A 56,892-nucleotide genomic window follows, 5' to 3' on the forward strand; every position below is an offset into this window, starting at 1 on the left:
GTGACGACGTTGCCCGCTGCCGGGCGAGAGCGAGGGCGTGGGCGGTGACGCCGCAGTCGACCGCTTGCCGTCGGGCGAGCACAGCCATTCCGGTTCGCGAAGGCCCTTGCGTTGAACCTCCCATCCGCTGAAGACGCCGGCAACGACCGAAGCGGGAATTCTCGACGGATCCGGACGTCGGTATCGCCTCCCGCCAGACCAATCATCGTTCCGACAAAATAGGACGGCGCATTGGACTGGCGGGTGAGAAGCGAGGCTGCTCTGCCACGCCTTCGAGCGCTCCACGACCGCACCGAGTGCAGGTTGCGCGAAGCAGCGCCCGAAGGTTTCAGGCGCCCGACTTGAGCTTGCCGCTGATGTAGCGGAACTCCTGCGTCTTGCCGCCATAGCCATAGGCGGCGGCCGAAACCTCGTGGACGAGGACGTAGCTCTCGTGGTGCAGCCTTCCGAGCAGTTGTTCAAAGCGACCGAAGATCGCTTCGAGATAGGCGGCCATTTCCTGCTTGGTGTTGGTCCCGTCGACGACCTTGATGTCGAGCCAGAAGCTGTTGGCATTCTGTTCGGCAAGCGACGTTCCGCCGGCGAACCAATGTTCGGGATCCGCATAGGTGACGACGATGGCCGTTATCGTCGGGTCCTTGCGCAGATGAGCGGCCGTGAGTTCGCTGACCGCAGCGGCGATCCGTGACGAGAGTGCCGGGTCTGGCTTGCCGCTGACGGTGACGTTGATGATGGGCATTGGGTGGTTCCTTTCGGGCTTCGTATTTCTTGTGTGAGCCCAATCTGCCACCGGTTCAGATTGGATAAAATCGAATTGTTTTGCATATATAATTCGATTATTATGAAGTTATGCAAGCCTTCGACCCTGACCTGCTTCGTACCTTTCTCGCCTTTGCCGAGAGCGGCTCTCTTGCGAATGCGGCCACGACCGTGGGGCGAACGCCTTCGGCGGTCACCGCCCAGATGCAGCGCCTGGAAACGATGATCGGCGAACCGCTTCTCGCGCCCTCGGGCAGGGGGCGAATTCTGACGCCGGCCGGAGAGGAACTGGTCATTCACGCGCGACGAATTCTCGAGGTCCATCGGGATGCGTGGCTGAGCCTCAAGGGCGCCAGCACCGACGGCCGCCTGGCGCTCGGCTGCACCCAGGATTTTGCCGACAGCAACCTGCCGGATCTCTTGCGTCACTTCGGCCGCACCCATCCGCGTGTGCGGCTCGATCTCAGGGTCGGCCGGTCCCGCGAACTGACCTCCGCCTACGATCAGGGGCTGATCGAGGTGCTGATCGTCATGCGGGAGGGGCCGACGCCCGACGAACTCGCGATTCTGCGCGAACCGATGCATTGGTTATCGGCAGCGGATGCTTCATCGACGGCGGACGACGAGTTGCCGATTGCGGTGCTGGACCCGCCTTGCGGCTTTCGCGCGGCCGCCACAGCGGCGCTCGAAGAGGCGGGGCGTCGCTACCGCATAGCGGCGACAAGCCCGAGCCTTTCGGGTCTGCGCGCGGCGGTGCGAAGTGGTATTGCCGTCACGGCGCGCACGGCACGGTTCCTCGGAGAAGGCGTGGCAGTCGCGCCCCCGGCGCTGTCGCTTCCGCCATTGCCGCATGCGGAGTTCAGCCTGCGGCTGAAGGCAAAAGCCGAGAAGCCGGCGTCGAACCTGGCGACGCTGCTTGCCGAGGGGTTGCCTGCCGGTTCCGAGCGGTGGTGACGACCAGCCGCCCAAAGAATGCGCGGCGGTCGCGGCACAGCCCCAAGCTCGGGGCAAGTCGTTCGCGGATGATCCTTACATCTGAGCGGTCATGCCGCCGTCCACCGTCACGGTGATGCCATTGACGAAACTTGCGGCCGGCGATGCCAGGAACACGGCTGCGGGTGCGATTTCCTCCGGCTGACCCCAGCGCTTCAAGGGAATCCGGACATCGACGAAGGCCTGCAGCGCCGGATCGGCGGCGAGTGCCGCATTGGTCTCGGTCGCAAACCAGCCCGGTGCGATCGCATTGACCGTCAGCGTCTCCGATCCAAGCTCCACCGCCAGCGAACGGGTGAGGGCATCGAGACCGCCCTTGGCCGCCGTGTAGGCCGGGTCGCCAGGCCGCGCGACGGAGGCGGCAATCGAGGTGACGAAGATCAGCCGGCCGGAACGAGAGCGCCGGAGGAAGGGGAGCGCCGCTCTTGCCATTGCATAGGCGGCCGTCAGGTCCGTGTTGACGAGGGCGGCAAAAGCGGCGGGGTCCATGACGTCCGTGCCGCGCCGGTCACGCTCGCCGACGGCGTGAATGACGATGTCGAGTTGACCGGTGCTGCCTGCGGCGGCAGCGACGATCTGCTCCGCTTCGGCTGAAACATCGCCTGGCACGATGTCGAGTGCGATTCCGTCGAAGGCGGCCTGCTGGCGCGCGGTTTCGAGCGCCGCCGGATTGCGGCCATTGATCGCGACGGCAGCCCCGGCCCGTGCGAGCGCCTTTGCCATCTCAAGGCCAAGCCCGCGGCCGCCGCCGGTTACCAGGGCCGTCATTCCGTTGAGGTCGAACATGTCGGTCTCCGATGCTTTCACCGATTTCGGCGTGAGACTACACCAAATCTTGGCAAGAGAGCCTTAGCGCCTGCCCTGGCAGTCGCCAAAGCGGCGTGCCGGACGGCAGACCATTTTGCTGCCGTTACCGTTAAGCGCTTGCGCTGCACGGCCTGGCTGCCTAGTCCGTCGACTGCAATCGCGTCCAAATCGGCGCGTGCAAGAAGAGAGAGGTAACAAGATGACAGTGTTCAACGCCGTGCGCCGGTCGGCTGAAGCCGGTCTGAAACGGGACGACCTGCTCGTCTCTTCTCTTTCTTCTGGCGGCAGGGATGGGATATCCCGCCGCAACAGGATTGCACTGTCATGTTTCTACTCGAACAGGCGGCCTATCCGGCTGCCCAACGCCGTCTAAAGGATCTCTCTTCCATTCATGTGGCCATCGCAGCCGTGCTCGACGGCACGATCGATGGGGAAGTCTGGGTCGACCGCCCGGTCGAACCACGCATCGCGCTGCTCGCCAATGGCGATGCCTATTATCTGGCGGGATTGCCCGACGAGGCGAGCGACAGCCTTGCCGACCTGAAGGAACTGATCCCTGCCTGGGCCTATTTCTTCGTTGAGGACCACTGGTCCGACCGCCTCGGCGCTATATGGTCCAATACCTTCGCCCTGCCGCATCCGCGCGTGCGGCTGGGTTTTTCCGGCGCAAGTCATGGTCCTGCGGCGACGGCATTGCCTGAAGGCTTTCGTCTCGTGCCCATCGATCAACGCCTGCTCGATCTTGAGCCCGGCAACATCGACACGGTGACGGACCTCATGGAAGGATGGGCTTCGGCCGAGCTCTTCCTGGAAAACGCCATCGGCTTCTGCGTGCTTTATGACGGATGCATCGTCAGCCATTGCGCAACCGACAGCGTCAGCGGCTCGCGGTGCGAACTGGGCGTCGGGACGGAACGCGGCTATCGGCGTCTCGGGCTTGCCAAAGTGGCGGCCACGGCGACGATCGCCGAGTGCGTCAGGCGCGGACGGCCTGATATCGAATGGCATACGCACGCCTCGAACAAGGGGTCGATCGCGATCGCCAAGGGCTGCGGCCTTATCGAGCGCGACCGGCACATCGCCTATAGCGGCAATCTTCCGGCGGAAAACGTCGGCGATCTCCATCCCGCCACTTGCCGGGATTGGGGGCTGCATCTGGAACGGGCAAGCCATCACATCAGCTGGTATCGCTTTCATGCCACCGGGGCCTGGACGCTTGCCGGCGATCGCCCGCGGGCGCTTGCCAATCTGCGCCAGCTGGTTGACGGCGGCTGGGAGGGCGAGGCCGAGTGGCTCGAGGGCTACTGGGCCGTGCAAACGCTCGTCGACGATCCCGAGTTCAAGGCGATCGTGGCGAAGCAGCGTGCGTTGAAGGAAGCCTAGCCGAAAAAGGCCGGCCGCGCCCATGGGACGCGGCCAGAATTCCGAACGCGCCGTGTCGCCCGGCCATCCAGCATGTCGTGCGGATTGGCTTCGGCCAGGGCTGAGAAAGCGCTTCTGCGACCGGCCGTGGCCGGCTCAGCGATGGAAGCGGTGAACCATAAGCGGACGGGCAATCCTGCCAGCGGCATCCGGCGCGCAACACACGGACAATACCGCTGATGACGCGGCGATCATCGACCCGGCGGGCACCGGGCCGGGTTTCCGCGGCAGCGGCTCAATGACGGACCGCCGCTGGTTGCCCAACTGGAATACATTTCCGACGATCCCAAGTGCCAAGAGCGAAGCTTCCGGTCGCCGCAGCGTTGCCCGATCAGCGTGCGTTGTCGCGGTGCTCCCGCGCCGAACTTGTCCCATATCGCTTCCTTCCATTCCGCAGAAAGGATCGCATCACTAAACCACGGGCCACACACCTAATGCGTAAACACGAAAAAGCGATTGCCGATATAGCTGATGATGATTTGCAGGCAGGTTGCGAAGACAAAGCTCACTCGAAAGTCGAATTTTAGCCAATCGGTGCAGACAAGAAGCAACGCGGCATGGAAGCAGGCGATCGTTGCGTATAGGCAAGCAAAAGACTTTGCTTGCACCCATATCTGTTCACTCCGCGATCGAAAGACAAAGTAGCGGTTCCCCAGAAACGAGGCCGTGATGCCGAAAAACGCGGCGATGAAGTTTGCCAGGCCGGCCGACGGTATATGCAGAACCTCGATCCCGAATGTCAGGATGGCGAAATGTATCCCAGTGGCTAGAACCCCATTTCCTACGAAGCGCGCGACTTCGAGGGTTCGGCTATCCGGCCAAGGCAACTTCCTTCTCAACAGGTACGATTTCATCGATCAACTCGAGGTAGTTGCTGGCAAGGAGATTGTTGCCCCGAACGATGCCGGTCAGCATCAATGTCATGAGTGTCAGCACGCCGGTTTGCGACAAGACGAGCGCAAGTATGCCCATCACGGTCGATGACCATCCTGGTGTGGCGTGGCCGAAGAGCTTTAGGAGAAGAGAGATGAGAATGCCGGCAAGCGAAAATGCGGCGATGGCAGTACATGCAATGCCCACTCGCACGAGCACGTATTCCGCGAACACCATGAACGCCTGAAAGCCGTGGAGTACGAGACCAGAGAAGTTCATTTTACTTTTTCCCGCGTATCGAGGACCGCGGCTGATCGGCTGACGCGTCACCCTAAGCTTGGAGGTCAAGACACAGGCGGCGACGTGTATTCCGAGTTCATGCATGCCCGCAAGTCGCTTCACGGCCGACGGTTTGAGGGCCATAAAGTTGCCGAAGCTGATGCTGCGTCCGGTCATCAGCTTGAACAAGAATCTGTAAATGACGTAAAACAGCTTGAACTCGACCGTCTCGACACGGCTCCTTCGTTGCGCAACCACGACATCGACGTCGTCGGCCGCTAGCGGAGCAAGTAGATCGGGAATAGTCGACGGAAGGTCCTCACCATCCGAGTCCATGACAACACAAGTGGCCATTGGCAAATGTTGTGCAACATATCCAATGCCGACCATTATCGCCTTCTGGTGGCCAACATTGCGTTTGAGCCTGACGACGACACCCTTAAGGCCCGCAGCCGCGATGGCGGAGGGCTCCACCGGCTCCCGCACGGATCCGTCGTCGACGGCGACGACAAAAACGTCGCGTCCCAATGCCAGCTTCAGCTCCTTGAACAGACGGGAAGACGCTATCCTGTCTTCGTAGACCGGTGTGACCACGACGTGGGCAACCACATTGCCAGTCATGACAAGACCTCCTTGAAATAGGCGACCGTTGGCTTAAGGCCATCTTCAAGTGTCACCTTAGGCTCCCAGCCGAGCGTCTTTGTTGCAAGACTAATGTCTGGTCTGCGCTGCTTCGGGTCATCCTGAGGAAGTGGTAGAAAAACCAGTTTCGACGGGCCGCCGACTATTCTCAGGACGAGGTCGGCGAGCTCGATCATGCTGAACTCTCCGGGATTGCCGATGTTGACCGGGCCAGTGACTTCAGCAGGACTTTCCATCAACCGCACCATCCCGTCGATGAGGTCGTCGACATAACAGAAGCTGCGGGTTTGAGAGCCGTCACCGTAGATCGTTATGGGTTCACCCTTCAGTGCCTGGACAATGAAATTGCTGACGACTCTACCGTCATTGGGATGCATGCGCGGACCATAGGTGTTGAATATACGCATGACCTTGATTTCAAGGTTCACTTGCCGGTGGTAGTCGAAGAACAAGGTTTCTGCACAACGCTTGCCCTCATCGTAACAACTGCGTGGTCCAATCGGGTTGACGTGTCCCCAGTAATTCTCGACCTGAGGATGGACATCGGGGTCGCCATATACCTCGGAAGTCGACGCCTGCAGGATCCGTGCCCCCAGCCGCTTTGCAAGTCCCAGCAAATTGATGGCGCCATGCACGCTTGTCTTGGTCGTCTGGACCGGATCGTGCTGGTAATGAATGGGCGAAGCTGGACAAGCAAGATTGTAGATCCTCTCAACCTCGACATAAAGCGGAAACGTCACATCGTGGCGCATCAGCTCGAAATCGGGGTTGTTGAGTAGGTGCCGGATGTTGCCTCGCGATCCGGTGAAAAAATTGTCAACGCAAAGAACTTCGTGACTATCTGCAAGTAGGCGGTCGCAAAGATGCGATCCGAGGAAACCGGCTCCGCCCGTAATCAATAGCTTGGTCATTGAAACGACTCTACGCTCAACAAAGTCGGATAAGGTTCACAGGGTATGCCGAACTTTGGCAAGTTAGGATTTACCTGACATGACAGCCTGATTATCACCAACCTACTGTCGATGTAGGATCAGCCGTTCTGCTGTGCCTTGCGTGCTAGGCCTTGACGTGCAGAGAGGAATACCGATGGCAACCGACGAGTCGTATGCGCGCAGTGAACATGGTTCGAGGGCAGACGGCGGTATTGCAGCTTTTGTTGATGCGCACATCTATTGGTCAATATTTCTTTTGGCGTTCGTTTGCGCCGGCGTGCCGAGGCTGGTCGTCTTCCCGCTGAGTGTTGTGCACTGGGATGAGAGTATCTACACACTTGTTGCGCGCGACCTAACGCGCGGCATAATGCCTCTGTCGGGGACCTTCGAGCACAAACCCGTCGCGCTTTACTACATCTACGCACTTCCCCAATGGTTCCTCGGGGAGAGCGTGGCCGCAATCCGACTTCTTTCAGTGGTAATCGGTATTGCAGGCGCGACGCTCTTTGGCATTCTCGTTCGACTGACGGTCACGCGTGACGCAGCCATCGTTCTGACCGGAACGATTACCTATGCCTTTTTTTCGTCCCTCAACAAAGGTCTCGCTGCGCAGCCGGAACTGATCATGAACATTGTCTTCATGGCTGTTCTCGTCGTGCTGCATTTTCAGTTTCGGACTCCATTGCAAAAGACCAGGAATTCAATCCTGATCGGTGTCCTTTGGGGAGTTGCATTTCAGGCCAACTATCTGTCGGGCTTTCTGATCCTCGGATTTGTCTTCGATTATCTTTTCCTCCTGCACAGAGGGAAGTCCCTGGCGGAAGCCACTCGCGCGTTCCTCATCGGCGGTCTCGTAATTTTTGCATCTTTTTCTGCAACTGTTTTTGCTCTGTTGCTCCCAGTCATGGTGTGGGGCGATATATCGGAGTACTTTTATCTTCAGAAAACATTCTTGACTGGGTATACGCTGGAAAGAAGCTGGATTGAGACATTTTTGCAAATACCAAAGGTAATTGATTCGTATTTCTTGTTGGTTTCTTTGGTTGCAACATTTGTATTATTTTATATTTTTCATCTATTTAAGAAAAAAGAAGATATATTCTTTATATTTAGTGATTTCTCAACGAGAATAATTATATATATCCCATTTGTTTTCGCTGCAATTGTCGCTAGTAAGAGGGTTTACGCTAAGTATTATCTTCAATTGCTGCCGTTGTCCATTTTGCTTCTTTGTCTGTTGCTGTGTAGCATTACGCCTAAGAAGTATGTTCGCGCTTTTGTATGCTTTTGGATGGTGTTGTTTTCTGCGGTCAGTCTAGATAATGAAAGGTTTATTTTTAAGGCCGGCGCCGATGGTTGGGTTAAGGTCCTCGATGGAAAGGCCCCCGACGTCCCATCTGAAATAGCTAAAGACATAAGTGGGCTATTATCAGAAAATGACACAATATACGTTTATGATTATCAGATGATACTGTATTACCTGTCAAAAGTTCTGCCTCCAACCCGCTTTGCGTCTCCAGTTCATCACCTTGAAGAGGGGTATCAGAAAGCGATGGGAATTGATCCCAGCGTGGAGATGACGAAAATACTGGAGCATCGCCCACGTTTCATAATCACTGGAAGTGACCCCCGCGCCGGTGAATTTGGAACCGCGTCGAAGATCCTTGCTGAGAAGCTTGGCTCGGACTATGTGCCGTTTCGGGCCTATGATGACAGAATTTTCTATGAGACTTTGCGGGCCAACAACAACGGAAGGGTTGAAGTGTTCGTTCTGAAGTAGGAGCTTCGCTCCTGAGTTGTCGGTGACAGTTGCTCCGTTGTTGTCTAGCGATGACCCAAGGAAGTCGGTATCTCACGTCAGTCGAGCGATGCCCACGCTGAAACGTGTGTTTGCCAAAATCTCCGGTTTCGCGCGGCAGAATCAAAGACATGAAGCGCGCAATTTTCGTTGAATGTGACCGTTGCACACGACAGCAGCGTGCTGCTTGTTGTTATTGCCCGGTAGGGCACTGCAGCGTTCGTTGAAGCGCAAGGCCCAGTCGCGGCCGATTGGCACTGTCCGCAACGATAAGCGCCTCCGCCGTTGTGCCAGCGTCTGCTGGCACAACGGTTCGGAAGTCCGCCTATCTGGTGCCTCACGGATCGGTGTCGTTGCTCGGCGGGTTTACTTCATCGTATAGACGTCGATGGTGAAGTACTTGTCGTTGATCTTCTTGTAGGTACCGTCGGCCCGGATTTCATCCAGCGCCTTGTTCAGCCGCTCGCGCAGGTCGTTGTCCTCCTGGCGCACCGCAATGCCGACGCCTTCGCCGACGAACTTCTTGTCGGTGATCGGTTCGCCGATCAGTTCGCAGCAACTCTTGCCGTCGGCGTTCTTCGTCACCCAGTCGAGCAGCGGCAGCATGTCGCCCACCTGAAGGTCGAGGCGGCCGTTGACCATGTCGAGGTTCGCCTCGTCCTGCGTCGGGTAGAGCTTGATCTCGGCATCGGGATAGGTGGCGGTGATGTAGTCGGCCTGAGTGGTGCCCGACTGCGCGCCGATCACCTTGCCCTTGAGCGCCTCATTGGTGAACGCGGTAAAGCCGGCGCCCTTCGGGGCCGCATGGGTCATGGCCGCAAGATAGTAGGGATTGGTGAAGGCGACCTGTTTCTTGCGTTCCTCCGTGATGAACATGGAGGCGATGATCAGGTCGTACTTCTTGGCGACCAGACCCGGAATGATGCCGTCCCAGTCCTGGGCGACCACTTCGCATTCCACCTTCATGCGCTCGCAAAGTGCAAGTCCAATATCCACGTCGAAGCCACCGATCTTGCCGGCGGGATCGATGAAGTTGAAGGGCGGGTAGGCGCCCTCCGTGCCGATCTTGATCTTCTCTGCTGCCTGGGCCGACGCGGTTGCCGCCATGATGGCGAGCACTGCTGCTGCAATCCGTTTCTTCATTCGCGTTCCCCTTGTTGCGCATCATTCTTGATGCTTCCAGGGAAGACTAAGTCGCGCTCGCCTATAAGCGAAATAGATAGGCGCGATAATCGGTATTGTTTTGGTTGATCAGCCTTGTCGACCAGGTCCTACTTGTAGCGACCGTGGCGCTGCAGCACTTCGACCTTGTAGCCGTCGGGATCGACCAGGAAGAAGAAGCGTGCCAGCAGAGCACCATCGCGGTTGAAGTCGACGATCTTTCCTGGGTTGAGGCCGGCCTCCGTGAGGCGCTGATGTTCGGTGTCGAGGTCGTCGACCGACAACGCCAGATGGCCATAGCCGTCGCCGAGCGCATAGGGTTCGGTGCGGTCCTTGTTGACCGTCAGTTCAAGCTCGAACTCGCTTTCCGCGTTGCTGAGATAGATCAGCACGAAGGTTTCGAAGTCCAGCCGCTCGGCGATCTCGAGCCCGAAGGCCGCACGATAGAAATCGACCGATCGTTTCTCGTCGAGAACGCGGATCATCGAATGGATCGCTTTGGCCACTTCAGTCTCCTTGCAAGCCTGGACGCCGGCGGCGTAGCAGAGTGTCGCCGATGATGGAAGCCCCGCCTGGCGGCGGGAAACATCAGGTTTTTGCGCTCCGCTTCTTCAACTGCTGTTCGCGGAAGAAGATGAAAAGGCCGGAGGCGACGATCAATGCCGCACCGACGAGCACGGTCGGGCGAGGCGTATCGCCGAAGAAGAACCAGCCGAAGACGACGGCCCAGAAGAGCAGTGTATATTGCAGCGGCACGACGGTGGCCGCATCGGCGAGCTTGAGCGAACGGTTGACCAGGATATGCGCGAGCATCGCGACGATGCCGAGCATGCCGAGTTGCAATAGCGCCTCGCCATCGACCGGCGCCCAGCCGGAGGGATTGGCGGCGACGCCCACGAGCGAGAAGATGAGGGCTCCGACGATCTGCCAGAAAACCAGCGTCGTGTCGGGCGTGGAGCGAAGCGTGCGGCCGAGCATGAGCGCAAAGGCGAAGGCCGTGCTGCCGGCAAGCGCGATCAGCGCCGGAAGGCCGAGACTTTCCTTGGAAGGTTCGAGCGCGATCAAAACGCCGGCAAAGCCGATCAGGATCGCCGTCCAGCGCCGCCAGCCGACCTTCTCCCCGAGCAGGAACGGCGAGGCTGCGGCGACGTAGATCGGTGCGGCCAGCCAGTAGGTCATGGTATCGGCAAGCGGCATGTAGGCGACCGCGAAATAGAAGGCGGAGGCGTCGATGGCAAAGAGCAGCGAACGCAAAGCCTGAAGGCCGGGACGTTCGACCCGGAACATCGAGCGTAGGCCGCGCCTGAGAATGAAGGGCGACAGGAACAACAGCGCCGCAACGCTTCGGATCACCATCAGCTGGCTGACGGAGTAGGTCGCCACCAGCCACTTGCCCATGACGTCGTTCAGCGAAAACATCAGCATGCCCAAGAGCATGATGAGAACGCCGGTGCGGGCGGCATTCGGGGCGGATGCGGGGGCGGTGATCACGGTCATTGCAGGGCCTTCGATGAGTTGCGCAGGCCATGCCACATTCGGTGACGCCGATCCATTGCCGTCTGCAAATGGAACCATAAGTTTTGCGAATGATTCAACGCCGGCGCGCGAGACGGAGCCGTAGCGAGACAGAACGCCGTAACAACCGCTTGGTGATCGTCGGACAAAGCAAGGAACGGCCCTCTTGACGTTCCGCCCGGCGCTGCTAATTAGACAGTCGTCCCGCCCTCCAGACATCGGATCGCGGGGAACACTGGTGCCGGGCCCCTCTGGCGAGAGTTTTTACGGCGCTCTCGTGATGTCGGTACCGCCAGCAAATTAGCCGGCGGATTAGCTCCCATGAAAACTGATCTCATGCCTTACGCATGTGCCCCTTCGGCCGTGCGCATTTCCGTTTTGAAACCCCATTTCTTCACCGAATCCGGTGTCGTCAGAGCGAAGGAGGCCCGTCGATGAACCAGCCTCAATCGCACACGAGCGCGCTCGGTTATTTCACCTGGGCCTTCATCGTCACCGCGGTCGGCCTTGTGCTCGGCGCCTGGCTCGGCTGGCAGTCGACCGGCACCATCGGCGGCATGGCCTCGGTATTCTTCATCTGCACCGTGCTTGCGGTGCTCGAAATCTCGCTGTCGTTCGACAACGCCATCGTCAATGCCAACAAGCTCAAGGACATGACGCCCGAGTGGCAGCATCGCTTCCTGACCTGGGGCATCATCATCGCCGTTTTCGGCATGCGTATCGTCTTCCCGCTTCTCATCGTCGTTATCGCAGCGAAGATCGGCCCGATCGAAGCGATCGTCCTGGCGGCAAGCAAGCCCGAAGAATACGCGCGCATCATGAACGACGCGCACCTGCCGATCGCGGCCTTCGGCGGCACCTTCCTGATGATGGTCGGTCTCACCTACTTCTTCGACCATGAAAAGGATGTGCACTGGATCAAGTGGGTCGAGACCAAGATGGCGCGCTTTGCGACCATCAAGGGCATCGAGATCGCCTTCGTCCTGGCGCTCATCCTCGGCTTCTCCACGCTGCTCGACCCGGCAGACGTCCATACCTTCGTCTATTCGGGGATCTATGGTCTGCTGACGTTCCTCGTGGTCGAGGTGGTCGGCGGTCTGCTCGATGCACAGCAGGAAACCATGAGTGCGGCGGCAAAGGGCGGCTTCGGCGCCTTCCTTTACCTCGAAGTGCTCGACGCCAGCTTCTCGTTCGACGGAGTCATCGGCGCCTTCGCGCTGACGCAGAACCTCTTCATCATCGCGATCGGCCTCGGCATCGGCGCCATGTATGTGCGCTCGATGACGATCATGCTCGTCGAAAAGGGAACGCTCAGCGAGTACCGCTACCTGGAGCACGGCGCGTTCTACGCGATCCTGATCCTCTCGGTCGTCATGTACTTCCAGACGCTGGTCCACATTCCGGAAGTCATCACCGGCCTCGGTGGTGCGGCCCTCATCGGCATCTCGCTCTGGTCGTCGATCCGCTACAACAAGCGGGAACGCGAAGAAGAACTTGCCGGCGCGCACCAGGAAGAACGGGCCCGCGCCGAAGCCTAAGCGGCGGCGTATCCCCAAAACAATCGGAAACGGCCCGGCGGAAACGCCGGGCCGTTTTTCGTTGGGCCGGCATTGATTGCCTCGAATTGCCAGGGGCGCGGCGCAGGGGACGAGCTACGGATGCTGGCCGACCACCTGGAAACGTGCCCGAAGCCTTTGCGGAGCGGGTGTTCTTCGCGTGCTGGCCGAGGAAATCGCTTGGCCGCATCACCTTGCAGGCGGGTGGCCCCCGCGCTCTCGACAAGCAATGCATGACGCGCAGGAAAAGCGGGACCCGCCGTGGTGTTCCCGCTGGCGCGTACGCGCTGTGCGGCTATCTGTACCGACGTGCCCGGCCCTCTACCTTGGAACAGGTTTTCGGCAAGGGGCGCTAACGGCCGAACGTACAAACGGCCCGGAGATCTCTGGGATCCCGAGCCGTTTCATCCTTGGGAGGATAAGGCACTCCTCGGAGTGCTGGAATTTGTCAGCCGCGGCGCGTGTCCGGGAAGTTCGCCGGGTCGATGCCCAGCGTACGCAGGTCGCTCGCCTTCGGGCGGCGGTGGCCTTCGACAGCGGCGGCGGCAGCGCTGGCAGCGCCGAGAACTGCGAATGCACGACCGATGAAACCCTTGCGGGAGGTTGTGGTAGCCATCTTCTTGCTCGCTTTCGTTTTCTCTTTGATGAGCAAAAGATGGGGTTTGTCAGGTCTTTTTGCAATGCACAATCAAGCACGTCAGCCATGCAAACGGAGCAAGTCCTATCAACCCTGATCGGGGCTGGCGCCGGCGTCGCGCCGCGTTTTCCAGCTATCGGAAAACACAACGGCCCGGCGGTCTCTCGACCCCGAGCCGTTTCATCCCTGGGAGGATAGGGCGCGCCTTGAGGCACGCCGAAATTCGTTAGCCGCGGCGCGTATCCGGGAAGTTTGCCGGGTCGATGCCCAGCGTACGCAGGTCGCTTGCCTTCGGGCGGCGGTGACCTTCGACAGCGGCGGCGGCAGCGCTAGCAGCGCCGAGAACTGCGAAGGCGCGGCCGATGAAACCCTTGTGGTAAGTTGTGGTAGCCATCGTCTTGCTCGCTTTCGTTTTCTATTCGATGAGCAAAAGATGGGGGGTTACGGGTCATATTGCAATGCACAATTGGACACCCCAGCCATGCAACGGAAGCAGGCCCGGCCGGTCATCAAACCGGCCGGGCCCGCGGATAGGCCTTGGGAGGGGGCGCTATTAGTCTTCGTTCGCTGCCAGCTGCGAAAGAACCTCGCCACGCCCGCGCGCCCGCAGGATCAGGGGCACGATCAGCGCAGCGGCGGCGATGATCAACAGCACGGCTGCGATCGGCGAAGTGAACAGCACCGAGTAGTCCCCCTGGCTGATTGCGAGCGCACGGCGCAGCTGCTGTTCGGCGAGCGGTCCGAGGATCAGGCCGACAACCACAGGGGCGATCGGATATCCGAAGATGCGCATGGCATAGCCGAGCAGGCCGAATGCGAGCAGCATGCCGAGTTCGTAGACCGACGGGTTGGCGCCGATGGTGCCGAGCGTGGCGAACAGCAGGATGCCGGCATAGAGCCACGGCTTCGGAACCGTCAGCAGCTTCACCCAGAGGCCGATCAACGGCAGGTTCAGGACCAGCAGCATGAAGTTGGCGATCAGCAGGCTGGCGATCAGGCCCCAGACGAGCTGCGGATTGGTCGCAAACAGCAGCGGTCCGGGCTGAAGGCCATATTGCTGGAAGCCGGCAAGCATGATCGCCGCGGTCGCCGTGGTTGGCAGGCCAAGCGTCAAGAGCGGCACGAGCGTACCGGCAGCCGATGCGTTGTTGGCCGCTTCCGGGCCGGCGACGCCTTCGATCGCGCCATTGCCGAACTCTTCGGGGTGCTTGGTCAGGCGCTTTTCTGCGGCATAGGACAGGAACGTGCCGATCTCGGCGCCGCCAGCCGGCATGGCGCCGATCGGGAAGCCGATGAAGGTACCGCGCAGCCACGCCTTCCAGGAGCGCGCCCAGTCCGCCGCACTCATCCAGATCGAGCCGCGCACGGCCTCGACCTTGTCGGGGCCCTTGTCGCCCTGGGCGGCGATGTAAAGCGTCTCGCCGATGGCAAACATCGCAACGGCGAGTGTCGTGACCTCGATACCGTCAAGAAGTTCCGGAACACCGAAGGAAAGGCGCGCCTGTCCGGTCAACTGGTCGATGCCGATAATCGAAAGCGCCAGGCCGACAAACAGCGACGTCAGGCCACGAAGGGTGGAATCGCCGAAGGCCGAGGAGACGGTGACAAAGGCGAGAACCATCAGCGCAAAATATTCGCGCGGACCGAAAACCAGGGCCAGCTTGACGATATAGGGCGCGATGAAGGCAAGACCGAGCGTGGCGATCAGACCGGCGACGAACGAGCCGATTGCAGCCGTTGCGAGCGCAGGGCCGCCGCGGCCGGCGCGCGCCATCTTGTTGCCCTCGAGCGCCGTCACGATCGACGCGCTTTCGCCGGGGGTGTTGAGCAGGATCGACGTGGTCGAGCCGCCGTACATGCCGCCGTAATAGATGCCGGCGAACATGATCAGCGAGCCACCGGGATCCAGCCGGTAGGTGACCGGCAGCAGGAGCGCCACGGTCAGCGCCGGGCCGATGCCGGGCAGCACGCCGACGGCGGTGCCGAGCGTCACGCCGATCAGCGCGTAGAGCAGGTTCATCGGTTGCGCAGCAACCAGCAATCCCTGCAGCAGGAATTCAAAAGTAGCCATGGTCGTCGGCCCTCTTAGAAGAACAGGCGTTCAAGCGGCCCCGCGGGCAGCGACAGGAGCAGGAGCTTGGCAAAGATCACCCACACGACAAAGCAGATCGCAATGCCGACGGGGAGGGAGAACCAGAGCTTGCGCTTGCCGAAACCACGTGCGGTCAACGCGAACAGAATGCCGGTGGCGATCGAGAAGCCCGCGACGTTGAGCAGCAGCATCTGGGCGGCAAGGCCACCGACGATCCAGATAACCGGAGCGACTTCCTGGCGCTCGCGCTCGGGAAAATCGCCGCGAAATGCTTCGATCGCGGTCCAGATCGCAAGGCCCAAAAGACAGCAGGCGATCGCATAGGGGACCGTCGTCGGTCCGACCTGGGAATAGCCGGCAGCCCCGGTCAGGCGCGACACATCCCAGAAAATGAGTCCAGCGATAGCGGCGAGGACCGCCGCGATGAAGAGCGCCGCCCGATCCGGGCGACGCGTTGCACTTGAAGGGTGATGCCCCTTGGTCATTTCACCAGTCCAATGTCCTTGAGAACACCTTCGGTCGCCGCAACGTCCTTGTCGAGCTGGACGTTGAAGGCGTCACCGGCGAGATAGCTGTCCTGCCAACCCTTGGTCTTCAGCACTTCCTGCCAGCCAGCGGACTTTGCGAGCTTCTCGATGTCGGCCGAAACGGCAGCCTTCTGCTCGTCCGAGAGGCCAGGAGCGGCTGCGACCATGCGCCAGTTCTCGACGACGACGTCGACGCCCGCTTCCTTCAGCGTCGGAGCATCGACGCCGGCAATGCGCTCGGCGCTCGACACGGCGAGCAGGCGAAGCGTGCCGGCCTTGACCTGCGATTCGAATTCTCCGTAGCCCGAGACGCCTGCGGTAACCTGGCTGCCGAGGATAGCGGCAAGCGCTTCACCGCCGCCGGAGTAGGCGATGTAGTTGATCTTGGTCGGGTCGACACCGGCAGCCTTGGCAATCAGGCCAACGGCGATGTGGTCGGTACCGCCGGCAGAGCCGCCTGCCCAGGATACGGCGCCCGGATCCTTCTTCAGGGCTTCGACGAGGTCGCCCATGGTCTTGATCTCGGACGAGGCCGGTACGACGACGGCTTCGTATTCGCCGGTCAGGCGCGCGATCGGCGTGACGTCTTTCAGGGTGACCGGGGACTTGTTGGTGAGGATCGCACCGACCATGACGTAGCCGCCGACGATCAGGGCGTTCGGGTTGCCCTTCTGCTGGCTTGCGAACTGCGCGAGACCGATGGTGCCGCCGGCGCCCGGTACGTTCTGAACCTGAACGTTGCCGGAGATGCCTTCCTGTTGCATGACGGTCTGCAGCGAACGGGCCGTCTGGTCCCAGCCGCCGCCCGGGTTTGCCGGAGCGATGATCGTGTAATCAGCGGCAACTGCCGGGAGCGACATGGCGCCGGCGAGAATCGTTGCGAGGAAAATATGTTTCAAGGTCAGTCCTCCGTGAGGCGCGTTTTCACCGCGCACGTTGTTGCTGTGTGCGAACGGGAAGACGGCGACGGGTTCTTTTGACCCTTATCGCTTGACCGGATTGGTGGCTTCCTCCCAGTACGCAACCGGCGTCCCGCCTCCACGGGGTGCCAGTGACCTTAAGCCATCATAGAAAGCTGACATTTAGCTGACATCAAGCCCCGAACGCGAAATTCCTGACATGCCGTTTACGGAATCTTAGGTTCTTGCGCGTGTTGACCAGGGATGTTGCCTGTCTGCCGTGTCCAGGTGAGCGAACCCGGTGACCGGATTTCGCGGCAGAGCACGAATCGCGAATCTGATATTGCCGCCGGCTGGACTGGGCCTAGGTATGGTGAGGCGCCGCCGACAAGGCGGAGACAGGTTTCAGCCGGCTCGACCCGACGCCGGGCTGCGGGAAAAATGACAGGAGAGGGAAGACGATGGCGAAGGCGACGACCAAGGCTAAGAAGACCGACGTGGCGGATGAAGCCGCTTCAGCCTCCAAGCAGATCGACGCGAGGATCGCGGAACTCGGTGACTGGCGCGGCGCGACGCTGGCGCGCATCCGCAAGCTGATCAAGGAAGCCGATCCCGACGTCGTCGAGGAATGGAAATGGCGGGGCGTCCCGGTTTGGGAACATGCCGGCATCATCTGTACCGGCGAGACCTACAAGGCGGTGGTGAAGATGACCTTTGCCAAGGGAGCCGCGCTTCAGGATCCGACCGGTCTGTTCAACTCCAGCCTCGAAGGCAATGTCCGGCGCGCCATCGATATCCATGAAGGCGAGGCGATCGACGAAGAGGCGCTGAAGGCGTTGATCCTTGCCGCCGTCGAGTTGAACCTCTCCGTGCAGACCTCACGTTCCGGGCGCTCACGCAAGAAGGCGTGAGGCCACGTGCTGCGGCGACGAGGCGGGGAACCTCGCTTCCGACCGCAGCCGTCAGTGGAGCCGCAAGACCTCGTTCCATTTCGCGATCAGCCGCGAGCGCTTTACCTGATCGAGATAGACCATCAGTCCCGGGCTTACGGGGACCGGCCGCAATTGGCCGCCAAGCATCTCCTGCATGGTGTTGGCGGTATTTTCGCCGGCGACCTCGGGGCTGACGGCGGGGATCTGCAACTCCCGCGCCATGATCGTCTGGCCCTCCTTCGACATGAAGAACTCCAGGTAGCGTCGGCCGAGATCGGGGGAGGCGGCGGCCTGCGGGACGAGACCGATGCGGGACATCACCACGGTGTAGTCCTTCGGCAGAACGATGCCCACGTCCGGGTGGCGTGCCGCCCAGTCCGCCGCATAGGAGCCGAGGATGTTGTAGCCGAGCACGAAGCGCCCGTCGGCGACACGCTCGAGGATCGCTTCGCTCGTGGAGTAAAGCTTGACGCCTGCCGCGCCCATGGCCTGAATGACGTCCCATATGTCGCCGAACTGCTCCTGGTCGCGCGACATGAAGAGGAAGCCGACGCCGGACCGCTCGATGTCGTAGGTCCCGATCCTGCCGAAGACGCTCGCCCCCTGGCGCTTCAGATAGTCGACAAATTCCGCGCGCGTCGACGGCGGCTTTTCCTTGGTGAAGCTCGGCTTGTGGTAGACGAAGACGGCGGGCTCGAAGGTCAGCGCGTAAGCCGTGTTGCGCCAGTTGGCCCAGGCCGGCCAGCGGTCGCTCATCGGCAGATCGCTGCGCTGGGCGTAACCGTCGTTGCTGAGCTTGACTTGCAGGTCCATGGCGGACGAAAAGGCGAAGTCCGCCGTGTTCGTCCCGGCGTCGGTCTCCTTGATGATGCGATCGTAGATTTCTCCGGTCAGCATGTCCTCGTAGCGCACGGCGACGTCCGGATTGGCCCGCTGGAAACCGATGATCATCGGCTTTGCCAGCGGCTCGTCGAGCGAGGAATAGACGACCAGCGTGCGCGCGTCCGGTTTGCCGGAAAGGGCCGGGAATATGATCGGGGCCGCAACGAGCAGCTGGGGACAAAGGGCGAAAAAAAGAAAAGAAATCAAGAACCGCATGAATCCACAATGCCTCAGTGTCTCACCGTTCACAAGCAAGGCATCGGCGGATAAGGTGGTCGGGGGAGTGATGATAATTGCGCATCTTGCTTGTTGAGGACAACCAGGACCTGGCCGAGGGGCTGTCGGCTATCTTGCGTGGCGCGGGCTACGCCGTCGATGTCGTCAGCGACGGCGCATCTGCGCATGCGGTGGCGGCCACCGAGACGTTCGACCTCGTCATTCTCGACCTCAACTTGCCGGAGATGGATGGCCTCGATGTGCTGAGGGCGATGCGCGCCCGCCAGAACCGCGCCGCGGTGCTGATCCTGACGGCAAGGGGGGCGCCCGAAGAGCGCATCAAGGGTCTCGACCTCGGCGCCGACGACTACATGATCAAGCCTTTCGACGTCGGAGAGCTCGAAGCGCGCGTGCGCGTGCTTTTGCGCCGGCAGGCGGGTCTCAGGGCTTCGACGGTCAGCTACGGCAATGTTTCGCTCGATCTCAATACCCGCAGCTTCTCGTCCGGCGGTGCGCCGATCGAAATCCCGGCGCGTGAGCTCGGCCTGCTCGAGCTCTTGTTCATGCGCGCCGGCAAGGTGGTGGCCAAAGATGCGATCATGCAGTCGCTGACCGGTTTCGACGATGATCTGAGCCCGAATGCGATCGAGCAGTATGTCAGCCGCCTGCGCAAGCGGCTCGCACCGCACGGGCTGACCGTGCGCACGGCCCGCGGCATCGGCTACTATCTCGACAAGGCGGCCGGGCCGGAATGAGGGCGGCGGTCTACTCCCTCCGCCGGCGCCTGCTCGGCTGGCTGCTGATCTCGACTGTGGTGATCGGCGTCATCGCACTGACGGATACCTACCGGGAGGCCGTGACGACCGCCAACGTCGTCTCCGACCGCGTGCTTGCCGGCTCGGCGCTCGCCATCGCCGAGCGCGTGGTCGTGGCGGAGGACGGATCGCTCGAAGTCGACATCCCCTATGTCGCGCTCGAAATGCTGACATCGGCCGCGCAGGACCGGGTCTTCTACCGCGTCGACGGGCCACCCGGCCAGTTCATCACCGGCTACCAGACGCTGCCGTCGCTGGCGGAGGAACCAGGTGCGTCGACCACCTTTGCGGATTCGGTCTTCCGCGGCGAACCGATCCGCATCGCCGCCCTTCGCCGCTCCGCCTCGACCGGCATCAACTCGGTGCCCTTCGTGGTCACGGTTGCCGAAACGACGATCGCGCGCCGGCATCTGGCGCAGACCATCCTCGTCCGATCGGCGCTGCGCCTCGGCATGATGATCGCCGGTGCTGCCGTGATCGTCTGGATCGCGGTCACGTTTTCGTTGCGTCCGCTCTACAGGCTGGGCGACGCGATTTCAGAGCGCAGTCCGGACGACCTGCATCCGATCGGCGAGCGGGTTCCGAACGAGGTCCAGGGCCTCGTCGATACGGTCAATTCCTTCATGGGGCGTCTGCAATCGGCGCTCGACGCGCTTCGCAATTTCACCGGCAATGCCAGCCATCAGTTGCGCACGCCGCTCGCCATCATCCGCACGCAACTCGCTCTGGCGCAGCGCGCGGGCTCGATCGAGGAAACGCGGAGCGCGGTAAAGAAGGCCGACGAGGCGGTTGCCAATGCCGAGCGTATCTTAGGGCAGCTGCTGCTGATGGCGAAGATCGACGCGGCCGGCAAGGACGAGACCCGTTCGCTGGAGCGCGTCGATCTGGTCCAGCTCGTGCGCGAGATCACGGCCGAACACGTGCCGGCGGCCGGAGACGCCGACATCGACCTCGGCTTTGATGGCGAGGGCGAGGCTTTCATCCGCGCCGAGCCGCTGCTTGTCGGCGAGATGCTCAAGAACCTGATCGGCAATGCGCTGCTTTATGCCGGCCGCGGTGCGGAAGTGACGAGCCGCGTACTTGTGCGGAACGGCACGGTGTCGCTGGAGGTGGAGGACAACGGCCCTGGCATTCGCCCGGAACTCCGCGAGACGGTGCTCAGGCGTTTTGAGCGCGGCGGCAGCGAAGCGCCGGGCTCAGGGCTCGGACTGCCGATCGTCGAGGAGATTGCCGAGCTCTACGGTGCGACGACCAGCCTGAGTGACGGTGCGGATGGCCGTGGCCTCAGGGTAACCATCCTCTTCCCGGCGGCATGACGAGCCGCCGACGTTTCCGGCAACGGCCCAACAGCCCGGGCCGTTGGCTGTCGGGCTGCCGTTTCCGGAGACTGGCAACAGTCCGCAGATCAACAATTAGCTCGCTGGGACAGCCGTCGACGCGCGACGCCACAGCGCCGGGCGATGACAGGTCCGACGTGATGCCGATCGTTTCGGCTAGCCGTCGTAGTGGCCTGAGGACGCAGCCGCGGCGGACTTCACGACCACCGCCACGTTCACGCCCTTGGTCACGATAGCGCCGCTTGCGCGAAGATCCGTCACGGTCTTGAGCGCACCCGTTTGAGGCGGGTCGAGAGGAACAACGCTGCGGGCATCCAGGTCGGCGACCCAGAGCCCTTGCTCACCTTCTATGCTGATAACCACAACTGTAGCCATTGGTTCACTTCCCCCTTTTACGATTGCAGACGGGAACATCCCGGTTTCGAAAGATGTTCTGGATTCAAAATCTTAGGGCGCGCCCTTATGCGCTGGGATCGCGGCGCGCTAGAAGCCTGCTTTCTTCAATCCCTCTCGGTAGAGATCCTTGTGCCATTGTTCCTTTGATGGAACCGCGGCCAACCATTGATCGACATCGAAAGCCGGGTTCGTTTCACGAACCCGGCGCACAAAAAACTGTGCCCGGTCGAGCTGGTCCAGCATGGCCCAGCTCGCCGCCGAGAGGCGGTCTGCCAGGCTGGGGTCCGCCATCTTGCCGATGTAATCCAGCGAGTCTTCGAATTGGCCGAGCGCATAGTTGGCTCCGGCTGCGGTCCAAAGATAGGCGTCGGGACTTATCGGATTAAGCTCGATCGCGCGCTCGATCTTCTCGAGCGCTATTGCAGGGCGGGAACAATGAACCATCGTGTCGGCGTGGTCTGCAATGACGTCGGCATAGTGCGGCCCCAGGATTTCCGCCAGTTCCATCGCACCGGCACTCTCGTCGAAAGCGCCCTGCAACAATTTGGCGACGCCGAATTCGCGATAGCCGTCCGCCAGATCCCCGCTTGCCTTCACTGCGTGGGCTGCGGACGCTTCGGCGGCCTTCAGCAGATCGATGTTGCCGCGGGCGGTCAACAGCCACTCCTTCGAATAGGTACGGGCAACTGCGCTCAACGCCGGCGCGAAATGGGGACTTGTTTCGAGAACGGCTTTCATTTGTTCGCGCGCGAGCCGCAAATTCGGCAGCGTCAGCCGACTGAGATGCTGCTTGCCGACAAGATATCGGTGGTATGCGACCGGGTTCAGCTCAAGAAAGGCCCTGGTCGTTTCATGCCGTTCAATTTCATTTGAGACGGACAGTGCGACGCGACGTGAAAGGGTGCGCCTGTCTCGAACCAAATCAACCTGGCCAAGTCCAAATCGCGCGGCCCAGGTAATCTCATTGTCCGGAACGAAGACGAGTTGTGCGAACAACGTTACCTCGCCGCCAATGTTGCTGATGCGGGTATCAAGCACATAGGTGACGGAATTGTTTTCGAAGAAGGAGACCTTGTCTTCCTGGTAGTGCCCTATTCGAATGGCTGAATGCGGCGCGATCACCTGCAGGCTGTTGAATGCGCAAAAGCCGATTGTAATGTCCTCTATCAGGGATGCGGCCATCAAGCCCGCTTCTGGACTGCTGGATTGATTGCGCGGCGGTAGCAGCACCAGCTTGGGGAAGCTCGTCTTCGGCGCACCCACAGGTTCGGCGGCAGGCTGGGCATCCTGCACGCCCGTACCGGATGCACGCGATGTCTCGCGCGCGCCGGCTTCATCGCTACCATTGTCTGCCGCCAGGTTCAGCGTGTCGACGCCGCGCGAGATTGCGGCTCGTCTTTGTTCGATGAGCTGCCTGAAATCTTCCACTTCCCTTTCCGCATTGAACACTTTCAGAAGCAGTTGAAGGGTGTCCGGGTCGTAAGGTTCGGCGCGGAAGAGCAGTAGAGCTGCATCCTTGACGATCTCATACTCGCTCGGCGTGCGTGCGATCCGAAACGCTGTCTCCATCGCATCCCTGAGAAGGGCCGTGTGCAGACCTTGTCGATTGGCAAGCCATTCGTAGTAGCGTCGGCTCTCGCAGGTCACCGTTCCCAGGAACGGCCTGCTCAGCAGTTCGCAGAGGTGTATCAGCCTCAAGAATGGCTCTGCCGGTTCGTCCTTCTCGAACACCAAGTCATCAAGCGACAGAGACCCTGGATCGACGTAGATCAGGTGCTTCGAGAAGGAAAGGAACGGCGTGCCAAGTTCTTCCTGGCGCTGCCGAATTCGGGACACGGTTTTGCGCAAGGCCGAGAGCGAAACCGCATCGTCATCGTCACCCCACAGGAATCTTGCGAGCGTCTGACGATCGGACCCGTAGTTTTGGCAGGTCAGCAGGTAGGCAAGGATCAGCATGCCCTTTTCGGGAAACGCAACCTGGCGCCCGCTCGGGTCGAGAAGTCTCAATCCGCCGAAGGTGTGCAAACTGAAACCCATGTCGCCCCTTACGTCGCGAACGCATACGGAAGGCGCTCCTGTGAAGGGTACGCGACCGTATCAAGCTAGCGCCACTTTGTGCCAGATTTGATCGAAACTCAACTAGAAGGTCATGCAAAAAAAGCAGGTAGGGATTCAGTGGAACGGGCCGGGACAGCCTGATTTCATGGGATTGATTGAAGTAGATTGGTTGCAAATTGATCACGATACGCCGTAACATAAGTAGATCGCGTGCGTATGTACATCTTGTGGTTTAGTATCGTGGTGAGCCCAGCGAACGCAGTGACCGTGTCGTCGGTTGCGCGTTGGGCAGGTGTTGAAAGGGTTTTGGGTGCAGTCAATTCCGATCGTGCCGTTGGGCGAGGCAAACCTCGATGCCGCGGCGAATATTCTCTCTCGAGCCTACTCCGCGCCTCCGTGGAACGAAGACTGGTCAGCCGAAGCTGCCACGGAGCGTGTTTCGCAGCTTCTGGCAGCTCCGCGGCGCATTGCGGCCGCGGCATTGGACGCAGTACAGCCTGTCGGTTTCGCGATCGGCACGTGGCGCCGGCACCATAAAGGCCAATTGCTCTATGTTGAGGAGATTGCGGTCTTGCCGGAAGCGCAGGGCGCGGGCGTCGGTACAGCCCTGCTCGCCGCAATCACCGACGCTGCAAGAAAAGCCGGCTGTGAAAGGATTTGGCTGGTCTCACAGCGCGTGGGCAAGGTATCCGATTTCTACCGCCGCAACGGGTTCGTCACCAGCGACCATCTCGACGTCTATACCAAGATGTCGTGAACCCTATCGGACAGGAGGCCGCCGACAAGAGCCGGCTGCCAACCCCGTCCGGCAAGCTGTGCTTTGCCTCTCTGGACGGGGTGAGTAAGCGTCGCGTTAACGGCCGCGATGGCCGAAGAAGGAAGCTGTCTCGCGGGTCTGTACCCGCAGCATCGCGTTCCAAAGCTGAAGAACGAAACGCGGCTGAAACTGGCTCGCAAGCTTGCGCTGCGACAACATGGGAAGTCTCCAATAGGTTTTGAACGCCTGACATATAGTGCATCGCCAAGGAATGTGCCAGAGCGCGTGCGCCGGGGCAGCCCTGCGCGCCAAGCATATGTGGAAAACGCCTTGAGCCTGCCGATATAGCCTGCGGGGCAAAATAAAATGCCGGGATGACTTTCGTCATCCCGGCCAGTTGGCTTCACTGGGAGGAGAGTATTTCTTGTTAAGGATCAGGCCTTCTTGCGGTTCTTCTGTCGATAGACGTCGATGACGACGGCAGCGACGATGATCAGGCCCTTGACGATTTCCTGATAGTAGGCGTCCACCCGGAGGAAGGTGAAGCCCGAGGTCATGACGCCGAGGATGATGGTGCCGATGACCGTGCCGGTGACCCGGCCGACGCCACCCGTCAGCGAGGTGCCGCCGATGACGGTCGCGGCGATCGCGTCCAGTTCGTACATCACACCCATGCCGGCCTGTGCTGTCTGGGCACGGGCGGCGGTGACGACACCGGCGAGGCCTGCCAGCATGCCGGCAATGGCATAGACCTTGATCAGATGCGCCTCGACGTTGATGCCCGAGACGCGGGCCGCCTGGACATTGGCGCCGATCGCATAGGTGAACTTGCCGTAGCGGGTGTAGCGCAGCGCGATGTGGAAGATGATCGCGACGACGAGGAAGACGATGACGGGCCAGATGCCGGTGCCGATGAAGTTGAACTGGTCGGTCAAGCCCGAAACCGGTTGCCCCTTGGTGTACCACTTGGAGATGCCGCGCGCCGACACCATCATGCCGAGCGTGGCGATGAAGGGCGGGATCTTGGTGCGGGCGATCAGCTGGCCGTTGATGAAGCCGGCAAGCAGGCCGATGCCGATACCAAGGCCGATGGGGACGATCGCCGGCATGTCGGTGAGCGACGGGTAGAGCGCGCGCGGCCAGGTGGAGGCCTGGGCAACGCTCGCCGAGATCATTGCGGTCATGCCGACGACGGAGCCAGAGGACAGGTCGATGCCGCCGGTTATGATGACCTGGGTCACGCCGACCGCGATGATGCCGATCACCGAAACCTGCAGGATCATGATCGTCAGGCGCTGCGGGTTCATCAGGAAGCTCTGGCCGACGAAGATCCAGCCGAGGACCTCATAGACCAGTGCAATGCCGATCAGCACCAGGAAGATGTTGAATTCGGGGGGCAGGCGGCGCTTTGCCCCTGAGAGCGGAGTGCTCGCGCCCTGTGCGGCGATGTTGGTGTCCATTTTCATTCCTCCCTTTCGTCGGGTCGCTGTTCGCTCAGCTGGCGGCGAGTTCCATGACCTTGATCTGGGTTGCTTCCGCCCTGTCGAGGAAGCCGGTGACGCGGCCCTCGTGCATGACCATGATGCGGTCGCTCATGCCGAGCACCTCTGGCATTTCCGAAGAAATCATGATGACGGCGACGCCGTTTCGCGCGAGCTCGGTGACGAGGCGGTGGATCTCCGCCTTCGCGCCGACATCGATGCCGCGCGTCGGTTCGTCGAGGATGAGGATGCGCGGATTGGTGAGCAGCCAGCGGCCGATCAGCACCTTCTGCTGGTTGCCGCCCGAAAGGTTTTCTATCCGCTCCTGCAGGTTCGGCGTCTTGACGCGCAGCTTGCGGCTCATCTCTTCGCAGGCGGCGGTGATCTGCTTTTCGGTGACGAAACCACCCTTGACGAAGCGATCCTGGAGAACGGCGATCTGCATGTTCTCGAGAATGTCGAGGATCAGCAGACAGCCGGTATCCTTGCGGTCCTCGGTCAGGAACGCCATGCGGTTCTTGATCGCCGTGTTCGGGCTGTCGATCGACAACGTCTTGCCGTCGATCGAAATCGTGCCCGCGCTTGCCGGCGTCACGCCGAAGAGGGTCTCGGCCACATTCGAGCGGCCGGAACCGACAAGGCCGGCGATCCCCAGGATTTCGCCAGCGCGCACGTCGAAAGAGACGTCGCGGAAGACGCCACCAAGAGCGAGGTTCTTCACCGACAGAACGACGTCGCCGATCGGGACTTCCTCTTTCGGGAACATCTGGGTGATTTCGCGGCCGACCATCATGCGGATAATGTCGTCGCGGGTGACGTCGCTCGACGCATGCGTGCCGATGTACTTGCCGTCACGAAAGACCGAGAACTCGTCGGCGATTTCGAACAGCTCGTTCATCTTGTGGGTGATGTAGACGATGCCGATGCCCTGCTCGCGCAGGTCGCGGATGATCTCGAAGAGGTGTGCGACCTCGCGCTCGGTCAGCGCCGAGGTTGGTTCGTCCATGATCAGAACATCGGATTCGTAGGAGACTGCCTTGGCGATCTCGACCATCTGCCGGTTGGCCACCGAGAGATGGCGCACTTCAATTTCGGGGTCGATCTTGATCTTCAGACGATCGAACAGCCGGGCGGTGATGCGGTTCATCTCGCCGTGATCGACAAAGCCGAAGCGGTTCTTCGGCTCGCGGCGGATCCAGATGTTTTCCGCCACCGTCATGAACGGCATCAGGTTCAGTTCCTGATGGATCATGGCGATACCGTTTTCGAGCGCATCAAGCGGCGACGTCAGCCGGATCTCGACGCCTTTCAGCTTCACGTCGCCTTTGTCGGGCGTGTAGATGCCGGCGAGGATCTTCATCAGCGTCGACTTGCCAGCGCCGTTTTCGCCCATGAGCGCGTGGACCGTGCCGCGCTTCAGCTTGAATTCGACATCGTCGAGCGCGACGACACCGGGGAATTCCTTGCGAATACCTTCCGCCGAAAGAAGATATTCGGCCTTGGGTACGGCGCCGCTGGCGCGCACGGCTGCCATCGTTGTCGGACTGAGCGTCATGTTTCTTGCCTCCCCGTCGTTTCCGCCTGTCGCAGAAAAGTCCTCATCGCTGGCGGGTGACCAGCCTATTCTACCGCGTGCGGCATCCATTGGACGCAGACATTTGCGGTCGGACCTGCATTCCTGAACGGAAGCGCGGGTTTTCCCGCGCTCCCGATTTCGGCAATCAGTTCTTCGCCTGATACTTGTCGAGGTTGTCCTTGGTCACCAGCTCGAAGGGGATGTAGACCTTCTTGTCGACCGGCTCGCCCTTGGCGAGTTTCAGCGCGGCGTCGACCGAGCCCTTGCCCTGGCCGGCGGCGTTCTGGAACACCGTCACGTCGAGGTCACCCGCAGCCATTGCCGCCAGAGCGTCCTGCGTTGCGTCGATGCCGCCGATGACGACCGAGTCCATCGAACGGCCGGCAGCCTTCAGCGCCTGGATGGCGCCGATCGCCATTTCGTCGTTGTTGGAAATGACGGCGTCGAATTCAAGACCGGCCGACAGCCAGTTGGTCAGCAGGTCGGAACCTTGCGTGCGCGACCAGTTGGCGGTCTGCTCCTCGACGATCTCGATGCCCTTGCACTGGTCGGTCGCAAGCACATCGTGAATATCCTTGGTGCGCATGCGGGCGGCCTGGTTGGAGAGTTCGCCCATCATGACGACGGCCTTGCCCTTGCCGCCGAGCATCTTGCAGATTTCCTGCGTCTGCAGCGTGCCGGATTCCTGCTCGTTCGAGGCGACAAAGGCCTGCTTTTCCGGCAGGGTGTCGACGTTGACCGGCTCGCGGTTGACGTAGACGAGCGCTATGCCGGCGTCTGCGGCGATCTTCGACATGGCGGCGGTCGCATCGGTATCAACCGGGTTGACGATGATGGCGGTTACACCGGCGGCGATGAAATTCTGAATCTGGCTCTGCTGCTTGGAAACGTCGTTCTGTGCGTCTTCGATCTGCAGCTCGACGCCGTCGAGCGTCTTGGCGTAGTCGGACATGCCGTTGCGCAAGACCGTCAGGAAGTTGTCGTCGAAAAGCGCCATGGATACGCCGATGGTTTCGGCATGGGCTGCTGTCGACATCATCACGGCGAGCGCCGTGCCTAGTACCAATTTCTTCATTGTCCTTCTCCTCCACAATGGTGCCCCGGCGACACCTTCTCCTGCCAGGGACGCAATGCCGGATTGCGCTCACTCATTCCGAAAGCGGCACTCCCGCTGCGCTTTCGAATAAAACGGAATAAACGAACCAGTAAATTGCGATTACGGAATATGTATTCCATTTTATGCGGACGCCGTCAAGACCTGATACGGCGCCCGTTGTTGATTTGCCGGCCGCTCTTCGCGGATGCTCAGATATGGGTCCGAATGTAGTCCACGCTTTGCCTGACCGCGGCCGCAGGATCCGCCAATCCGTGGACTTCGGCGGCAAAGGGCTCGAAGGAAAGCGGCCCAGCATAACCCGCCGCGCGCAGGCGCCGGATCTGTCCGACGTTGTCGAGCAGATCGCTTTGGTCGATGAGGACGCGGTGCGAATCGCGAAGATCGGCCACGGCGACCTGTCCGTCGGTGACGCCGGAGATGTGGATGAGGCCGGTCATTCCAGGATAGATTTCAGGCTCGCCGGCGAGGTAATGGTGGAACGTGTCGTGCACCAGACGGAAGGTCATTTCGCCGTCGACTGCCTTGATTGCCTCAACGGCCTCCGTCTTCGAGCGGAGCGAGCAGATTTCGAAGCCGAGCGGTTCGACGAGCCCGACGATTCCGGCCTTTTCGAGCATCGGCTTCAATGCGGCCAGAGCCTTGCGAAGATTGTCCTGCCGCTCGCCATCGGCCTGGCACGTGCCGTCATTGACGGGGACGAGAACCAGGGCCCTGGCGCCGCAGTCGCGGGCATAGGCGATCAGTTCTTCTGCTTCGGCGCGCCTGGCCCCGTTCCATTCGTTGAAACGCTGCAGGGCATTGATCGAGATGATCGTGATGTCGTGGCGACCGGCGAGGGCGGCGACATCCTTTGCGGGCGTGCCGTCGAGGATCGCGTTGCCGGCGAGATCGTTGCGGATCTCTACGGAGGACATGCCGAGCGATCTGGCGAGTTCGAAAAAAGCGCCAAGCGGCAGGCTTGGCGTCGTCATGTGGTTGAGAGCGAAGGGCAGGGCGGTCACGGGAATGTCTCCTCCAGTGGGATGGGTCACACGTTATAAATAGAACGTTCATTCCATTTATAACGTTGCGGACCATTCACCAACCGCTGGAGCACAGTCAAAGAGCGCGATGCTCAAAGGCCTTGCATTTCTGCTAGATTGCCCTTCGTCGATGATGGAATTCCATCATGATCGCTAGATATTCTCCGGCGTGAAAAGGTCGAACGGCAAGAAGGTTTGCCCCGGCGCGCCGGTCGGACCCTTGTCGATCGCCTGGATCATCAGAGTGATCGTTTCGCGGGCGAGCGCGGCGGTCGGCGTCGATATCGCCAGGGTCACGACATCGTCGCCAAGGGCCGCTCGGGACTCCGGCGTCAACTCGTTGACGACGGCGATGAGCTTGCCTTCGAGCTTTTCCTCGCGGATCGCCGAGATCGCCCCTTCCATGCCGCCGCCGCAGACATAAAAGCCGATCAGGTCCGGGTGGCGCTGGAGCAGATTGAGTGTCGCCTCATGGGTGATCTCGGCCGTATCGAGATTGACCATCGTGTCGAGCACTTCGAAATCAGGCGCATGCTCACGGAAATAGGAGCGGAAGCCGATCTCGCGGAGTTCGTGACCGAGAAAGCGATGGCTGCCGACGAAGGCGGCGACCTTGCCGGGACGCTTGGCCGCCTTGGTGATCATCCAGGCGGCGGTCCGGCCGACCTTGTGATTGTTGAGGCCGACATAACCCTCGCGAACCCCGGCGGCAAAATCCGACAGCAGCGAGAAAACGGGGATGCCGCGTTCCTTGAGTTCCTCGATCGCGGTCGTCACGGCCGGGTAATCGGGAGCGACGAGCGCAATGGCCTGGTTGCGTGCTGCGGCGGCCCGGAGCTTTTCCGTAATCGCCGATGGAGTGGAATTTGCAACGAAGTCGATCTGGGCAAAGACGCGCGCGTGCGAAAGCGAGAGCGCGGCGTTGTCGATTTCTTTCGCAACCGTTTGATAGAAGGCCTGCTCCGGCTTCTGCAGCACGAAGCCGAGCCTGTATTGCGGCAGATCCTCAAAGACGCGCTGCCGGATCAGGCCGACGGCGTGATAGCCGATCGCCTTGGCTGCCTCGTAGACGCGGCGCGCGGTTTCCTCACGCACGGGATGGCGTCCGTTGAGCACGCGGTCGACGGTCGCGACGCTGACGCCGGCGGTGCGCGCAAGGTCGGCAATGGTCGGGCGGTTGCTCATCGCTTCTCCTGATAGGTTTATATCACAAATGAAATGCGCTCAATGACGTCATTTGAGAGAATATATCATTGCTGCATTGAGGCCTGGCAAAAGTCAACCTATCGTCATTGCACGAGATGAGACGCCACCGGCCGATCGGGCCGGACCGCGGGGAGGAGCGCAAATGACGATGATGCCGACGAAGCGAGATTACAGCCTGCTTGGCCGAGATGCCCAGGCAGCCGTCGCCAATGGCCTGTCGGCGGCCGAGTGGTATCACACCGATATTCCGCGCAAGCAGATGAAGGAACTGATGAAGCGCGAGGACGGACCGGCCATCCGCGACACGGCGATCTGGCTCGGCTGTCTCGTCCTTTTCGGCGCGCTCGGCATCGCGTTCTGGGGCACCTGGTGGGCCGTTCCGTTCTTCCTCGCCTATGGCGTTCTCTACGGTTCGGCCTCCGACAGCCGCTGGCACGAATGCGGCCATGGCACGGCGTTCAAGACGATGTGGATGAACGACGCCGTCTATCAGATCGCCTGCTTCATGATCATGCGCAATCCGGTCACCTGGCGCTGGAGCCACACCCGTCACCACACGGATACTGTCATCGTCGGCCGGGATCCCGAGATCGCCGTCATGCGCCCGCCGGATCTTCTGCGCCTTGTCCTCAATTTCTTCGGCATCCTCGACGTCTGGCACGCGATCGTCGACATGGTGCGCAACACGTTCGGCATCATCAGCGCCGAGGAGGCGACCTTCATCCCCGAGATGGAGCAGCCGAAGGCGATCCTCGTCGCCCGCATCTGGTTTGCGGTCTATGCCGCGACAATTGCCGCCTGTTTCTATCTCGGCTCGATCCTGCCGCTGATGCTGATCGGCCTGCCCCGGCTTTATGGTGCCTGGCATCATGTGCTGACCGGGCTGCTGCAGCACGGCGGTCTTGCCGACAATGTGACCGACCATCGGCTGAACAGCCGCACGGTCTACATGAACCCGGTCAGTCGCTTCGTCTACTGGAACATGAACTACCATGTAGAGCACCACATGTTCCCGATGGTGCCGTACCACGCGCTGCCGAAGCTGCACGCCATGATCAAGCATGATCTGCCGGAGCCGAACCCGTCGATGCTGCACGGCTACCGCGAAATGATCCCGGCCTTCCTGCGCCAACTGCGCAACGAGGATTACTTCTTGAAACGCGAGCTGCCGGCGACAGCAAAACCTTATCGCGAAGAGTTTCACAGCGATGCGATCGGGCACGCAGCCGAATAACCGATGAATGTCGAGAAGATGGGAGGAAATCATGAGCGGGAACTGGATCGAAGTCTGCGCGGCCGACGAAATCGATGAGGAAGACGTCATTCGTTTCGATCACGGTGGGCGCACCTTTGCGGTCTATCGCAGCCCGGACGACGAATATTTTGCCACCGACGGGCTCTGTACCCACGAGCACATTCATCTCGTCGATGGCCTCGTGATGGACGACATCATCGAATGTCCGAAGCACAACGGCCGCTTCAACTACAAGACCGGCCAGGCCAAGGGCGCGCCGGTCTGCGTCAACCTGAAGACCTATCCGGTGAAGGTGGAGGCCGGAAGCGTGTTCATCGCGCTTGGCTGAAGCCGTTTTCATGAGGATTGGGCTCGCCGCGGTGGGCAGGGAGGTTGAGATGGGTTCCATCGTTATTGTCGGCGCCGGCGAATGCGGCGCAAGGGCGGCCTTTGCCCTCAGGGAGATGGGGTATGACGGCAAGATCACGCTGATCGGCGCGGAGCCGCATCTTCCCTATGAGCGGCCGCCCCTTTCCAAGGACGGCCTTAGCGGACAGCTCCCGCCGAAGTATGTCGCGGATGCCGAGCGCTACAGGGTGGCAGGGATTGAGGTGCTGACGGATACGCCCGTCTCGGCCATCGATCGAACCGATAAGAGCGTGACGCTCACAGACGGAACCAGCATCGCCTATGACCGGCTGTTGCTTGCGACCGGCGCCCGGGCGCGAACGATCGCGGGCACCGACGACGCGTCGCGGCGTATTCGCACCCTCAGGACCCATGCCGATGCCGAAGAGATCCGCCGCGAACTCGCGCCGGGGCGCAAGCTGGCGATTATCGGTGGCGGGTTCATCGGTCTTGAGCTCGCCGCAACGGCGCGCCGGCTTGGTGCTGCCGTGATCCTGATCGAAGGGCTCACCCGCATCCTTTCGCGCGGCGTGCCGGAGGACATTGCGGCTGTCGTCGCCGCGCGGCACCGCGCCGAAGGCGTCGACCTCCGTTGCAGCGCGAAGATCGAGCGCATCGATGCGGACGAGAACTGCGCGCGCGTCGTCCTCGCCGACGGTGAAACAGTCGATGCCGACCTCGTCGTCATTGGCATCGGCGCGATCCCGAACACCGAACTCGCGGCAGCCGCCGGTCTTGCGATCGACAACGGCATTGCCGTCGACGCTACGCTGCAAACGAGCGACTCCGATATCTATGCCGCCGGCGACTGCTGCTCATTCCCTCTCTGCCACTATGGCGATCGTCGGGTTCGGCTTGAGGCATGGCGCAATGCGCAGGATCAGGGAACGCTGGTTGCCGGCAACCTACTCGGCGCTGGCGAGGCGATTGCGAGCGTGCCGTGGTTCTGGTCCGATCAGTACGATCTCACGCTGCAGATCGCCGGGCTTGCAGAGGGCGCCTCGACGACCGTGCGGCGCGACCTTTCCGATAGCGCCTTCATCCTTTTCCATCTCGACGATACCGGCCGCCTGCTTTCGGCTTCCGGGATCGGCCCGGGCAATGCGGTCGCGCGTGACATTCGGCTCGCCGAAATGCTGATTGCCGCCGGCAAGCGGCCGGATCCGCAGGCGCTCATTTTGCCCGAAACCAAGCTCAAGGCGCTTCTCGCGGCCTAGCGCGAGCGGCGATCCATCCTGTTTCCATGATTTCGGGAGCCTCCCCATGAAAAACCACCGCCCGACCGTTGCCGACCTCTTGTCGATGAAGGGCAAGCGCCAGCTCACCATGTTGCGCGTCGAGACGCTCGAAGAGGCCGAGGCAGCGGAAACAGCCGGCATCGATCTCGTTTCCGTGCCTCCGGCGCTTCTGGGGCCGGAGTTTCGCGAGGTGGCGCCGACCTGCTTCGCCTTTCCTGGTCTCGAATATGGCGACTACGTCACGGCGGAAGAGTACATGCGCGCGGCCTTCAAGGCGCTGAAGGCCGGCGGTGATGCGGTCTATTGCGCCGCCGGGCTTTCCACCGTCCGGCGGATGCGGGAGGAGGGCATTCCCGTCTGCGGCCATGTCGGCCTCATCCCCTCCAAGGCAACCTGGACCGGCGGTTTCCGCGCGGTCGGCAAGACTGCGCAAAGCGCGCTGCAAATCTGGCAGCAGGTCAAGGCGCTGGAGGAAGCCGGAGCCTTTGCCGCCGAAATCGAGGTCGTGCCCGGTGAAGTCGCAGCGGCGATCAGTGGCAGAACGTCGATGCTGATGCTCTCGATGGGGGCGGGCGCGGGCTGCGACGCCCAATATCTGTTTGCCGCCGACGTGCTCGGCAGCAATCGCGGCCATGTGCCGCGCCACGCCAAGACCTATCGCAACTTTGCCGCCGAATACGACCGGCTCCAGCGCGAACGGATCGCCGCGTTCTCGGAGTTTGCCAAAGATGTGCACTCGGGCAGCTACCCGCTAGAGGGGCACCTCGTCGGCATTGACGGAGCTGAACTGCGCGCATTTCTGGCCGACATCGAGCGCGCCTAGAGCCGCACGACTTGCGCGGGAGAGGGTGCTTGGTATAGTCCACGCGCCAATTCAACTTTCTTTCCGCGACGGATTACGATTTGAGCGCCCTTCTTCAGGACAGTCTCACCTTTGTCGGCTTGCTGGCTGCGATTTACGCGGCGACGGTGGCGCTGTACTTCATCCTGGGCTACGGCATCACCTGGCTCAACGACCGTAACCCCGAGCGCCGCATCCAGAAGGGGCGGCGCGGCGAAAAGCGCAAGGCCATCGAGATCCGCCAGAGCATGGCCTCGATCCTTGTCACCTGCACGTCGGTCGCGATCGGCCTTTTCGTCCAGTACAAGGGATGGACCGTGTTTTCGCCCTGGGAGTTCAGCTGGTGGACGGCTGTCCCCCTCTTCGTGCTCTGCATGGTGCTCTTCGACGCCTGGTTCTATTTCGCCCACCGGCTGCTGCACACCAAACTCTTCTATAAGTACCATCTCCTGCATCACCGCAGCGTCGCGCCGACGGCCTGGAGCAACGATTCGATCGGCCTGGTCGATACGGCCATGAGCCAGGGCTACTACGCCGTCATCACGCTTCTCGTGCCGTTTCCGCCGATCATCCTTCTGGCGCACCGCCTCTTCGATCAGATCAACGGCACCTTCGGCCACGCCGGCTTCGAATATTTCGCCTCCCGCACCGCACGCTATCCGTCGCCGCTTCTCTGCACCACCTATCACGACCAACACCACGCCGAGTTCAAATACAACTACGCGAACTATTTCTCGTTCTGGGATCGCGTGATGGGGACCGTTGCGCCGAATTATGACCGGCGAGTGGAGGCGTTTGAGGGGGAGGCGAAGGGGTTGATGCTGCGGAAGGCGGCGGGTGTCGTGGCGGAGGTGGCGGAGCAATCGGCGGCTGACTGAAGAGACCTGGGCAAGGTAGGTAGTGGTGCCGCATCGGCTGGTTATGCGACCTTTCGGCCGTGTCAATTTTTTCTGTGCGTTACTATAGATTTGCGAAAAGCGTGTCGGACTTGGCAGGCTGGAGAATTGTGGCGCGATGGTTGGCGTTCGCATGAACAATTCAATTGGCCCTAAGCGGCCCATCATTGCGGGTCGATCGACATAGACGGGCGCGCGTACCAATCCGTCGGCCGCACAACCTAAAAATAGCGAGTAACTTGGCGCCTTGTACTCGTGGATCAGTTCTATACTGGCGCCCAGTTTTGAAGTTCGTTCGGGGCGGCCGATATTGGCTAGTGTTAGTCGCTGGCGGCATTTTTGTCACTGGCGGAAATGGCGCGCTGCGTTAATTCGAGATTTCATCTTGTGTTGCGGATGCACGGATGAGAAGCGACGACCACACGGGATAGATGTTTACGGCGCCATTCTCCCGACGAAATTCCAGCTTTATAAGCTTGACGGCGCCCGGGAATTTGACAACTAAAGGCCGGTGTCTGTCTTCATCTGGTGACGCTTGCGTGCCGTTGCCCAGGGGAGTTGTTGGCAGCTCCTGGCTGTTGAGTGCAGTTTGTGATTGGATTTCCCCGGTGGGTTCATGATGCATGTAAAAATCGCGACCTGGTTGGCCGACCACTCTATCCCGCGCATGCTTGCCGACGGAACCGATTGGTCGAATGGCGGATTTGCAGAGAGGCTAGATTGGGCGGGGCGCCCATTGGACCCGGGCTTTAAGCGCTTGCGGGTCACAGCACGGCAAATTTACGCGTTCTCTCATCTTGGTCTTGGTGGTTCCAAAGAGGCTGTTCGAGCTGCCGAACACGGAATGGAGTTCCTCCTGACGAAAGCTAGATTGGGGGGCGGCGAATTTGCTTCTCGGTTGACGACTCGAGGAGATCCTCTGGACACCACAACTGATCTTTACGATCTTGCCTTCGTGCTTTTCGCGTTGGCTTGGTGGTATAAGTTGACCGGCGAAGAGGATGCACTCTCGGTTGCCGAGGACACGCTGCGTTTCGTCCGCCGTAAGCTTGGCCATCCATCTGGACGAGGTTTTCTCCATCGCGAAAACGCCCGCGCCCCATATCAGCAAAATCCCCATATGCATCTGTTGGAAGCGGCCATTTTTCTAGCCGCCTTCAGCGGGCGGGAGCTGTTTTATGTACTTGCGAGAGAGATCTTTGAACTCGCGGTGAGTGACTTTTTTGATCCAAGAACGGAAACCCTCGCTGAATATTACGGTGACAACTGGAAGCGGGATGCCGGCTCTGATCCGATCGTTGTAGAGCCTGGTCATCATTTCGAATGGTGCTGGCTCCTGACCCGTTACTCCGCACTCATGGGGGAAAGATCTGCGCTGCATGTCGCGGAGAGGCTGTTCTGGTTCGGAAGAAAACACGGCTTCGATTCGTCGAGTGGCTTGATCTACGACGCCGTCGATCCATCAGGGCGTTGCCTAAAAGCCGACTTTCGATCGTGGCCCAACCTCGAGTACGTTAAGGCTATGATTGCAATGAGTGAAACGTATCCAGGCGACAGTCGATTCGCGGCAGATCAACTTGACGAGGCTATAGAACGCATTTTTTCGTTCTTCCTCGGCCAGGGCAATATTGGCGGCGTGTCTGTCCCGCCAGGGCTTTGGTTGGATCACATCTGCGCGGCTGATTTCTCGGCAAAGGTCGACCACATTCCTGCCTCCACCTTCTATCATCTCGCATTTGCGTTTACAGAGGTGACGCGGCATCGCGCCGGGCGTCACATTTTCTCCGGCGCTCCATGGTGAGATCTCGCCGGTGCGAAAGTTGAAGATTTTGGACCTTAACGCTGACAAGTAGGATTTACTTATGTTCGCACGCAACATGCGTCATACCGATTTCCGCGGTGCCGCAGTTCTGGTCGTTGGCGACTTGATGCTTGATCGCTTTCATTACGGATCTGTTTCTCGCATTTCACCCGAAGCGCCAGTTCCTGTCTTGCTGGCGAAACGCGAGTTGTCGATGCTCGGTGGTGCAGGCAACGTGGTTGCGAATATCGCGGCGCTCGGTGGTGCAAGCTGCCTTATCAGTGTCGTTGGCGACGATGCTGCTGGGGGGGAATGCAAGGCCTTGCTTGCGGCGACTCCGCGTTGCAAGGGCGAATTGATAATTGATTCAACCCGGCGAACGACTACGAAAACTCGTTTTGTCAGTGGCAGCCAGCAATTGTTGCGATGTGACGAGGAAGACCCGCATCCGTTTGACGAGACTACTACGAGGCAGATTGTCGAGGCGTTCGACCGTGTCGTGGGTGATTACCAGGTTGTCGCGTTGTCGGACTATGCGAAGGGTGCTGTCCATGATGTGGTGCTACGGCACATCATCGGCCGATGCCGAGAACTCTCCATTCCTGTTATTGTCGATCCGAAGCGGAGGGATTTTTCGGCGTACGAGGGCGTGACCGCAATCAAACCCAATCGCTCAGAGCTTGCGGCGGCAACAAGTATGCAGTGTTCGACGATGGAGGAATGGGAGAATGCAGCGCGGCATGTTTCGTCAATCACCGGCGCTGACATCCTATTGACCATGTCGGAACTCGGGATGGTTCTCTATGAGAAAGGGAAGCCTGCCGTTCACTCCCATGCCACGACGACCGAGGTGTTCGACGTATCGGGCGCGGGAGACACGGCACTCGCGGTGTTTTGCTCAGCGCTTGCGGTCCGCTATACGATGGAGCAAGCAATGTTCTTGGCCAACGCTGCGGCTGGCGCTGTCGTCCGCAAGTTGGGAACTGCGGTGCTGTCACCGGAAGAACTTAACAGAGAACTCAACAGAATCAATGAACCGCTCATTGAGGCTGTGTGCGATGTTGCCACTGCGAAAGGGCAAGTGGCAAGTTGGAAGCAGGAAGGCCTATCTGTAGGCTTCACGAATGGTTGCTTCGACATCGTTCATGCGGGACACATAGAATTGCTGCGTCGAGCGGCGGAAAAATGCGACCGACTGGTCGTAGGGTTGAACAGCGATGCTTCCGTGTCGCGCCTCAAAGGGCCGCAGCGGCCGATTCAACCTGCAGAATCGCGTGCCGCGGTCCTTGCTGCTATGCAGGATGTTGACATGGTCGTGATTTTTGAGGAGGACACCCCCCTGAACCTGATCCAGGCGCTACGACCCACGGACCTCTTCAAGGGCGCCGACTATACGGAGGACCGGGTTGTAGGTGGCGATGTTGTGAAAGCCGACGGCGGTCGGGTGCATCTTATCGAACTGGTACCCGGTCTCTCAACGACTCGCGCGGTCGAGCGAATCAAGTTTGGTGTGTCTGATCGCGTAGCCTGATGCGCTGCAAGAACTAAGGTTGTACTAAATGATACTTGTTACCGGCGGGGCAGGATTCATCGGCTCCAATGTGGTTGAGGCTCTCAGCGGACACAGCGCAGTTGCGATCTGCGACTGGTTTGGCGCCGATGACAAATGGAAAAACATTCGGCACGCTTCCGTTGAAGACTTCGTGTTTCCCGAAGATTTACCCGAATGGTTGAAGCGCCGCGGGGATTCGGTAACGGCTATTGTTCATATGGGAGCAATTAGCGCTACCACAGAACGAGATGTTGACCGGATCGTCCTGAACAACCTCAAGCTCAGCCGATTTTTGTGGGATTTCGCAACTCTAAGGGCCATTCCGTTCATCTACGCATCCTCGGCTGCGACCTACGGCGACGGTGCGCTCGGGTTTTTGGATCGCAGTGATTGGGATTACCAGGCGAAGTTGCGCCCGCTGAATCCATACGGCTGGAGTAAGTTGGCCTTTGATCGGCAAGTCTTAGGTATCGTTGCCCGAAATGAACCTACACCTCCAAAATGGGCTGGCTTGAAGTTCTTCAATGTCTACGGGCCTCGAGAGGCGCATAAAGGCGGCATGCGCTCTGTTCCGTTCAGTAACTATGAAAAACTCTTGGCGGGCGCACCCTTGCGGTTATTCAGGTCGAACCGGCCTGACTTCAAGGATGGAGAGCAAAAGCGCGACTTCGTTTATGTTGGTGATTGTGTTCGTATGATCCTCTGGATGCTGGCGAACGATTTCAAAAGTGACATCTACAACGTTGGAACCGGGGTCGCAGCGACGTGGCTGGATGTGGCGCACGCAATGTTTGCTGCGCTAGGCCGAGAGCCGGACATAGAGTTTGTCGACATGCCTGAGGCTCTACAGGGGCGCTATCAATACCTTACCGAAGCGTCGATGACGAAAGCCGCGGCCGCAGGATGCCCGGTACCGGCTACCAATGTCAGAGAGGGTGTCGCCGCAACGTATCGATTCCTGGAACGAGAAAGCTCGGACTATTGAGCGCGATCTTTGCCAGTACGATCGCAATGGCGAAATGAGGAAGGCACTTCGATCGTGCGCGAGCAGGCTTACATCACCTATCAAGACAATTCGCCCTGGTGGAAGACGTTGCTTCGCGGTGGCTGGCGGCGTCTGCTGTCAGAGCATTACGCCGCTACGCTTTTCTTTCTCATCTTTGCGATCCCTACTTCCTGGTCCTTGGTGTATTACGGGCTTATCGCTTCTGACCGTTATGTATCTGAGGCGAAGTTCATTGTCCGTGGACTGAACGGAAACCAGGTTGGTGGACTTTCTGCGCTGCTGAGAACGTTCGGAATTTCGCGAGCCAGCGAAGATGCGTTTGCCATCCAAGCTTACATCGTTTCCCGCGATTCTCTGAAAGGGTTGCAGGAAAAATTTGATGTGGTTGGGGCGTATATGAGGCCTGAGGCCGATTTCCTCACAAGGTACAGTTCCTTTATTGATGGCGATAGCTTTGAGGGATTCTACAAGTATTATCAGGATCAGGTAGTCCTCGAAGAGGATATTGAGACTGGGATAACGACCTTGTACGTATCGGCCTATCGCCCTGAAGACGCAAAGACTATCGCGGACGAACTCCTGAAACTAAGCGAGGACAAGGTCAATGCGATGAATAGGCGCGCGCGGCAGGATGCTTTGCAGTCCGCGAGAGAAACGATTGGCCTTGCTGAAGCACAATTGCTGTCAGCGCAGCGCGAATTGACGGCCTTCAGGAATGCTGAAGTCATTCTCAACCCAACTTTGGATGCGAAAGGCAGCTTTGAAGTAATAACTGGGTTGTCTGCCGAATTGGCCGAGAAAGAAGTCGCATTGCGACTAGCTAAGGACGCCTCCAAGGACAGTCCAAGCATATTTGAGCTTGAAAGCAGGGTCAAATCGCTGCGAAAGCAACTTGAGTTGGAGCAAGGTAAGCTCGCTGGCTCCGATGGGGCATTGGCGAACAAGGTTGGGCGATACGAGGAGCTGTCGTTGCGGCGATCGCTTGCGGAAAAAGAATATGAAGCCGCCGTCAATTCGACCGAGCAAGCACGCCAGGAGGCCAATCGAAAGCAGGTATATCTTGAGGCTGTCGTTCGCCCGAATATGCCCGACAAGTCTGAAGAGCCGAAGAGAATACGCTATATATTCACTGTTGCACTTCTCTCTTTCTCAAGTTTCGTCATGGTCTATCTGCTCGTTTCCGGGAGCCGTGAGCACTTGAATATTCACTGAGGGCGTTTGCATATGGCTCAACTTGATATGGCGATTGCCAAGATCCGCTGGAAACGGCGCACGATAAACGCTCTTCTCATCCGCGAACTCATGCAGCGATTTGGTCATGGCAATATCGGCTTTATGTGGCTGGTCGGCGAGCCTCTTATCTTGACCGCAGGCGTGATGATAGCGTGGTCCTTTATCTACGGAGAAGAGAACCACGGTGTTAAGGTTATACCACTGGTATTGACCGGCTACAGCATGCTCACCGTGTGGCGACACATGGTTGCCAGATTCACCCATAGCTTCCGCCATAACTCGGGTCTCCTGTTTCACAGGACGGTGCGGCCGATCGATATTTTGATCGCGCGTGGGGTGCTGGAGTGTATCGGCACCCTGATTGCGTTCTTTGTCGCTTATGTTCCTCTGCGGCTGCTGGAGTATATTACGCCTATCGATGACTACCTCGTCCTGCTGACGGCATGGTTCCTTATGTGCGCTCTGACTTTCGGCGTGGCGCTGACGATCTCCTGCCTGACAGAACTGTCGGACACGCTCGAGCGGTTCGTACAGCCAATCATGTATTTGTTGCTGCCGCTCACAGGAGCGTTCTACATGGTTAGCTGGCTGCCAGAAACAGCGCGGCATATCGTGCTGTTGTCGCCAATGGTGCATGCAAACGAGATGTTCAGAGGTGGTTTTTTTGGTGCTGAGGTTCCAACATATTGGGATGTAAGTTATTTGGCTCTGTGGGCTCTGGCGACGAATGCCGTCGGATGGTCACTGGTGCGGAAGGCGCAGGACCACATAGAAATAGAGTGACCTGGTCTCAGGCCAAACTCCCAAGGATTCGCAATGACGACCGATACGAAGCAGGAAACCAATGAGCTCTCGTTGACCCTGATGCCGGTAGTGGCTCAGGGCGCGCTTGCACCATTGCTGCCAGGAGCGGAGAATAGAGGTAGACCGGTTGGCGCTCAGAAGAGTCGGCTGGGATTGTTCTTCTTTTTGGGTCTTGTGGTCGCGCCCTTTTTCCTGGCGGTTATTTATAACTTTGCTACAGCGTCACCGCGGTTTTCTTCAACGGCTGCCTTTATGGTTAGAGAAAATCAAAGATCCGGCGGCGTGCTTTCGCTCGTTGCTGGAAATACGATCGGTAGATCGGACGATAATAGCTATGCCATCTCGGAGTATTTGCAGTCGCGCGACGCGGTTACCTGGCTGAATACCGACGGTATGCTTGAGCGTGTCTTCGGCGCAGACAACGTCGATCTCTTCTCTCGTTTCCCGACCTACATTTCGGGGCGAACCAAAGACGATTTGTTTCACCATTTTCAGAGCTACATCGACGTTGATTTCAAGCAGTCGACCGGGGTGAGCACACTGGAGGTGCAAGCCTTTACGCCGGAGGACGCAGTCGCCTTAACCGAGCGGTTGTTGCAGGGGGCTGAGGCATTAGTAAACACATTGAACCAGAGGGCACGAGCTGATTCGATTCGCGAAGCAGAAGCCACCGTGAACGAAGCAACGGTGGAACTGCAAGCTATCCAGGTGCGGCTGACAGCGTTCCGCAATAGTGAGGGGCTTCTCGATCCCGATGCAGAAGTCTCCATGGCGAACAAGGTCATCACTGGAACCATGGAGCAGGTCGCCAAAGTGGACGCCCAGCTCTCGCTGCTGATGTCAACAACGCCGAGTAGTCCAGCCGTTCGGCAGTTGCAGAACAAGAGGGATGCACTGGAGGTTCAGCTGGCTCAGCAAAGGGAAGCGCTTGTGGGCGGTGGAGACTCGCTCGCGAAAAAGATGGAGGGCTATGAGCAAGTTTCTCTGCAGCGTAAGCTTGCAGAGAGGACGCTGCTAAGCGCTGTGGCGTCGTTGGCGTCGGCGAAACAAAACTTCCAGGGAAAGAAAATATACTTGGCCAGGGTCGTTGAGCCTAATTTGTCGGATCGGCCATCTCAACCCACACGTTTCATGAATGTCATCGCGGTCCTAGTGATTGGACTTGCCATCTTTTGGATAGCGCACTCGATGACGAAGCTGGTGCTGGAGGAAGTCTGAATTGGCTGCCCCCTTGCCAACAGTGATTCAGCCGATGCAGGAGCATCAGTGCATATCGCTCCAGAACATAGTGAAGAAGTACCACACATCGGCCGGTTCGAAGACCGTGCTCGATGGGATCTCCTTCGAGATCACCAAAGGAGAGAAAATAGCCGTACTCGGGCGCAATGGCGCGGGTAAGTCGACATTGGTAAAGCTGATCGGTGGCGTGGAGAAACCAACTCACGGTCACATTCACCGCGGTATGTCGATGTCTTGGCCGTTGGCTTTTGGGGGTGGTTTTGAGCCAACCATGACCGGCCTCGATAACATCAGGTTCCTAGCCCGTCTTTACGGCCGCCCGATCGAAGAAACGATCGAAGCCGTAGACGACTTCGCTGAGCTTGGCCGAAACTTGATCATGCCTGTAAAGTCTTATTCATCGGGGATGAGGGCGCGGTTGGCTTTTGCTTTGACGCTCGCGATTGACTTCGACTGTTTGCTAATCGATGAGGTGATATCAGTCGGGGACCAGAGGTTTCACCGGAAGTGCCACGATGCCTTGTTCGTGCAACGGAAACACTGTTCAATGATCTTGATCAGTCACGACATCGGTATAATAAAGTCCTATTGCGACAAGGCCCTTATACTGAAGGCAGGTAGAGGGCGCGTATTTGATGATATCGACTTCGCGATAGATATATACTCTTCGTTGTAGGTTTCTGTTGCGTTTTATGGGCTAAGTCTTTTGGGGGCACCCATCGCCAAACTCGCTGCTTGTGCTTCGGCGTGGATGTTCCTGGGGGGCGCTTTGGAGTGCTCCAAAATCTGTTGACCAGTTGCGGGCGGGCCTCGCACAAAGAAGCGACTGAGCAATTGATGCTGTTTTCAGCGTAAGTTGCTGTTGGAAGCGGTAAGACTCGTTAGTCGACCGTCAAATTTTCCGAGTATCGCTGTCACTGAGATTTGGAAAATCTCAGTGACATTCTTTCGCTCAATGGCCGGATACAGCCGCCGCGCGTGCTTTCGGAAGTCATCGACGATCGGATTGCACGCGCGACAAGTAGAGGCGCTTCTTCGAATTCACCCCGGGAGGAGTGGGAGTTCACTAATCTTGAGGCGCGGCCCCTACAGCCTTGGACAGCGTGTCTCGGGCGAAATCTGCCCATGAAGTTCGGGGCAGGTTGTAGGTCGCAGCCACAGCGTCACGCCGAAACGCATCGTCGGTTGCGAGTCTCATGATAGTATTGCGCCAGCCCGGACCGTCCGTCGGATCCAGGAAAATAGCGGCCTCTCCGAGGATTTCCCGGTGAACAGGGATGTCGGATGCAACAACGGGTATGTGGCGTGCGGCCCCCTCGATTGGAGGAAGGCTGTACCCTTCGACCAGGGAAGGAGACAGAAGGCCGGCCGATCCGGTCATTAGCGCGGCGAGTTCGACGTCACTGAGATCCGACACTTCGATAAGGAAGGGAGCTAGTTCTCTGGTTCGATCCAGTACGTCGATGACATTCTCGCTCTTCCATCCTCTCCGTCCCACAATTATCAGACGTGGTATGGTTCTCAGTTCGTTCCTTTGTATTATTTGTCGCCAAACGTTCAATATATGCTGAATGTTCTTTCGCCCCTCAATAGTGCTGAGGCAGATAAAGTAGGGCACGGTTGAGACCGGAGGTTTCAAATTTTCTTCTTTGTATTCTTGAATTACATTTCCTAAATAGGAAACATCAATACTCTTGGTTGCTAGGCCTTCTTCTTCAAAGTATGATGATAGTCTGTCTTTTGTATAATTCGAATTTGCGACAATAGAGGTTCCGTACTCAGAAACAGTCTTCATTCTAAGTTTGTGCAAAAATTCGGATCTGTTGCCGCAAAATTCCGGGAAATCGATTGGGATGATGTCGTGTATAAAAAAGGATGTACGTATATTTGCCTTTTTCGTCCATCTGAAAAGTTGGGGTTTCTCCAGTTGCGTATGTGATGAGTGTAAATAGAGGGTAGGCGTCCGCTCCGCATCGCGCAACAACCGATGAAACTTGCGAGCGTGTAGCAGGCAGAGGCGGGCAATCTCAGTGTATGCGCGGGCGACCGTCTGCTTCGTGCTTTCGCCTGAAAGGCGTAGCGATCCTCTGGAAGCGGATGGCAAACCTATGGGACTCTCGAGGGATTGGCGCAGCTCCTTGTAGAGTTTCGTTGGCCCGTTGATCTCGTTCGCCGCTGCCCAGCGCCCCTCAATTTCGGTCAGGATGGGCCTAAAATCTTCCGGTGTCAGTGCCGCTCTCAGGTACGGGGCGGTGATGACAAAGTGTGCGTCGGGGTAAAGAGTCGAGCCTTCATAAACGAGCCAGCGTGCGAGAGCGTGCTCAACGCGATCGATACCCGTTGGTGTGGAGTTGTAGCGCCGCGCAAGTGTGCGGGTGATATCCAGAAGAATACGCATATCAGCTTGCCTGGAAGGCGGAAAATACGGTGGCAATCGAATCCACGCAAGATACCTGCGTTGACGAGGGCGCGCGTGTGTCGAGGGTCTCACAAAGTTGCTCGACCTTGGCGCGGTGCATGCGTCCATGCCCAGTGAGCACGTGAAAGGCGCGAGCTACACCTGCTGCTGTTGCAGCTTGAATATCGGAAAGACTGTCGCCAACCATCAGCGATTTCTTTAAATCGATCCCGAGCGCGACGGAAGAGGCCCTTAGCATACCGTCGCTTGGTTTTCGCCAGGGGTGTTCGACGTTGTAAGGAGGTCGGCCGTCCTTGTGAAACGGGCAGGCATAAACGGCATCCGGCTCATCCGCCGCCAGAAGCTCGCGGATACGGCGCTCAACGCGTAAGTACGCATCCCGATCAAAGTAACCGCGCGCGATGCCTGATTGATTGGTGACGACCACGACGGTGAAGCCAGCAGAGCGGAAATGCCGAATCGTTTCGCCGACGCCTGGTATCAACTGTACGTCGTTCGGGTCGCTAATGTAGTTGACGTCTTCAATAATGACGCCGTCCCGATCAAGGAAAAGTGCCGGTCGTCGGCCCCTGTTCTTCGCCAATGGACGATAGACCAAGCTCCAGTGCGACAAGAGTGAATCTGGCCCCGTTTGATCGGGAGCGGCTTGCAATCGTTCCATCGCGTTCTATCTCCCGACTGCGTTGGAGCGCAGCACTTCGCCCACGGCGCCCGTTACCTCGTCGACAGTGATACTGTTGATGCACGGGCTCATCACCTGCAATTGTCCGATCTCGAACTGCGTTCCGGGGGCTTGCTGGGTGAGAGGACAGGGAATATCTTCGTTCCGCCAACAGGGTATGCATGCGAATTCCTGTTGCTTCCAGAGGATCTTTGCCTTGCTGTGGTGTTTTGTGAAGGCTGTTCCATCCGTCGGCCCGAAGATCGCTACGACAGGAACGTCGAAAGCTGCTGCAGCATGTAGAAAGGCCGAGTCGACGCAAACCATAGCATCCAGCAGAGAGACCAACGCAAGTGAACTTCCCAGTGGCATCCCGGCTGTTGAGAGTATCCCATTACCAGACGGCAGCCCATCTTTGACGTGATGAAAGATGATCACGTCGTAGGTCTGACTCAGCGAATTGATGACGTTGCTTATTCTCGAGTAATCTTTGTAGCTATCGCGCGAAAAGGGCTGCACACCAATGACGGGTCTGGCGCCGAGACCTTTTTCAGCCTTAAATCGGTGACGAAATTCTATTTCATCCTGGCTCAAGAAGTAGTCAATCTTCAATCCGTGCTGCCTAAGTTCGTGCGGCAGTACACCCATTCCCAAAGAGAAGAGCTCGACACGCCCCTTTTTGACCTTGGGTCGATGCTTGCTTTCGTAACGGCCCGCCGGACAAAATGATAGGTTCTTCCACGTCTGGTACTTGCTTACATCCAGAGGCGGCCCGTCGATATCCAGGAGGTTAACGTGCGGGTTGTTTTGAAAAAGAGAGTGGAATTTCTTCGGTATCGCGAAGTCGACGGGCCGACCTGTTCGGGACGCAAGAGCCCGCAAGCCCGGGCTCATCATGAGCAGATCACCGATGCCACCCATCGCGCGCGTGACGAGTACGCGACGGCTGCGTAGATCCATCGCCGAGCTGTGCGGACCGCGGTTTCGCTGAGTTGCGCCGAGCAGCGCAAAGAGTACGGCGAGATGCGCGATGGCGGCGGTTGCGATTGCTTTGCTGGCGCTGTTGGTAGCCCACGAGCCGCTACCGCGCCTAAATTTCGCGTATGCGCTAGAGACCCGACGCATTAACGCAGGAATAACGCCATGCTCGCTTCGGTCAGCTGTACTGCCGCCGACAAAAGGAGCGAAGGTTTCTGCGACGCGCCAACTATTACTGCGGCTAATGCCTGCTAGCCAACGACCCCAACTAATGAATGAGATCTTGGAACTGCTAAGTGTTCCTTTCTGCAAATGGCACTGCCCGTAAAGGAGTGCAATCATGAGCGCGTGTTCAAAGCTCCCTTCAATTAAGTAGGGGCGTTCGGCATAATATTCCACGATTTCGAGGGCGCCATCGGGATTGTTCGCAAACAATCTTACGCGAGCGTGTAAAATGTGCGCGCCCAACGCCTCAGAGGGATATGTCTTCTGACAGTACGCAGCCAAATCCGCAATCAACTGTTCGAACCTGGCGACATATCGCAGATCCCCAGTTCTGAAATGAAACTTGTTGCTCTCAAGTATAGATGAAAGTGTTGAGACAGCTCTTCCGCAATCCGAAGGCCTGACACGAGGTGATCCGGAAACCGTATTTCCTTGTATCTTTAGGTTCGATACCACACGTTCAGCGAAGCGATATTCCTTGAATTCAGCTTCATCCATAAATGTGTGGAAGAAGTCTTCGAGAGTGACACCCGTCTGGATTTCGACGTGTTCCATGCAATTCATACTCAATTGGTTCGGAGCTATAGGTTGGACGACCTGATTTTTGGAGGAACCTAACGAAAGGTGTCGCGGAAGCCAATGGGCGCACCGAAAAATGCAGCTATGCCGGCGCGGGCCTCTGTTGCCAGATCAATTTGGCAGCATACCCAACCGAGAGGATCAATCAACTCAGCAGGCGCCGCCCTCACTCACCGTTAGGCTGTGACATGGTGGCAACCGCGACGGCATCACCGCACGAAAACCTCATAGGTGGTTCGAGACGCTGGCGAGGTAGCGGCCATAGGACGTCTTGCCATACAGCCCCGCAAGCGCTTCAAGCTGTCGTTCGTCAATGTATCCGGCTCGATAGGCAACCTCCTCCGGGCACGCCACCTTGAAGCCCTGCCGCCGCTCCAATGTGGCGACGAACTCTGACGCTTCCAGCAGGCTGTCGGGCGTGCCCGTATCGAGCCAGGCATATCCCCGCCCCATTCTTTCGACGTGGAGCTCGCCCCGCTCGAGATAGGCGCGGTTCACATCCGTGATCTCATATTCGCCTCGCGCCGACGGTTTCAGGTCGGCGGCGATGTTGACGACCTCTTCGTCGTAGAAATAGAGGCCCGTGACGGCCCAGCTGGAGCGGGGTTCGGCAGGCTTCTCCTCGATTGCGACCGCCTTCATTTCGCTGTCGAATTCGACGACACCGTAGCGTTCGGGGTTGCTGACATGGTAGGCGAAGACCGTTGCACCCTCCTTGCGTTCCATGGCTCGCTTGAAGAGCTCGGTAATGCCGTGCCCGAAAAAGACGTTGTCGCCGAGAATGAGGCATGAGGGATGGCCCGCAACGAAGTCGGCTCCAATCACATAGGCTTGGGCGAGGCCATCGGGGGACGATTGCTCGGCGTAGCTCAGGTTGATACCCCATCTCGAGCCGTCGCCCAGCAGGAGTTGAAAGCTGGGGAGATCCCGCGGCGTGGTAATGATCAAAATGTCGCGAATCCCCGCCAGCATCAGGGTTGACAGGGGGTAGTAGATCATCGGCTTGTCGTAGATGGGAAGCAGTTGTTTTGAGCTTGCCAATGTCATCGGATGCAGACGGGTACCGCTGCCGCCGGCAAGAATGATGCCCTTCATTTCGTCACCTCCAGGTCAGCCTGGTTCTGGATGACGCGGCGCACGGTGGCTTCGATGGAGTTCTTCCAGTGGGGCAGGGTGATGCCGTGGTGCCGCGCTATCTTGTTGCAGTCCAGGCGCGAGTTTGAGGGCCGCGCGGCCGCAGTTGGGTAGTCTGCGGACAAGATGCGGTTGACCCTGGCAAACGGGCCGCCCAGCCCGCGAGAGAGGGCGAGGATTTCTTCCGCCACGTCGGCCCAACTCGCGTCACCAGTTCCCGCCAGATGGAATGTGCCACGCAGTGCCTGTTCATCTGATGCCAGCAGATTCTTCGCGACACCGATGATCGCGGTTGCCAGGTCCAGCGCGGATGTCGGGTTCCCTGCCTGGTCCTTGACGACCGATAGCTCGGTTCGGTTGCGGGCGTTGCGAATGATGGTCCGGACAAAATTTCTGCCGAACGGGCTGTAGATCCAGGCGGTTCTCAGAATGACATGATTGTCGGTGGCGGCGGCGACTGTTCGCTCGCCTTCCCACTTGCTTTTGCCGTAGACGTTTACCGGGCACGCGGTATCGCCTTCGACATAAGGCGTGGATTTTGTCCCGTCGAAGACATAGTCCGTCGACAGATGAATGATCGGGATGTCCAAGGCGTTCGCGACACGCGCCAATTCCTGCGGTGCGACCGCGTTGACTGCATATGCCCTGGTCGGGTCGGTCTCGGCGTGGTCAACTGCGGTGTAGGCAGCCGCCGAGACGATGACGTCAGGAGCCGCTGCCCTGACGACCCCCTCTATGCCGCTCGGATCCTCCAGATCGAGTTGCGGACGACCGAGCGGGACCACCTCGAAGTCGCCGCGGCTGTTTCCCTGCTCGACGAGCGACTGAACGACCTGGCCGGTCAAACCCGTGACAACGATACGCGCGACCTGGTTCATTGCCCGACACCAGTTTGCAGCGCACCCAGGCGAACGCCGTCATATCCCTTGCGAAGAGGCGCCCACCACCATTCGTTGTCCAGATACCAGCGGATCGTCTTCTCTATCCCGCTTTCGAAGCTGTCTTCCGCCTCCCAGCCGAGTTCCTCCTCCAGCTTCGTCGCATCGATAGCGTAGCGCAAATCGTGCCCCGGCCTGTCCTCGACAAACTGGATGAGTTCTTCCCGTGGGCGGATTGCAGGGGCGAGCACGTCGAGTGTGGCGCAGATGCGCCTGACTACATCGACGTTCCGCCGTTCGTTGCGGCCTCCGACGTTGTAGGTTTCGCCAATTCTGCCGCGCTCGGCGATCAGGTCGAGCGCACGGGCATGGTCCTCCACGAAGAGCCAGTCGCGAATGTTCGTGCCGTCGCCATAGATCGAGAGCGGCTTGCCTTCGAGCGCGTTGAGGATCGTCAGCGGGATCAGCTTCTCGGGGAAGTGATAGGGGCCGTAATTGTTTGAGCAGTTGGAAACCAAGATCGGCATGCCGTAGGTGCGCGCCCATGCCTTGGCGAGATGATCGGAAGCGGCCTTCGAAGCCGAGTAGGGGGAGCTTGGATCGTATCGCGTCTCCTCGCGAAACAGCGCGTCGTCCGCGAGCGAGCCGTACACTTCATCCGTTGACACGTGAAGAAAGCGAAACCTGCGTTTGTCCTCATCTTCCATCGACTGCCAGTATGCCCTCGTGCATTCCAGCAGGTTGAATGTTCCAAGAACGTTTGTTTCGATGAATTCCCTTGCGCCGGTGATTGACCGATCGACGTGGCTCTCGGCAGCGAGATGCATGACGCGATCAGGCCTGAACGTGGAAAAGGCCTCCGAGATCGCCCGCCCATCACATATGTCGGCTCTTAGAAAGCGATATGAGGGGTTGCTTGCGACGGGCAACAGAGAGCTGAGGGTTCCCGCGTAGGTCAATTTATCAACGTTCAACACGTCATATCCCTTGTCGAGAATGAGGTGTCGAATAACCGCTGAACCAATAAAACCAGCCCCGCCGGTAACAAGTACGCGCATATCTCAGCGAAGTCCTTTCAGGGTAAATATCGGGACTAGAGTTCTGATCCGAACTCGGTTTGCAGCTCGGAAAGTCTTGGCTGTTTCCTGTCTTTGTCAGACAGGATGGCGTTACTCGGAGATACCGGCCAATTGATGCGGAGCTCTGGGTCGTTCCAGAGAAGCCCGCGATCGTGCTCAGGACTGTAGTAGTCGGTCACTTTGTAGCTGACCACGGTTGCGGGTTTCAGGGTACAGAAGCCGTGGGCGAAACCCGGCGGAATCCAGAGCTGGTGACCGTTCTCTTCGGAAAGCTCAACGGCCACGAATTTCCCGTGGGTCGGAGACCCGCGGCGAAGGTCCACTGCCACATCCCAGAGCGCGCCGGCGATACAGGAAACCAGTTTTCCCTGCGCGCGCGGCGGCAGTTGGAAGTGCAGTCCGCGCACTGTGCCGGCTTCAAGCGACAGCGATTGATTGTCCTGAACGAAAGAGTACGTCCCGACGATTTCGGCGAACTGATCAGCCCGAAAGGTCTCGGCGAAGTAGCCACGCGTATCGACCAATCGCTTAGGCTTAATCAAGAAAACGGAAGGAATAGCCGTTTCTTCGATCCTCATCGTATCGTCCTTCATCGTTGTTTCCCGTACGCGAAACAATACGGCGCTCGTGGCGTCCTAACGATATGTTGCGTCGGCATTGCTGCCGATTCCGGGAAAAAGGGATCGCTATGCCGACGGGTCATTCCGCGGCCTTCTTCTCGATGGCGCTGTCCGCAGGGGCTGTGTGGAAAGTCGCGGCCGTACTCCGCTGCATCTATCAATTGACATCTCCGCCCACGCTCCCCTAGCATCCTTCCTGCCGAGGGGCGCACTGTCACGGTGCTGAGATGGCGATGAGCCAGACCCTTGAACCTGATCCGGATCATACCGGCGTAGGAACGGCGCGGGCCCTTCTGCTCACCAGCCGTCTTTGCGCTTCTCGACCGGATCTCCGTCCATTTCCGGGAGGTCGCTTTGCTCGTGTCTGTTCTTGACTCAAACCGAAAAGGCTCAAGCCTCATGCAGGTGGGGCTATGACCGCGATTGCCGTCACCATCGCAGGCTCGGATTCCGGCGGCGGGGCCGGCATCCAGGCGGATCTGAAGGCGTTCTCTGCGCTCGGCGTTTATGGCGCCAGCGTGATCACTGCGGTCACGGCGCAGAATACCCGTGGGGTTTCTGCGGTTGAAGATATCTCCCCGACCGTCGTTGCGGCTCAGATCGACGCGGTGTTTTCCGATCTCGCCGTCGGCGCGGTGAAGATCGGAATGGTGTCGCGGCGCGAGACGATCGCGGTGATCGCGGCCGGTCTGAAGCGCTACGACCGGCTGGCTGTCATCGACCCGGTGATGGTGGCAACCTCCGGCGATCACCTGATGCGACCGGACGCGATCGCGACGCTCAAGGAGGAGTTGCTGCCGCTGGCGCTCATTCTGACGCCGAACCTGCCCGAGGCAGCGCTGTTGACCGGACGTGCGATCGCGGAAACCGAGACCGAGATCGCACGCCAGGCCGAGATGCTTCTGAAACTCGGTGCGCGTTCGGTGCTGATGAAGGGTGGGCATGCAAAGGGCAAGGACGCGACCGACGTTCTCTTTGGCGAGGGGGACGTCCTCAACCTGTCGCGGCCGCGGATCGAGACCAGGAATGATCATGGCACCGGGTGCACGCTCTCGGCGGCAATCGCCGCGGGGCTTGCCAAGGGCAGGCCGATTGACGAGGCGGTTGTCGCAGCCAAAGCCTATTTGCATGACGCGCTGGTGGCGGCCGACGACCTGGCCGTCGGCCAGGGCCACGGACCGGTGCATCATTTTCATCATTGGTGGGGCAGCGACGAAAACCGGAGCATCGCGCCGTCGAACGTCGTCGAAGCCAAGCAAGGTCCTGGCCGGTTGTCGCAATCTGGCTGAGCGGTTTGGCATGGCTTCGGCTCTACCTCAGGCCACTGCCGCGCTTGGCAGGGCCTGCTGCTCGCCCTTCGACATCTTGCGGTAGAGCGCCACGTGCTCCCGCGCACAATCGACATGGCTCGTCGGCCGCCTGAGCGTCGCCCGAAGATTGTCCCATGAGCGCGGCGCGCTCAGGACGTCGATCAGGCGGTCTGCGAGATCCTGGGCGCTTCCGGCGCGGAAGTGATAACCGTCCAGGCGGTCGCGGACCTTCTCGGCCATGCCGCCGATGTCCGAACACAGGATCGGCCGGCCGTGGTGCAGCGCTTCCTGGATGACGACAGGGGAATTCTCCCACCAGACCGAGGGCATCACTACCCAATCGACCGAGCGCATCAGCCGCGGCATGTCCTGGTTCTGGTACGCGCCGTAGAAGCGGACACGACGACCGGCGTCCTCGATGAGTTTCGCCACCTTCTCCTGATAGTCCTTCGGCTGGCGCTCGAGGTTGCCGCCGAAAATCATCAGCGAGGAATCCTCGCCCCAGATGTCGTCGGGCACGCGCGAAACCGCGTCGATTAGCACGTGAACGCCCTTGAACGGCGTCATCTGTCCGAAGTAGGCAAAGCGGTTGCGTCGCGCCGTCGGCGACGGCAATTCGCGGGCCGGTGCCTTGTCGCCCATGACGATGCCGTTCTCGATGACGAAGATCCTCTCGGCCTCCAGCCCCCACTCGACATAGCGGTTGGCGAGGAAGGCACTCGGCGCGATGAAGGCGTCGGCGAGATTGAGCATGCCACGCACGAACTGCTCGCGGCGAACGAACCGCGACACCGGGATTTCAGGGAAACACGTGTGGCAGCTGATCGGCGAGGCGCCGTTGCAAAGCTGGCCCGACGGGCGTTTCACCATTTGCCCATGATTGTGGCAGATCGGTAGGTACTCATGGAACGTCACGACGATGCGCGCCTTGGGCAGGGCTTCGCGAACCGCGTAAAGTGCTTCGAGCCCGAAGCCGAGGATATGATGGAAGTGAACGATATCAGGCTTGATGTCGCCGACGAAACGAAGGAGATCGCGGCGGATCGCTTCCGTATCGCCATTGGAGAGGAAGAAATGGTCGAAGTCCTCGGCGTGATAGAGCACTTCGTCCATGGCAAGCCGCAGGCTCATCAGCGCTGAGGCGCCGTGGCGCGGGACGGGATTGCCGACGCGGGCGAGATAGATCGATTCCACGCCCGGCAGACCGTTCAGCGCCTTGTGGAGACCATGCGAGGCGATTTCCGCGCCGCCAAGGGAATGGGTCGGGTGGCCATGGGAAACCACGAGTACGCGGAGTTTTTCGCTCATGCGCCAGCCTCTTCGAAGAATGTCTTGGCGGTTTCCGAGGCGGGCATCCAACGGGCGCGAAACAGCGTCCGATCGACCCGCTCCACGAAGCGCGCGGTGGCCGCAGCGCCCGTTCCGGGTACTTCGTCTGATCCGATCATCTGCAGCGAAGGGAGCCAGTAGGCTTCATAGCCCTTGCCGCTCAGACGAAGCGCGAGATCGAGGCCCTTCAGCGATGTGCCGAGATAGGTCGGCGACGTGCCCGCGTCCGCCATAAGCGCCTCGCGCGGCATGATGCAGCAATCGAGCGATGCGGCTGCGACCCGCGTCAGCTTCAAGCGGTTGACGGCGCCGACCGGATAGCCGGCGTAGCGGCTCGATTGCAGATGATCGGGACGGTCGAGCGACGTGCTGCCGGCCCAGCGGATCGAATGATCCTCATAGGCAAGGGTCGGCGAAATGATGCTTCCTTCTTTTGCCTCGTAGGCGGTAACGAGCGCCTGGTACCACCCGGTATTGGCCGGGGTCAGGGACGCGGAGAGCAGGATGACGGCGTTACCGTTGACGCTCTCGGCGGCTGCTTGCGCAAGGTCGCCGGCATCGCCGGCTCCTTCGACAGACACGAGCCGCAGCGGTAGCCGGTAGAATTCGGAGAGTTGACGGATATGGCCCGCATGCCTCCGGAACTGTTCTGTCCGCAGCACAAGCGCGATCGGCGCCCGGCGCGTCTGCGGGTCAAGCGCCAGTAGCCCCAAGAGCGCTGCGAAATCCGCTTCGGCCTCGCCGGCGACAAGCAGGATGGCGGTGCCCTCGGCATGGTCGAATGGGCCCATGTCGACGACGGTCTCGATCGTTGGCGCGCTGCTGCGCGCCGCCGTCAGGAATGGGACGATCTGCCGGTCGAGGATATCGGGCAGGGCCCAGCTTGTCGGGTCGACCGAGGCAAGCAGCCGCAGGGCGGCTGTGCGGGCCGGTAGCCGCACCGGGAAGAGTGGCATATAGGCACGGCGGGAGTCGCGAAGGGTGAGTTCGAGATGAACGGGCCCTTCCGGCTCCCCGCCCATCGTCTCGACAAGACCGACAAAACCATGGGAGCGACGGTGACCGGAAATCGCGCTCTTAAATTCCGGGCGATCGACGAACGCCTCCTCCACGTCGGACCGTTCGGTGCGGGTCCAGCCTCCGTCCAGCCGGGCGCCGCCGCCCTGTCGGCAAAGCCGCACGCTTTCGACATGTCCGTCGGCGTCCAGGAGCCAGCCGGATATCAGAAAGGCGCCGTCGTCTCCCTGGTACAGGGCATCCACGCCGAGGCGAACGGGCACCGGAAGGCTCGAGATCGTCTCGGTGCCGTCATAGCCGCTGGCCGCGTCACGCAGGCGAAGCATGACCTGCGGCGAGCCCTGGCTCTGTAGCAGCATTGCGCGAATATGGCCGGGTGTCTCGAGCGGGCCCGTAACGACCCTGCGCTCGTGCAGCCCGGCATAGCGCCAGGCGCCGCGCCCGCGATAGAAAATACCTTTGATGTCGCGGGCTCTTGGCAGCGCGTCTGCCGACAGGAGGCCGACAAATCCGGACGAACCTTCAGGCGCGTCGTTTCTTTGGAAAACGGCGACGTTGCAATCGGCAAGGAAGGTCTCGTCACTGCGGATGATGGCGCGGCAGATACCGGCCGGCAGGTCGTGCGCCCATCCCTTGAGCGCGATTGTGCCGTCATGGCCCTCGCCAAGAAGCTCAATGTATCCGTCGCTCGCTGCCCCCGCCTTGAGCAGGGTCGTGATGGCCGGGAGCCGTTGATCGCCATGCGGCGGCTTGATCAGTACGTCCACCAGGCGGCCGAGGACATGAACGAGTTGCGGACCGGCGAAATCCTTGAGCATCGCCGTGACTTCGCCGATCGAAGCGGCGCGTGGCGCAACGATGTAGCGCTTGCCATTGCCTTCCTTGCCGAAGCGCAGCGTCGTCGGCAGGCGTTCGGCGCTTTCGACCGGCAACAGTGCTGCAAAACCGTGGGTGGCGGAAGACTGTGGTGCAGAGAGCCGCCAGCCGGCGACTGACACCGTCACCGGGCTGGACGGATCTTCATCGATCTCGACCGGCAACTGATCGGTCATCGGACCGCCGGTGCCGATCAACAGCAGCAGTGTTTCGTCGATCGGGCAGGCGATGATCCGCCCGCTGCGCGCGATGCGGCCAAGCGGTGCGGGGCTCGATGAAAGGCTGAGCTCGGAACTGGCCATGAGTTGCGCCTCAGGTGCGGATGAAGACGGAAAGGATCGCGCCCGCCGCAAAGCCTGCAAGGACGAAGAGAAGCAGAAACGCCGGCTTCAGATCGCCGTTCGAACGTTGCTTGAGCGCGTTGAGGCTCTTTTCCATGCCCGCAACCACGCCATCGAGGCGCATCAGGTGCACGTCGAGATCGGTCAGTCGCTGGGTGATTTCTCCCCGGAGGCTCGCGACGTCTTCGCTGATTGCGCCAAGCCCGGGAACGTCCTCGTCCTCGGCGCCATCCAGTTTCGACCGCAAGGCGGAACGTTGCGAAACCTGCAACTGCCGCTGCGCCGCCATCAGCACGTCGAGCTTGTCGAGCACCTTGGCAAGCGGCGCGGCGATCAGGGCTTCGGCCGCCTGTTCGTCGGGCTTTGGAACACGAAGCGGCAGTTCGCCGCCCTTGTCGGTCGCTGCAAGCACGACGAGTTCGCCGGCGCGCGCATTGGCCATCTCAGGCAGTGCAATCTCGAAGGCGTGGTTGCCGTCGCCGATGCCGTTGCGCTTGAGATCTGGCC

General features: G+C 59.7%; 53 protein-coding genes, 1 pseudogene and 1 riboswitch (1 of these 55 cut by a window edge). Of the genes and pseudogenes, 21 read left to right on the forward strand and 33 right to left on the reverse strand.

Annotation, left to right across the window (positions count from 1 at the left end):
• Positions 1–328: 328 nt before the first annotated feature.
• Positions 329–739: a tautomerase family protein gene (locus tag C1A35_RS21170; protein ID WP_104666234.1), complete on the reverse strand. Its 411-nt coding sequence runs from the start codon at positions 737–739 to the stop codon at positions 329–331.
• Positions 740–849: 110 nt separating this feature from the next.
• On the opposite strand from C1A35_RS21170, the gene C1A35_RS21175 reads away from it, so the two are divergent.
• Positions 850–1,713 carry a LysR substrate-binding domain-containing protein gene (locus C1A35_RS21175; protein ID WP_104666235.1) on the forward strand — a complete coding sequence of 288 codons (864 nt, stop codon included), beginning with the start codon at positions 850–852 and terminating at the stop codon, positions 1,711–1,713.
• 75 nt (positions 1,714–1,788) lie between these two features.
• Here C1A35_RS21175 and C1A35_RS21180 read toward each other — a convergent pair whose 3' ends face one another.
• Positions 1,789–2,538, reverse strand: coding sequence for an SDR family oxidoreductase (locus C1A35_RS21180; protein ID WP_104666236.1), 750 nt, complete (start codon positions 2,536–2,538; stop codon positions 1,789–1,791).
• Between the two features lie 345 nt (positions 2,539–2,883).
• Here C1A35_RS21180 and C1A35_RS21185 point away from each other — a divergent pair, with 345 nt between their 5' ends.
• Positions 2,884–3,942, forward strand: coding sequence for a GNAT family N-acetyltransferase (locus C1A35_RS21185; RefSeq protein ID WP_104666237.1), 1,059 nt, complete (start codon positions 2,884–2,886; stop codon positions 3,940–3,942).
• A gap of 154 nt (positions 3,943–4,096) precedes the next feature.
• Here the strand turns inward: C1A35_RS21185 and C1A35_RS21190 are convergent.
• The 4 genes and pseudogenes from C1A35_RS21190 to C1A35_RS21205 all read right to left on the reverse strand — a co-directional run.
• Positions 4,097–4,245: pseudogene (locus tag C1A35_RS21190) on the reverse strand (transposase); the annotation flags it as partial.
• A gap of 167 nt (positions 4,246–4,412) precedes the next feature.
• Complete coding sequence (locus C1A35_RS21195) at positions 4,413–4,835, reverse strand: GtrA family protein (protein WP_104666238.1); 423 nt, start codon at positions 4,833–4,835, stop codon at positions 4,413–4,415.
• A complete protein-coding gene (locus tag C1A35_RS21200) occupies positions 4,792–5,754 on the reverse strand; it encodes a glycosyltransferase family 2 protein (RefSeq protein WP_104666239.1) in 963 nt (320 codons plus the stop codon). The genes C1A35_RS21195 and C1A35_RS21200 overlap by 44 nt, the downstream gene beginning before the upstream one ends.
• Entirely contained in the window at positions 5,751–6,686 is a 936-nt protein-coding gene (locus C1A35_RS21205) for a UDP-glucuronic acid decarboxylase family protein (RefSeq protein WP_104666240.1), read from the reverse strand. Before C1A35_RS21205 ends, C1A35_RS21200 begins: the two co-directional genes overlap by 4 nt.
• 175 nt (positions 6,687–6,861) lie before the next feature.
• Here C1A35_RS21205 and C1A35_RS21210 point away from each other — a divergent pair, with 175 nt between their 5' ends.
• Positions 6,862–8,487: an ArnT family glycosyltransferase gene (locus C1A35_RS21210; protein ID WP_104666241.1), complete on the forward strand. Its 1,626-nt coding sequence runs from the start codon at positions 6,862–6,864 to the stop codon at positions 8,485–8,487.
• A gap of 384 nt (positions 8,488–8,871) precedes the next feature.
• Here the strand turns inward: C1A35_RS21210 and C1A35_RS21215 are convergent, their stop codons facing one another.
• The 3 genes from C1A35_RS21215 to C1A35_RS21225 all read right to left on the reverse strand — a co-directional run bounded on the left by C1A35_RS21215 (position 8,872) and on the right by C1A35_RS21225 (position 11,163).
• Positions 8,872–9,648, reverse strand: coding sequence for an ABC transporter substrate-binding protein (locus C1A35_RS21215; protein WP_104666242.1), 777 nt, complete (start codon positions 9,646–9,648; stop codon positions 8,872–8,874).
• A 128-nt stretch (positions 9,649–9,776) separates the two neighbouring features.
• Positions 9,777–10,172: a VOC family protein gene (locus tag C1A35_RS21220; RefSeq protein ID WP_104666243.1), complete on the reverse strand. Its 396-nt coding sequence runs from the start codon at positions 10,170–10,172 to the stop codon at positions 9,777–9,779.
• Between the two features lie 82 nt (positions 10,173–10,254).
• Complete coding sequence (locus tag C1A35_RS21225; protein WP_104666244.1) at positions 10,255–11,163, reverse strand: DMT family transporter; 909 nt, start codon at positions 11,161–11,163, stop codon at positions 10,255–10,257.
• A 452-nt stretch (positions 11,164–11,615) separates the two neighbouring features.
• On the opposite strand from C1A35_RS21225, the gene C1A35_RS21230 reads away from it, so the two are divergent.
• On the forward strand, positions 11,616–12,719 hold the full coding sequence (locus tag C1A35_RS21230) for a DUF475 domain-containing protein (protein WP_104666245.1): 1,104 nt from the start codon (positions 11,616–11,618) through the stop codon (positions 12,717–12,719).
• A gap of 466 nt (positions 12,720–13,185) precedes the next feature.
• Here C1A35_RS21230 and C1A35_RS21235 read toward each other — a convergent pair whose 3' ends face one another.
• The 5 genes from C1A35_RS21235 to C1A35_RS21255 all read right to left on the reverse strand — a co-directional run bounded on the left by C1A35_RS21235 (position 13,186) and on the right by C1A35_RS21255 (position 16,892).
• On the reverse strand, positions 13,186–13,353 hold the full coding sequence (locus C1A35_RS21235; RefSeq protein WP_104666439.1) for a hypothetical protein: 168 nt from the start codon (positions 13,351–13,353) through the stop codon (positions 13,186–13,188).
• 247 nt (positions 13,354–13,600) lie between these two features.
• Complete coding sequence (locus tag C1A35_RS21240) at positions 13,601–13,768, reverse strand: hypothetical protein (RefSeq protein WP_089045897.1); 168 nt, start codon at positions 13,766–13,768, stop codon at positions 13,601–13,603.
• 159 nt (positions 13,769–13,927) lie between these two features.
• On the reverse strand, positions 13,928–15,445 hold the full coding sequence (locus tag C1A35_RS21245) for a tripartite tricarboxylate transporter permease (protein ID WP_104666246.1): 1,518 nt from the start codon (positions 15,443–15,445) through the stop codon (positions 13,928–13,930).
• A 14-nt stretch (positions 15,446–15,459) separates the two neighbouring features.
• Positions 15,460–15,951, reverse strand: coding sequence for a tripartite tricarboxylate transporter TctB family protein (locus tag C1A35_RS21250; RefSeq protein ID WP_104666247.1), 492 nt, complete (start codon positions 15,949–15,951; stop codon positions 15,460–15,462).
• Entirely contained in the window at positions 15,948–16,892 is a 945-nt protein-coding gene (locus C1A35_RS21255) for a Bug family tripartite tricarboxylate transporter substrate binding protein (RefSeq protein ID WP_104666248.1), read from the reverse strand. Before C1A35_RS21255 ends, C1A35_RS21250 begins: the two co-directional genes overlap by 4 nt.
• Before the next feature lie 461 nt (positions 16,893–17,353).
• Between C1A35_RS21255 and C1A35_RS21260 the strand changes: the two genes are divergently transcribed.
• Positions 17,354–17,803 (forward strand): DUF1801 domain-containing protein, encoded by a 450-nt coding sequence (locus tag C1A35_RS21260; RefSeq protein ID WP_104666249.1) that lies wholly within the window; start codon positions 17,354–17,356, stop codon positions 17,801–17,803.
• 51 nt (positions 17,804–17,854) lie between these two features.
• Here the strand turns inward: C1A35_RS21260 and C1A35_RS21265 are convergent, their stop codons facing one another.
• Positions 17,855–18,922: an ABC transporter substrate-binding protein gene (locus tag C1A35_RS21265; RefSeq protein ID WP_104666250.1), complete on the reverse strand. Its 1,068-nt coding sequence runs from the start codon at positions 18,920–18,922 to the stop codon at positions 17,855–17,857.
• A 77-nt stretch (positions 18,923–18,999) separates the two neighbouring features.
• Between C1A35_RS21265 and C1A35_RS21270 the strand changes: the two genes are divergently transcribed.
• Together C1A35_RS21270 and C1A35_RS21275 are read left to right on the forward strand one after the other, a co-directional pair.
• Positions 19,000–19,677, forward strand: coding sequence for a response regulator transcription factor (locus C1A35_RS21270; protein ID WP_104666251.1), 678 nt, complete (start codon positions 19,000–19,002; stop codon positions 19,675–19,677).
• On the forward strand, positions 19,674–21,053 hold the full coding sequence (locus C1A35_RS21275) for a sensor histidine kinase (protein WP_104666252.1): 1,380 nt from the start codon (positions 19,674–19,676) through the stop codon (positions 21,051–21,053). Before C1A35_RS21270 ends, C1A35_RS21275 begins: the two co-directional genes overlap by 4 nt.
• 177 nt (positions 21,054–21,230) lie before the next feature.
• Here C1A35_RS21275 and C1A35_RS21280 read toward each other — a convergent pair whose 3' ends face one another.
• Both C1A35_RS21280 and C1A35_RS21285 read right to left on the reverse strand, forming a co-directional pair.
• A complete protein-coding gene (locus C1A35_RS21280) occupies positions 21,231–21,449 on the reverse strand; it encodes a hypothetical protein (protein WP_104666253.1) in 219 nt (72 codons plus the stop codon).
• A gap of 108 nt (positions 21,450–21,557) precedes the next feature.
• On the reverse strand, positions 21,558–23,507 hold the full coding sequence (locus C1A35_RS21285) for a hypothetical protein (RefSeq protein WP_104666254.1): 1,950 nt from the start codon (positions 23,505–23,507) through the stop codon (positions 21,558–21,560).
• A 316-nt stretch (positions 23,508–23,823) separates the two neighbouring features.
• Here C1A35_RS21285 and C1A35_RS21290 point away from each other — a divergent pair, with 316 nt between their 5' ends.
• A complete protein-coding gene (locus tag C1A35_RS21290) occupies positions 23,824–24,285 on the forward strand; it encodes a GNAT family N-acetyltransferase (RefSeq protein ID WP_234822937.1) in 462 nt (153 codons plus the stop codon).
• A 96-nt stretch (positions 24,286–24,381) separates the two neighbouring features.
• Here the strand turns inward: C1A35_RS21290 and C1A35_RS37100 are convergent, their stop codons facing one another.
• From C1A35_RS37100 to C1A35_RS21315, 6 genes are all read right to left on the reverse strand, one after another.
• Entirely contained in the window at positions 24,382–24,504 is a 123-nt protein-coding gene (locus tag C1A35_RS37100) for a hypothetical protein (protein WP_255381084.1), read from the reverse strand.
• Between the two features lie 215 nt (positions 24,505–24,719).
• A complete protein-coding gene (locus tag C1A35_RS21295; protein ID WP_104666255.1) occupies positions 24,720–25,745 on the reverse strand; it encodes an ABC transporter permease in 1,026 nt (341 codons plus the stop codon).
• 34 nt (positions 25,746–25,779) lie between these two features.
• Positions 25,780–27,321, reverse strand: coding sequence for a sugar ABC transporter ATP-binding protein (locus C1A35_RS21300; RefSeq protein WP_104666256.1), 1,542 nt, complete (start codon positions 27,319–27,321; stop codon positions 25,780–25,782).
• Positions 27,322–27,487: 166 nt separating this feature from the next.
• Positions 27,488–28,417 carry a sugar ABC transporter substrate-binding protein gene (locus C1A35_RS21305; RefSeq protein ID WP_104666257.1) on the reverse strand — a complete coding sequence of 310 codons (930 nt, stop codon included), beginning with the start codon at positions 28,415–28,417 and terminating at the stop codon, positions 27,488–27,490.
• Positions 28,418–28,647: 230 nt separating this feature from the next.
• Positions 28,648–29,460 (reverse strand): TIM barrel protein, encoded by an 813-nt coding sequence (locus C1A35_RS21310; protein ID WP_104666258.1) that lies wholly within the window; start codon positions 29,458–29,460, stop codon positions 28,648–28,650.
• Positions 29,461–29,634: 174 nt separating this feature from the next.
• The gene (locus C1A35_RS21315) at positions 29,635–30,666 is read right to left on the reverse strand and encodes a LacI family DNA-binding transcriptional regulator (protein ID WP_104666259.1); all 1,032 of its coding nucleotides are present in this window, start codon (positions 30,664–30,666) and stop codon (positions 29,635–29,637) included.
• 163 nt (positions 30,667–30,829) lie between these two features.
• Between C1A35_RS21315 and C1A35_RS21320 the strand changes: the two genes are divergently transcribed.
• The 12 genes from C1A35_RS21320 to C1A35_RS21375 all read left to right on the forward strand — a co-directional run bounded on the left by C1A35_RS21320 (position 30,830) and on the right by C1A35_RS21375 (position 43,615).
• On the forward strand, positions 30,830–31,921 hold the full coding sequence (locus C1A35_RS21320) for a fatty acid desaturase family protein (RefSeq protein WP_104666260.1): 1,092 nt from the start codon (positions 30,830–30,832) through the stop codon (positions 31,919–31,921).
• 31 nt (positions 31,922–31,952) lie between these two features.
• Positions 31,953–32,270: a MocE family 2Fe-2S type ferredoxin gene (locus C1A35_RS21325; protein WP_104666261.1), complete on the forward strand. Its 318-nt coding sequence runs from the start codon at positions 31,953–31,955 to the stop codon at positions 32,268–32,270.
• 49 nt (positions 32,271–32,319) lie between these two features.
• On the forward strand, positions 32,320–33,546 hold the full coding sequence (locus C1A35_RS21330; protein ID WP_104666262.1) for an NAD(P)/FAD-dependent oxidoreductase: 1,227 nt from the start codon (positions 32,320–32,322) through the stop codon (positions 33,544–33,546).
• Between the two features lie 46 nt (positions 33,547–33,592).
• The gene (locus tag C1A35_RS21335; protein ID WP_104666263.1) at positions 33,593–34,390 is read left to right on the forward strand and encodes a 3-methyl-2-oxobutanoate hydroxymethyltransferase; all 798 of its coding nucleotides are present in this window, start codon (positions 33,593–33,595) and stop codon (positions 34,388–34,390) included.
• 80 nt (positions 34,391–34,470) lie between these two features.
• Complete coding sequence (locus C1A35_RS21340; RefSeq protein WP_104666264.1) at positions 34,471–35,286, forward strand: sterol desaturase family protein; 816 nt, start codon at positions 34,471–34,473, stop codon at positions 35,284–35,286.
• A 634-nt stretch (positions 35,287–35,920) separates the two neighbouring features.
• Entirely contained in the window at positions 35,921–37,105 is a 1,185-nt protein-coding gene (locus C1A35_RS21345) for an AGE family epimerase/isomerase (protein WP_158665120.1), read from the forward strand.
• A gap of 61 nt (positions 37,106–37,166) precedes the next feature.
• Positions 37,167–38,636 carry a D-glycero-beta-D-manno-heptose 1-phosphate adenylyltransferase gene (gene rfaE2 / locus C1A35_RS21350; RefSeq protein WP_104666266.1) on the forward strand — a complete coding sequence of 490 codons (1,470 nt, stop codon included), beginning with the start codon at positions 37,167–37,169 and terminating at the stop codon, positions 38,634–38,636.
• 28 nt (positions 38,637–38,664) lie between these two features.
• A complete protein-coding gene (gene rfaD / locus C1A35_RS21355; RefSeq protein ID WP_104666267.1) occupies positions 38,665–39,642 on the forward strand; it encodes an ADP-glyceromanno-heptose 6-epimerase in 978 nt (325 codons plus the stop codon).
• 54 nt (positions 39,643–39,696) lie between these two features.
• Positions 39,697–40,875, forward strand: coding sequence for a hypothetical protein (locus C1A35_RS21360; RefSeq protein ID WP_104666268.1), 1,179 nt, complete (start codon positions 39,697–39,699; stop codon positions 40,873–40,875).
• A 12-nt stretch (positions 40,876–40,887) separates the two neighbouring features.
• Positions 40,888–41,679, forward strand: coding sequence for an ABC transporter permease (locus C1A35_RS21365; protein WP_104666269.1), 792 nt, complete (start codon positions 40,888–40,890; stop codon positions 41,677–41,679).
• 33 nt (positions 41,680–41,712) lie between these two features.
• Complete coding sequence (locus tag C1A35_RS21370; RefSeq protein WP_104666270.1) at positions 41,713–42,918, forward strand: hypothetical protein; 1,206 nt, start codon at positions 41,713–41,715, stop codon at positions 42,916–42,918.
• Between the two features lies 1 nt (position 42,919).
• A complete protein-coding gene (locus C1A35_RS21375; RefSeq protein WP_234822938.1) occupies positions 42,920–43,615 on the forward strand; it encodes an ABC transporter ATP-binding protein in 696 nt (231 codons plus the stop codon).
• 390 nt (positions 43,616–44,005) lie between these two features.
• Here C1A35_RS21375 and C1A35_RS21380 read toward each other — a convergent pair whose 3' ends face one another.
• The 7 genes from C1A35_RS21380 to rfbC form a co-directional block, all read right to left on the reverse strand.
• Positions 44,006–45,337 (reverse strand): glycosyltransferase family 4 protein, encoded by a 1,332-nt coding sequence (locus C1A35_RS21380; protein WP_158665121.1) that lies wholly within the window; start codon positions 45,335–45,337, stop codon positions 44,006–44,008.
• A 1-nt stretch (position 45,338) separates the two neighbouring features.
• Entirely contained in the window at positions 45,339–46,019 is a 681-nt protein-coding gene (locus C1A35_RS21385; RefSeq protein WP_104666272.1) for a D-glycero-alpha-D-manno-heptose-1,7-bisphosphate 7-phosphatase, read from the reverse strand.
• A 6-nt stretch (positions 46,020–46,025) separates the two neighbouring features.
• The gene (locus C1A35_RS21390; protein WP_158665122.1) at positions 46,026–47,777 is read right to left on the reverse strand and encodes a glycosyltransferase family 9 protein; all 1,752 of its coding nucleotides are present in this window, start codon (positions 47,775–47,777) and stop codon (positions 46,026–46,028) included.
• 249 nt (positions 47,778–48,026) lie between these two features.
• On the reverse strand, positions 48,027–48,896 hold the full coding sequence (gene rfbA, locus C1A35_RS21395; RefSeq protein WP_104666274.1) for a glucose-1-phosphate thymidylyltransferase RfbA: 870 nt from the start codon (positions 48,894–48,896) through the stop codon (positions 48,027–48,029).
• On the reverse strand, positions 48,893–49,813 hold the full coding sequence (rfbD, locus tag C1A35_RS21400; protein WP_104666275.1) for a dTDP-4-dehydrorhamnose reductase: 921 nt from the start codon (positions 49,811–49,813) through the stop codon (positions 48,893–48,895). The genes rfbA and rfbD overlap by 4 nt, the downstream gene beginning before the upstream one ends.
• Positions 49,810–50,871, reverse strand: a complete 1,062-nt coding sequence (gene rfbB, locus C1A35_RS21405; RefSeq protein WP_104666276.1) for a dTDP-glucose 4,6-dehydratase — start codon at positions 50,869–50,871, stop codon at positions 49,810–49,812. The genes rfbD and rfbB overlap by 4 nt, the downstream gene beginning before the upstream one ends.
• Positions 50,872–50,906: 35 nt before the next feature.
• Positions 50,907–51,470, reverse strand: coding sequence for a dTDP-4-dehydrorhamnose 3,5-epimerase (rfbC, locus tag C1A35_RS21410; protein WP_104666442.1), 564 nt, complete (start codon positions 51,468–51,470; stop codon positions 50,907–50,909).
• A gap of 234 nt (positions 51,471–51,704) precedes the next feature.
• A riboswitch (TPP riboswitch) is annotated at positions 51,705–51,808 on the forward strand.
• Positions 51,809–51,925: 117 nt separating this feature from the next.
• Here rfbC and thiD point away from each other — a divergent pair.
• Complete coding sequence (thiD, locus tag C1A35_RS21415; protein WP_104666277.1) at positions 51,926–52,801, forward strand: bifunctional hydroxymethylpyrimidine kinase/phosphomethylpyrimidine kinase; 876 nt, start codon at positions 51,926–51,928, stop codon at positions 52,799–52,801.
• Positions 52,802–52,828: 27 nt separating this feature from the next.
• On the opposite strand, the gene C1A35_RS21420 is transcribed toward thiD, so the two are convergent.
• The 3 genes in view from C1A35_RS21420 to C1A35_RS21430 are tightly spaced (at most 10 nt apart) and all read right to left on the reverse strand, a layout consistent with a single transcriptional unit that may run on beyond the window.
• Positions 52,829–54,130 carry a glycosyltransferase family 4 protein gene (locus C1A35_RS21420; protein WP_104666278.1) on the reverse strand — a complete coding sequence of 434 codons (1,302 nt, stop codon included), beginning with the start codon at positions 54,128–54,130 and terminating at the stop codon, positions 52,829–52,831.
• Positions 54,127–56,346 carry a hypothetical protein gene (locus C1A35_RS21425; protein ID WP_104666279.1) on the reverse strand — a complete coding sequence of 740 codons (2,220 nt, stop codon included), beginning with the start codon at positions 56,344–56,346 and terminating at the stop codon, positions 54,127–54,129. The genes C1A35_RS21420 and C1A35_RS21425 overlap by 4 nt, the downstream gene beginning before the upstream one ends.
• 10 nt (positions 56,347–56,356) lie before the next feature.
• A protein-coding gene (locus C1A35_RS21430; RefSeq protein WP_104666280.1) for a hypothetical protein crosses the window boundary here: on the reverse strand, positions 56,357–56,892 show its 3' portion. It continues 196 nt past the right edge of the window; the window shows 536 of its 732 coding nt (coding positions 197–732); the start codon falls outside the window, past its right edge — the gene reads right to left on this strand; it ends in the stop codon at positions 56,357–56,359.

It is taken from the genome of Ensifer adhaerens (genome assembly GCF_002940685.1).
Lineage (GTDB): Bacteria > Pseudomonadota > Alphaproteobacteria > Rhizobiales > Rhizobiaceae > Ensifer > Ensifer adhaerens_E.

Coding starts and splice junctions, on each gene's coding strand:
- C1A35_RS21170 (WP_104666234.1), bottom strand. CDS start 739: ATGCCCATCATCAACGTCACCGTCAGCGGCAAGCCAGACCCGGCACTC.
- C1A35_RS21175 (WP_104666235.1), top strand. CDS start 850: ATGCAAGCCTTCGACCCTGACCTGCTTCGTACCTTTCTCGCCTTTGCC.
- C1A35_RS21180 (WP_104666236.1), bottom strand. CDS start 2,538: ATGTTCGACCTCAACGGAATGACGGCCCTGGTAACCGGCGGCGGCCGC.
- C1A35_RS21185 (WP_104666237.1), top strand. CDS start 2,884: ATGTTTCTACTCGAACAGGCGGCCTATCCGGCTGCCCAACGCCGTCTA.
- C1A35_RS21195 (WP_104666238.1), bottom strand. CDS start 4,835: ATGAAATCGTACCTGTTGAGAAGGAAGTTGCCTTGGCCGGATAGCCGA.
- C1A35_RS21200 (WP_104666239.1), bottom strand. CDS start 5,754: ATGACTGGCAATGTGGTTGCCCACGTCGTGGTCACACCGGTCTACGAA.
- C1A35_RS21205 (WP_104666240.1), bottom strand. CDS start 6,686: ATGACCAAGCTATTGATTACGGGCGGAGCCGGTTTCCTCGGATCGCAT.
- C1A35_RS21210 (WP_104666241.1), top strand. CDS start 6,862: ATGGCAACCGACGAGTCGTATGCGCGCAGTGAACATGGTTCGAGGGCA.
- C1A35_RS21215 (WP_104666242.1), bottom strand. CDS start 9,648: ATGAAGAAACGGATTGCAGCAGCAGTGCTCGCCATCATGGCGGCAACC.
- C1A35_RS21225 (WP_104666244.1), bottom strand. CDS start 11,163: ATGACCGTGATCACCGCCCCCGCATCCGCCCCGAATGCCGCCCGCACC.
- C1A35_RS21230 (WP_104666245.1), top strand. CDS start 11,616: ATGAACCAGCCTCAATCGCACACGAGCGCGCTCGGTTATTTCACCTGG.
- C1A35_RS21235 (WP_104666439.1), bottom strand. CDS start 13,353: ATGGCTACCACAACCTCCCGCAAGGGTTTCATCGGTCGTGCATTCGCA.
- C1A35_RS21240 (WP_089045897.1), bottom strand. CDS start 13,768: ATGGCTACCACAACTTACCACAAGGGTTTCATCGGCCGCGCCTTCGCA.
- C1A35_RS21245 (WP_104666246.1), bottom strand. CDS start 15,445: ATGGCTACTTTTGAATTCCTGCTGCAGGGATTGCTGGTTGCTGCGCAA.
- C1A35_RS21250 (WP_104666247.1), bottom strand. CDS start 15,951: ATGACCAAGGGGCATCACCCTTCAAGTGCAACGCGTCGCCCGGATCGG.
- C1A35_RS21260 (WP_104666249.1), top strand. CDS start 17,354: ATGGCGAAGGCGACGACCAAGGCTAAGAAGACCGACGTGGCGGATGAA.
- C1A35_RS21265 (WP_104666250.1), bottom strand. CDS start 18,922: ATGCGGTTCTTGATTTCTTTTCTTTTTTTCGCCCTTTGTCCCCAGCTG.
- C1A35_RS21275 (WP_104666252.1), top strand. CDS start 19,674: ATGAGGGCGGCGGTCTACTCCCTCCGCCGGCGCCTGCTCGGCTGGCTG.
- C1A35_RS21280 (WP_104666253.1), bottom strand. CDS start 21,449: ATGGCTACAGTTGTGGTTATCAGCATAGAAGGTGAGCAAGGGCTCTGG.
- C1A35_RS21285 (WP_104666254.1), bottom strand. CDS start 23,507: ATGGGTTTCAGTTTGCACACCTTCGGCGGATTGAGACTTCTCGACCCG.
- C1A35_RS37100 (WP_255381084.1), bottom strand. CDS start 24,504: ATGTTGTCGCAGCGCAAGCTTGCGAGCCAGTTTCAGCCGCGTTTCGTT.
- C1A35_RS21295 (WP_104666255.1), bottom strand. CDS start 25,745: ATGGACACCAACATCGCCGCACAGGGCGCGAGCACTCCGCTCTCAGGG.
- C1A35_RS21300 (WP_104666256.1), bottom strand. CDS start 27,321: ATGACGCTCAGTCCGACAACGATGGCAGCCGTGCGCGCCAGCGGCGCC.
- C1A35_RS21305 (WP_104666257.1), bottom strand. CDS start 28,417: ATGAAGAAATTGGTACTAGGCACGGCGCTCGCCGTGATGATGTCGACA.
- C1A35_RS21315 (WP_104666259.1), bottom strand. CDS start 30,666: ATGAGCAACCGCCCGACCATTGCCGACCTTGCGCGCACCGCCGGCGTC.
- C1A35_RS21320 (WP_104666260.1), top strand. CDS start 30,830: ATGACGATGATGCCGACGAAGCGAGATTACAGCCTGCTTGGCCGAGAT.
- C1A35_RS21325 (WP_104666261.1), top strand. CDS start 31,953: ATGAGCGGGAACTGGATCGAAGTCTGCGCGGCCGACGAAATCGATGAG.
- C1A35_RS21330 (WP_104666262.1), top strand. CDS start 32,320: ATGGGTTCCATCGTTATTGTCGGCGCCGGCGAATGCGGCGCAAGGGCG.
- C1A35_RS21335 (WP_104666263.1), top strand. CDS start 33,593: ATGAAAAACCACCGCCCGACCGTTGCCGACCTCTTGTCGATGAAGGGC.
- C1A35_RS21345 (WP_158665120.1), top strand. CDS start 35,921: ATGATGCATGTAAAAATCGCGACCTGGTTGGCCGACCACTCTATCCCG.
- rfaE2 (WP_104666266.1), top strand. CDS start 37,167: ATGTTCGCACGCAACATGCGTCATACCGATTTCCGCGGTGCCGCAGTT.
- rfaD (WP_104666267.1), top strand. CDS start 38,665: ATGATACTTGTTACCGGCGGGGCAGGATTCATCGGCTCCAATGTGGTT.
- C1A35_RS21365 (WP_104666269.1), top strand. CDS start 40,888: ATGGCTCAACTTGATATGGCGATTGCCAAGATCCGCTGGAAACGGCGC.
- C1A35_RS21370 (WP_104666270.1), top strand. CDS start 41,713: ATGACGACCGATACGAAGCAGGAAACCAATGAGCTCTCGTTGACCCTG.
- C1A35_RS21380 (WP_158665121.1), bottom strand. CDS start 45,337: ATGCGTATTCTTCTGGATATCACCCGCACACTTGCGCGGCGCTACAAC.
- C1A35_RS21385 (WP_104666272.1), bottom strand. CDS start 46,019: ATGGAACGATTGCAAGCCGCTCCCGATCAAACGGGGCCAGATTCACTC.
- C1A35_RS21390 (WP_158665122.1), bottom strand. CDS start 47,777: ATGGAACACGTCGAAATCCAGACGGGTGTCACTCTCGAAGACTTCTTC.
- rfbA (WP_104666274.1), bottom strand. CDS start 48,896: ATGAAGGGCATCATTCTTGCCGGCGGCAGCGGTACCCGTCTGCATCCG.
- rfbD (WP_104666275.1), bottom strand. CDS start 49,813: ATGAACCAGGTCGCGCGTATCGTTGTCACGGGTTTGACCGGCCAGGTC.
- rfbB (WP_104666276.1), bottom strand. CDS start 50,871: ATGCGCGTACTTGTTACCGGCGGGGCTGGTTTTATTGGTTCAGCGGTT.
- rfbC (WP_104666442.1), bottom strand. CDS start 51,470: ATGAGGATCGAAGAAACGGCTATTCCTTCCGTTTTCTTGATTAAGCCT.
- thiD (WP_104666277.1), top strand. CDS start 51,926: ATGACCGCGATTGCCGTCACCATCGCAGGCTCGGATTCCGGCGGCGGG.
- C1A35_RS21420 (WP_104666278.1), bottom strand. CDS start 54,130: ATGAGCGAAAAACTCCGCGTACTCGTGGTTTCCCATGGCCACCCGACC.
- C1A35_RS21425 (WP_104666279.1), bottom strand. CDS start 56,346: ATGGCCAGTTCCGAGCTCAGCCTTTCATCGAGCCCCGCACCGCTTGGC.